General features: G+C 36.2%; 66 protein-coding genes. 9 read left to right on the forward strand and 57 right to left on the reverse strand.

All coding sequences use genetic code 11. From position 1 onward, the window contains the following. Window positions 1-200: 200 nt before the first annotated feature. From E5329_RS16890 to E5329_RS16985, 18 genes are all read right to left on the reverse strand, one after another. Window positions 201-1,205, reverse strand: a complete 1,005-nt coding sequence (locus E5329_RS16890) for a DUF4062 domain-containing protein (protein ID WP_135990618.1) — start codon at window positions 1,203-1,205, stop codon at window positions 201-203. Window positions 1,206-1,260: 55 nt separating this feature from the next. Then, on the reverse strand, window positions 1,261-1,512 hold the full coding sequence (locus E5329_RS16895) for an antA/AntB antirepressor family protein (RefSeq protein WP_275443396.1): 252 nt from the start codon (window positions 1,510-1,512) through the stop codon (window positions 1,261-1,263). Between the two features lie 116 nt (window positions 1,513-1,628). Further along, complete coding sequence (locus E5329_RS16900; RefSeq protein ID WP_275443380.1) at window positions 1,629-2,060, reverse strand: hypothetical protein; 432 nt, start codon at window positions 2,058-2,060, stop codon at window positions 1,629-1,631. A gap of 643 nt (window positions 2,061-2,703) precedes the next feature. After that, on the reverse strand, window positions 2,704-2,973 hold the full coding sequence (locus tag E5329_RS16915) for a helix-turn-helix domain-containing protein (RefSeq protein WP_135990621.1): 270 nt from the start codon (window positions 2,971-2,973) through the stop codon (window positions 2,704-2,706). Continuing rightward, window positions 2,963-3,154, reverse strand: a complete 192-nt coding sequence (locus tag E5329_RS16920) for a hypothetical protein (RefSeq protein ID WP_135990622.1) — start codon at window positions 3,152-3,154, stop codon at window positions 2,963-2,965. The genes E5329_RS16915 and E5329_RS16920 overlap by 11 nt, the downstream gene beginning before the upstream one ends. A 108-nt stretch (window positions 3,155-3,262) precedes the next feature. Continuing rightward, window positions 3,263-4,420, reverse strand: coding sequence for a ParB/RepB/Spo0J family partition protein (locus tag E5329_RS16925; RefSeq protein WP_135990623.1), 1,158 nt, complete (start codon window positions 4,418-4,420; stop codon window positions 3,263-3,265). Window positions 4,421-4,544: 124 nt separating this feature from the next. Beyond that, on the reverse strand, window positions 4,545-5,249 hold the full coding sequence (locus E5329_RS16930; RefSeq protein ID WP_135990624.1) for a hypothetical protein: 705 nt from the start codon (window positions 5,247-5,249) through the stop codon (window positions 4,545-4,547). A 5-nt stretch (window positions 5,250-5,254) separates the two neighbouring features. Then, window positions 5,255-5,923 carry a hypothetical protein gene (locus tag E5329_RS16935; protein WP_135990625.1) on the reverse strand — a complete coding sequence of 223 codons (669 nt, stop codon included), beginning with the start codon at window positions 5,921-5,923 and terminating at the stop codon, window positions 5,255-5,257. A 5-nt stretch (window positions 5,924-5,928) separates the two neighbouring features. Then, complete coding sequence (locus E5329_RS16940; protein WP_135990626.1) at window positions 5,929-6,243, reverse strand: hypothetical protein; 315 nt, start codon at window positions 6,241-6,243, stop codon at window positions 5,929-5,931. Between the two features lie 58 nt (window positions 6,244-6,301). Continuing rightward, window positions 6,302-7,528, reverse strand: coding sequence for an ATP-dependent Clp protease ATP-binding subunit ClpX (gene clpX, locus E5329_RS16945; RefSeq protein WP_135990627.1), 1,227 nt, complete (start codon window positions 7,526-7,528; stop codon window positions 6,302-6,304). A 244-nt stretch (window positions 7,529-7,772) separates the two neighbouring features. Next, window positions 7,773-8,420 carry a hypothetical protein gene (locus tag E5329_RS16950; RefSeq protein WP_135990628.1) on the reverse strand — a complete coding sequence of 216 codons (648 nt, stop codon included), beginning with the start codon at window positions 8,418-8,420 and terminating at the stop codon, window positions 7,773-7,775. A gap of 2 nt (window positions 8,421-8,422) precedes the next feature. Next, window positions 8,423-8,764 (reverse strand): hypothetical protein, encoded by a 342-nt coding sequence (locus E5329_RS16955; RefSeq protein ID WP_135990629.1) that lies wholly within the window; start codon window positions 8,762-8,764, stop codon window positions 8,423-8,425. Window positions 8,765-8,789: 25 nt separating this feature from the next. Beyond that, window positions 8,790-9,506, reverse strand: a complete 717-nt coding sequence (locus tag E5329_RS16960) for a hypothetical protein (protein ID WP_275443381.1) — start codon at window positions 9,504-9,506, stop codon at window positions 8,790-8,792. A gap of 494 nt (window positions 9,507-10,000) precedes the next feature. Beyond that, on the reverse strand, window positions 10,001-10,288 hold the full coding sequence (locus E5329_RS16965) for a hypothetical protein (RefSeq protein WP_135990630.1): 288 nt from the start codon (window positions 10,286-10,288) through the stop codon (window positions 10,001-10,003). 49 nt (window positions 10,289-10,337) lie between these two features. Beyond that, entirely contained in the window at window positions 10,338-10,703 is a 366-nt protein-coding gene (locus tag E5329_RS16970; protein ID WP_135990631.1) for a hypothetical protein, read from the reverse strand. A gap of 40 nt (window positions 10,704-10,743) precedes the next feature. Beyond that, window positions 10,744-11,151 carry a hypothetical protein gene (locus E5329_RS16975; RefSeq protein WP_135990632.1) on the reverse strand — a complete coding sequence of 136 codons (408 nt, stop codon included), beginning with the start codon at window positions 11,149-11,151 and terminating at the stop codon, window positions 10,744-10,746. A gap of 4 nt (window positions 11,152-11,155) precedes the next feature. Further along, window positions 11,156-11,491 carry a hypothetical protein gene (locus E5329_RS16980; protein ID WP_135990633.1) on the reverse strand — a complete coding sequence of 112 codons (336 nt, stop codon included), beginning with the start codon at window positions 11,489-11,491 and terminating at the stop codon, window positions 11,156-11,158. Between the two features lie 68 nt (window positions 11,492-11,559). Next, window positions 11,560-12,024, reverse strand: a complete 465-nt coding sequence (locus tag E5329_RS16985) for a hypothetical protein (protein ID WP_135990634.1) — start codon at window positions 12,022-12,024, stop codon at window positions 11,560-11,562. 1,020 nt (window positions 12,025-13,044) lie between these two features. Between E5329_RS16985 and E5329_RS16990 the strand changes: the two genes are divergently transcribed. Further along, on the forward strand, window positions 13,045-13,242 hold the full coding sequence (locus E5329_RS16990; RefSeq protein WP_135990635.1) for a helix-turn-helix domain-containing protein: 198 nt from the start codon (window positions 13,045-13,047) through the stop codon (window positions 13,240-13,242). A 585-nt stretch (window positions 13,243-13,827) separates the two neighbouring features. Here the strand turns inward: E5329_RS16990 and E5329_RS16995 are convergent. From E5329_RS16995 to E5329_RS17070, 18 genes are all read right to left on the reverse strand, one after another. After that, complete coding sequence (locus E5329_RS16995; RefSeq protein WP_135990636.1) at window positions 13,828-14,415, reverse strand: Ntn hydrolase family protein; 588 nt, start codon at window positions 14,413-14,415, stop codon at window positions 13,828-13,830. A 357-nt stretch (window positions 14,416-14,772) separates the two neighbouring features. Continuing rightward, window positions 14,773-15,036, reverse strand: a complete 264-nt coding sequence (locus tag E5329_RS29845; RefSeq protein WP_168356660.1) for a hypothetical protein — start codon at window positions 15,034-15,036, stop codon at window positions 14,773-14,775. A gap of 62 nt (window positions 15,037-15,098) precedes the next feature. Then, on the reverse strand, window positions 15,099-15,803 hold the full coding sequence (locus E5329_RS17000; RefSeq protein WP_135990637.1) for a hypothetical protein: 705 nt from the start codon (window positions 15,801-15,803) through the stop codon (window positions 15,099-15,101). A gap of 1,002 nt (window positions 15,804-16,805) precedes the next feature. Then, a complete protein-coding gene (locus tag E5329_RS17005) occupies window positions 16,806-17,231 on the reverse strand; it encodes a type II toxin-antitoxin system VapC family toxin (protein WP_135990638.1) in 426 nt (141 codons plus the stop codon). Then, window positions 17,218-17,442, reverse strand: a complete 225-nt coding sequence (locus E5329_RS17010; protein WP_135990639.1) for a hypothetical protein — start codon at window positions 17,440-17,442, stop codon at window positions 17,218-17,220. The genes E5329_RS17005 and E5329_RS17010 overlap by 14 nt, the downstream gene beginning before the upstream one ends. Before the next feature lie 348 nt (window positions 17,443-17,790). Then, on the reverse strand, window positions 17,791-18,210 hold the full coding sequence (locus E5329_RS17015; protein WP_135990640.1) for a type II toxin-antitoxin system VapC family toxin: 420 nt from the start codon (window positions 18,208-18,210) through the stop codon (window positions 17,791-17,793). Then, on the reverse strand, window positions 18,197-18,448 hold the full coding sequence (locus tag E5329_RS17020; RefSeq protein ID WP_135990641.1) for a hypothetical protein: 252 nt from the start codon (window positions 18,446-18,448) through the stop codon (window positions 18,197-18,199). The genes E5329_RS17015 and E5329_RS17020 overlap by 14 nt, the downstream gene beginning before the upstream one ends. A gap of 278 nt (window positions 18,449-18,726) precedes the next feature. Continuing rightward, window positions 18,727-19,287 carry a hypothetical protein gene (locus E5329_RS17025; RefSeq protein WP_135990642.1) on the reverse strand — a complete coding sequence of 187 codons (561 nt, stop codon included), beginning with the start codon at window positions 19,285-19,287 and terminating at the stop codon, window positions 18,727-18,729. A gap of 3 nt (window positions 19,288-19,290) precedes the next feature. Then, window positions 19,291-19,476 carry a hypothetical protein gene (locus E5329_RS17030; RefSeq protein ID WP_135990643.1) on the reverse strand — a complete coding sequence of 62 codons (186 nt, stop codon included), beginning with the start codon at window positions 19,474-19,476 and terminating at the stop codon, window positions 19,291-19,293. After that, window positions 19,463-19,729 carry a hypothetical protein gene (locus E5329_RS17035; RefSeq protein ID WP_135990644.1) on the reverse strand — a complete coding sequence of 89 codons (267 nt, stop codon included), beginning with the start codon at window positions 19,727-19,729 and terminating at the stop codon, window positions 19,463-19,465. Before E5329_RS17035 ends, E5329_RS17030 begins: the two co-directional genes overlap by 14 nt. After that, entirely contained in the window at window positions 19,722-19,892 is a 171-nt protein-coding gene (locus E5329_RS29850) for a hypothetical protein (RefSeq protein WP_168356661.1), read from the reverse strand. The genes E5329_RS17035 and E5329_RS29850 overlap by 8 nt, the downstream gene beginning before the upstream one ends. After that, on the reverse strand, window positions 19,846-20,193 hold the full coding sequence (locus tag E5329_RS17040; RefSeq protein WP_135990645.1) for a hypothetical protein: 348 nt from the start codon (window positions 20,191-20,193) through the stop codon (window positions 19,846-19,848). The genes E5329_RS29850 and E5329_RS17040 overlap by 47 nt, the downstream gene beginning before the upstream one ends. A 7-nt stretch (window positions 20,194-20,200) precedes the next feature. Further along, window positions 20,201-20,539 carry a hypothetical protein gene (locus E5329_RS17045; RefSeq protein WP_135990646.1) on the reverse strand — a complete coding sequence of 113 codons (339 nt, stop codon included), beginning with the start codon at window positions 20,537-20,539 and terminating at the stop codon, window positions 20,201-20,203. A gap of 19 nt (window positions 20,540-20,558) precedes the next feature. Continuing rightward, complete coding sequence (locus E5329_RS17050) at window positions 20,559-20,801, reverse strand: hypothetical protein (protein ID WP_135990647.1); 243 nt, start codon at window positions 20,799-20,801, stop codon at window positions 20,559-20,561. 87 nt (window positions 20,802-20,888) lie between these two features. Continuing rightward, the gene (locus E5329_RS17055) at window positions 20,889-22,295 is read right to left on the reverse strand and encodes a DUF262 domain-containing protein (RefSeq protein WP_168356662.1); all 1,407 of its coding nucleotides are present in this window, start codon (window positions 22,293-22,295) and stop codon (window positions 20,889-20,891) included. A gap of 16 nt (window positions 22,296-22,311) precedes the next feature. Continuing rightward, on the reverse strand, window positions 22,312-22,866 hold the full coding sequence (locus tag E5329_RS17060; protein ID WP_168356663.1) for a sigma factor: 555 nt from the start codon (window positions 22,864-22,866) through the stop codon (window positions 22,312-22,314). Continuing rightward, complete coding sequence (locus E5329_RS17065; protein ID WP_135990650.1) at window positions 22,851-23,042, reverse strand: hypothetical protein; 192 nt, start codon at window positions 23,040-23,042, stop codon at window positions 22,851-22,853. The genes E5329_RS17060 and E5329_RS17065 overlap by 16 nt, the downstream gene beginning before the upstream one ends. 66 nt (window positions 23,043-23,108) lie before the next feature. Further along, window positions 23,109-23,429, reverse strand: a complete 321-nt coding sequence (locus E5329_RS17070; RefSeq protein ID WP_135990651.1) for a hypothetical protein — start codon at window positions 23,427-23,429, stop codon at window positions 23,109-23,111. A gap of 333 nt (window positions 23,430-23,762) precedes the next feature. Between E5329_RS17070 and E5329_RS17075 the strand changes: the two genes are divergently transcribed. Further along, window positions 23,763-23,996: a helix-turn-helix domain-containing protein gene (locus E5329_RS17075; RefSeq protein ID WP_135990652.1), complete on the forward strand. Its 234-nt coding sequence runs from the start codon at window positions 23,763-23,765 to the stop codon at window positions 23,994-23,996. Window positions 23,997-24,167: 171 nt separating this feature from the next. On the opposite strand, the gene E5329_RS17080 is transcribed toward E5329_RS17075, so the two are convergent. Then, window positions 24,168-24,359 (reverse strand): hypothetical protein, encoded by a 192-nt coding sequence (locus E5329_RS17080; RefSeq protein WP_135990653.1) that lies wholly within the window; start codon window positions 24,357-24,359, stop codon window positions 24,168-24,170. A gap of 228 nt (window positions 24,360-24,587) precedes the next feature. Between E5329_RS17080 and E5329_RS17085 the strand changes: the two genes are divergently transcribed. The 6 genes from E5329_RS17085 (at window position 24,588) to E5329_RS17110 (ending at window position 27,943) form a co-directional block, all read left to right on the forward strand. Continuing rightward, entirely contained in the window at window positions 24,588-24,773 is a 186-nt protein-coding gene (locus tag E5329_RS17085) for a hypothetical protein (RefSeq protein WP_135990654.1), read from the forward strand. 252 nt (window positions 24,774-25,025) lie between these two features. Beyond that, window positions 25,026-25,223 (forward strand): hypothetical protein, encoded by a 198-nt coding sequence (locus tag E5329_RS17090; RefSeq protein WP_330572232.1) that lies wholly within the window; start codon window positions 25,026-25,028, stop codon window positions 25,221-25,223. A 96-nt stretch (window positions 25,224-25,319) separates the two neighbouring features. Continuing rightward, entirely contained in the window at window positions 25,320-25,853 is a 534-nt protein-coding gene (locus tag E5329_RS17095; RefSeq protein WP_135990655.1) for a J domain-containing protein, read from the forward strand. Between the two features lie 75 nt (window positions 25,854-25,928). Continuing rightward, window positions 25,929-26,114 (forward strand): hypothetical protein, encoded by a 186-nt coding sequence (locus E5329_RS17100; protein ID WP_135990656.1) that lies wholly within the window; start codon window positions 25,929-25,931, stop codon window positions 26,112-26,114. Between the two features lie 18 nt (window positions 26,115-26,132). Continuing rightward, complete coding sequence (locus tag E5329_RS17105; RefSeq protein ID WP_135990657.1) at window positions 26,133-26,360, forward strand: hypothetical protein; 228 nt, start codon at window positions 26,133-26,135, stop codon at window positions 26,358-26,360. A 566-nt stretch (window positions 26,361-26,926) separates the two neighbouring features. Continuing rightward, the gene (locus E5329_RS17110; RefSeq protein ID WP_135990658.1) at window positions 26,927-27,943 is read left to right on the forward strand and encodes a hypothetical protein; all 1,017 of its coding nucleotides are present in this window, start codon (window positions 26,927-26,929) and stop codon (window positions 27,941-27,943) included. 860 nt (window positions 27,944-28,803) lie between these two features. Here E5329_RS17110 and E5329_RS17115 read toward each other — a convergent pair. The 15 genes from E5329_RS17115 to E5329_RS17175 all read right to left on the reverse strand — a co-directional run bounded on the left by E5329_RS17115 (window position 28,804) and on the right by E5329_RS17175 (window position 40,315). Then, complete coding sequence (locus E5329_RS17115; RefSeq protein ID WP_135990659.1) at window positions 28,804-30,741, reverse strand: pentapeptide repeat-containing protein; 1,938 nt, start codon at window positions 30,739-30,741, stop codon at window positions 28,804-28,806. A gap of 10 nt (window positions 30,742-30,751) precedes the next feature. Further along, window positions 30,752-31,105, reverse strand: a complete 354-nt coding sequence (locus tag E5329_RS17120; protein ID WP_135990660.1) for a hypothetical protein — start codon at window positions 31,103-31,105, stop codon at window positions 30,752-30,754. A gap of 196 nt (window positions 31,106-31,301) precedes the next feature. Further along, the gene (locus E5329_RS17125; RefSeq protein WP_135990661.1) at window positions 31,302-31,856 is read right to left on the reverse strand and encodes a hypothetical protein; all 555 of its coding nucleotides are present in this window, start codon (window positions 31,854-31,856) and stop codon (window positions 31,302-31,304) included. Further along, a complete protein-coding gene (locus E5329_RS30770) occupies window positions 31,856-32,236 on the reverse strand; it encodes a Panacea domain-containing protein (protein WP_330572233.1) in 381 nt (126 codons plus the stop codon). The genes E5329_RS17125 and E5329_RS30770 overlap by 1 nt, the downstream gene beginning before the upstream one ends. Before the next feature lie 278 nt (window positions 32,237-32,514). After that, window positions 32,515-33,531 (reverse strand): hypothetical protein, encoded by a 1,017-nt coding sequence (locus tag E5329_RS17135; protein WP_135990662.1) that lies wholly within the window; start codon window positions 33,529-33,531, stop codon window positions 32,515-32,517. Between the two features lie 1,897 nt (window positions 33,532-35,428). Further along, window positions 35,429-36,559 (reverse strand): hypothetical protein, encoded by a 1,131-nt coding sequence (locus E5329_RS17140; protein ID WP_135990663.1) that lies wholly within the window; start codon window positions 36,557-36,559, stop codon window positions 35,429-35,431. 210 nt (window positions 36,560-36,769) lie between these two features. Further along, complete coding sequence (locus tag E5329_RS17145) at window positions 36,770-36,949, reverse strand: DUF5659 domain-containing protein (protein ID WP_135990664.1); 180 nt, start codon at window positions 36,947-36,949, stop codon at window positions 36,770-36,772. 505 nt (window positions 36,950-37,454) lie between these two features. After that, entirely contained in the window at window positions 37,455-37,619 is a 165-nt protein-coding gene (locus E5329_RS29855) for a hypothetical protein (RefSeq protein ID WP_016286272.1), read from the reverse strand. A 555-nt stretch (window positions 37,620-38,174) separates the two neighbouring features. Beyond that, complete coding sequence (locus E5329_RS17150) at window positions 38,175-38,459, reverse strand: hypothetical protein (protein WP_135990665.1); 285 nt, start codon at window positions 38,457-38,459, stop codon at window positions 38,175-38,177. Between the two features lie 118 nt (window positions 38,460-38,577). Continuing rightward, window positions 38,578-38,754 carry a hypothetical protein gene (locus tag E5329_RS29860; protein WP_168356664.1) on the reverse strand — a complete coding sequence of 59 codons (177 nt, stop codon included), beginning with the start codon at window positions 38,752-38,754 and terminating at the stop codon, window positions 38,578-38,580. Between the two features lie 12 nt (window positions 38,755-38,766). Continuing rightward, on the reverse strand, window positions 38,767-39,174 hold the full coding sequence (locus tag E5329_RS17155; RefSeq protein WP_135990666.1) for a hypothetical protein: 408 nt from the start codon (window positions 39,172-39,174) through the stop codon (window positions 38,767-38,769). Further along, window positions 39,161-39,340 carry a hypothetical protein gene (locus E5329_RS17160; RefSeq protein ID WP_135990667.1) on the reverse strand — a complete coding sequence of 60 codons (180 nt, stop codon included), beginning with the start codon at window positions 39,338-39,340 and terminating at the stop codon, window positions 39,161-39,163. Before E5329_RS17160 ends, E5329_RS17155 begins: the two co-directional genes overlap by 14 nt. After that, window positions 39,327-39,512: a hypothetical protein gene (locus E5329_RS17165; protein ID WP_135990668.1), complete on the reverse strand. Its 186-nt coding sequence runs from the start codon at window positions 39,510-39,512 to the stop codon at window positions 39,327-39,329. The genes E5329_RS17160 and E5329_RS17165 overlap by 14 nt, the downstream gene beginning before the upstream one ends. A gap of 47 nt (window positions 39,513-39,559) precedes the next feature. After that, window positions 39,560-39,847, reverse strand: coding sequence for an HU family DNA-binding protein (locus E5329_RS17170; protein ID WP_135990669.1), 288 nt, complete (start codon window positions 39,845-39,847; stop codon window positions 39,560-39,562). Between the two features lie 30 nt (window positions 39,848-39,877). Further along, window positions 39,878-40,315, reverse strand: a complete 438-nt coding sequence (locus tag E5329_RS17175) for a hypothetical protein (RefSeq protein WP_135990670.1) — start codon at window positions 40,313-40,315, stop codon at window positions 39,878-39,880. A gap of 349 nt (window positions 40,316-40,664) precedes the next feature. On the opposite strand from E5329_RS17175, the gene E5329_RS17180 reads away from it, so the two are divergent. Continuing rightward, window positions 40,665-41,447 (forward strand): D-alanyl-D-alanine carboxypeptidase family protein, encoded by a 783-nt coding sequence (locus E5329_RS17180; RefSeq protein WP_135990671.1) that lies wholly within the window; start codon window positions 40,665-40,667, stop codon window positions 41,445-41,447. A gap of 17 nt (window positions 41,448-41,464) precedes the next feature. Here the strand turns inward: E5329_RS17180 and cls are convergent, their stop codons facing one another. From cls to E5329_RS17205, 5 genes are all read right to left on the reverse strand, one after another. Next, complete coding sequence (gene cls / locus E5329_RS17185; RefSeq protein ID WP_135990672.1) at window positions 41,465-43,003, reverse strand: cardiolipin synthase; 1,539 nt, start codon at window positions 43,001-43,003, stop codon at window positions 41,465-41,467. 104 nt (window positions 43,004-43,107) lie between these two features. Then, on the reverse strand, window positions 43,108-43,995 hold the full coding sequence (locus E5329_RS17190; RefSeq protein WP_135990673.1) for a S8 family peptidase: 888 nt from the start codon (window positions 43,993-43,995) through the stop codon (window positions 43,108-43,110). A gap of 93 nt (window positions 43,996-44,088) precedes the next feature. Then, window positions 44,089-44,958 (reverse strand): class B sortase, encoded by an 870-nt coding sequence (locus E5329_RS17195; protein ID WP_135990674.1) that lies wholly within the window; start codon window positions 44,956-44,958, stop codon window positions 44,089-44,091. 64 nt (window positions 44,959-45,022) lie between these two features. Further along, window positions 45,023-47,668: an InlB B-repeat-containing protein gene (locus tag E5329_RS17200; protein WP_135990675.1), complete on the reverse strand. Its 2,646-nt coding sequence runs from the start codon at window positions 47,666-47,668 to the stop codon at window positions 45,023-45,025. 206 nt (window positions 47,669-47,874) lie between these two features. Next, window positions 47,875-48,255 carry a hypothetical protein gene (locus E5329_RS17205; RefSeq protein WP_135990676.1) on the reverse strand — a complete coding sequence of 127 codons (381 nt, stop codon included), beginning with the start codon at window positions 48,253-48,255 and terminating at the stop codon, window positions 47,875-47,877. Window positions 48,256-48,495 lie beyond the last annotated feature (240 nt).

Genomic DNA, 48,495 nt, shown 5'->3' on the forward strand with positions numbered 1-48,495 from the left:
CGGAAATTTCTGAAGCCTTATAAAACAAGGGATTCGAGTTTCCGAGAGTACACTATTTATATGAGAGGTTTTTGTGCTAATATTATAAATCACAAACGTTTGTTCTATGTTGCTTTTATAAGTATACCGAATGTATGTTCCCTTGTCAAGATAAAATTTTACCAGCCACCGTTTTTAATTTTGGGGGCTGGTAAAATTTCTCACCTTTTTACTGTTTTTAATTCTACCAAATATCTACTTCCCTTTTCGGTGATTTCTATCGCTTCTACCAGTCCTCCATTAATCAATTTTTTCTGGTAACATTTAATCAAACCAAGTGCGAATAATTGAATTTTTATTGTTTGAGCACAATCATCATTTATGTAAGAAACATCTGCATTATAAACTGAATTAATCGCTTTTGCAAGTTTTGATTCAAATCCATTAAAATCTATTGGTGCAGTAAGATATGGTGCAATAGATGAAAAAATTTCATCCCAAGTCAAAGTAATCTGTCTTTTTTCGGTATATCTTGTTAATTTAAATTCTCCTGACTTACTAATAAATTTCTTTCCTTGAATAATATACTTTTCACTTCCACAAGCAATATCCTCTCTTTGTTTTGTTAATTCATCATACTTTCCCTTTAACTCTCTATATTCCTTTTCAATCTTTTCCTTCTCTTTATGCAGTTCATTGATCTGTGATAGCAAATCAACACTATCTTCAATATTTCCCCTTGTCCACCCCATTTGTGGATTATCAGCAACTTCTTCAACTAAACTAATTATAACTGATGATGTTAGTTCAGACGATGTATGCCACATTTTACAAAGCCTCCCATCTGATACCTTATTCCTGAATTTTTCTAACAACTCACGGTTTTCATCATCTCTTTTTTCAACTGGCAAATTATAAGGATCATCATGGAGAAATGCTAAAACAGGAATACCCTTTTCAACCGCATAATCATATTCCTGTTCTGTAAAGCTCTTACCTGCACTTGGATTAATTGAACCATATCTCGCACCTACAATAAGTATATAATAATCACAAGTATCAATAATTTTCTTGATATATTTAAACTGCTCATCATTAGATGCAGCAAACATTTCCATCCCTGCTGGTATATACTTAGCATTCAATAAGCCTTCAATAATCGCTTTTCTTTCTTCTTTCAAATCTGTAAATGTAGAGCTTACAAATACCTGGTAACGCTTGTCCATATAATATCCCTCCCCAAATAATATGAACAAATCATACCACACCAACCAAAATTATTCAATTATCAATGTCCAAAAATTCATTCTCCACCATAGACAATTCCTTGGCCATATCAAGAGTGAGAGAATAGCAGTTTACTTTTACATTTTTACGTTCCCCCGTTTTGGTGAACGTTAATTTATAATCTTCACCATTGATAAATTCATATTTCTTGATTTTCCCTTTAATCCAATCTGTAAATTTTTTGCCAACTCCCAATTCCTTATGTAATATCCTAGCATCAATCCAGGAACCATCTTTTATAACCACACTCAATTATCCTGCCAAATTCCCCTCAAAATCCATCATCCCAACAACTCTAACCTGCACACAAAAACCCGAATATAGCCGAAATAACGGCTCTACAGGCCACTGTATATGCCAATTCATAAGAAGTATTTCTCTTTTTTATTTTGTGTAAGTTCTTTATAGCCAGCATTTATACTTTTCTCACCAGATAATACTTCTTGTTTTAATGTTTCATTATCGGAATCAAGGATTTTCTTGCCCATTGAGTATGTTTTTCCTGATACACCAGCAATATTTGCAAGTTTTTCAGATGTATTTATAGGTTCTGTTTTTGGTAAATTTGCCGAAATCTGTTCCGATTTATTCTTTTCGTTGCTTTTTCTGGCTTCTTGCATAGCAACTTGTTTATTTGCTAATGCCTGTTTTTCATAAATAGGTCTATATTTTTCGGCAACAGCAATTCTCTGGATTGGAGAGAGGTTACGTCTTCCCAACTGAATATCAAGCATCCACTCCATTACTTCTTCCTTTGTATCATAAGCAACAGTACCAGTTCCAACACCAGCCATTTTTGCAAGTTCTTTGTCTGTGTGAGTGCTTTTAACTTTTTCTCCATTTGGAGAAGAAGTTAAATCTGTGCGAGTGCCTTGTGTTGACTTTGCTTATTCTTGTATTTTCTTTTTAAACTTGTCCATAACAGCTAATCTTTGGGCGGGTGGTAAATTTCGCCTACCTAACTGTGTATTAATCATCTATTCCATAACCTGTCTCTAAACATATTATTTCACCCAAATTCGGCTTTATTTCCCTCTCCCCTACCAATTCCCATCCACACTCCAAAAACGCGAAATTAGCCCCGAAATCCTTTACACACGTTATAATCAGAACTAAATATGCATCCAAATCATCTAACTATTGAAAGAGTAATTTCATTGACATTCTATATCCATTCTTTTCAGTCTCCGCCTGGCTGTTTTCCGATTGTTTCTTTTATGCTTTCTCCATCCTTTATGGTTATAAGCCCAGCAAGAATATTTCCTGGCAAACTTATCCTCATACGATAACTGCTTATAAAATCCTTTCCGCACACATTCCACCTCAATAATATTCTTTATATACTTCTCATTGGCATAAACCAATAGCAGAGACATATAATACCAATCATCCTGCTTTCACTTTTTACCGATTTATCCATCTGACCATATTTTGTTTTTAATATCCCATATTAGACAGATATGTATTTAAACTTCCTACTTCCAGGCAAAAAAGATTCTTATTGTTGTCAGAAGTTCCTATATCTTTATTATGCTTCCATTGTGACAATGCACTTTCATGAATCTTCGTTTTTCTTGCAATTTCTCTTTGCGTTGTTTTCGTCTCTTTTATAAATTTTTTCATCCTGTCCCTTAAATGATTATTCATTTCTTCTTTTGATTGGAATTTCCTACTATATTCCAACCAGGAATCATAACTATCTTCCATCTTTTTTATCCTTCCATTCATTAAAATCAATCACTTCCGCTTGTCCACCATTATTTATAAGCTTCACTTTGTAATTTTTAAATTCTTCAATATTCCAAATTTCACTTTCTGGAACATCATCAATATTCAGATCCGTCTCTTTGGCCTCTATATATGAGTGCAGCCATTGGATGCCTGTCACTTCATAAACCTTATTTCCTACTGATATATACTTGATTTTCGTATCGTTAATTGCCTGGTTCCTCCTTGTACGCATTTTCTATTAACAAACAATCTATCATAGGGGATATTAAATCCCCCACATAACTTTCAACTGGTTTAAACATTGCATGGCTTCTACATCTCCACCTTCGTCTGGATGTACACTCTTTGCTAATGTTTTATAACATTGTTTGTAGAAATCTTTACATTTGTTAGTATCATTTATAAGTGCATCTTTATATTCTTTTTCAAACTTTTTACTACGTTCCTCTGTTTTCTTGTGATTCCATTCAACATCTTCTTTATGGGCTTTCTTCCATAACATAATAAAATCATTCTTATACTTTTCAGGAATATGTCTTATCCATGTACTACTAGGTGTTTCATCACTATAAACACCACATTCAAGCAATATTTGTTTCTTCCCACTAACTTCAATATAAAATATGCAATGCCTAACTTCCAGATACTCATATTTACATTCCACAAACTCATATTTTAATTCACATGGAATATCCAACGATTCAAATAAGGAACTGCGCCTACGCATCAGTGATTCTCTTTCAGTCCTCAAAGAAGATATTTCTTTATCAATCTCATTCATACGGTTGTCAAATTCTATGATTTTCTGTTCTGGTGTGATTGACTCTTTTTCTTTTGGTTTCGGATTCTTTATTTCCTGATATGCCTTGTCAACAGATATTTTCTTTTCTCGTAGTTTTTGCTTTACTTCTTCATTGTCAGACTGCATAACCTTATCCAATTTACTATATGTACCCTTTGAAACACCTACAGATTTTGCCATTTCCTCTTGAACATTAACTTTTACCAAATTTGGTAAACCTTTACCACCTAAAGATTGGTTCTCTTTTGCTTTTTTCTGAAACACACTTTTAAACTTCTGTACTATCTCATATCTTTCTGTTTCAGTTAAATTCCTACGTCCTAATTGTTGTTCAAGCATCCACTGTTTAACATCTTCTCTTGACTCCAACTCACCCATAATTTTATAATCCTGCCAATAGTGCCATTCAATGTCATGCTTTTTCAATATGTTATAACGGTTATGTCCATCTATAATTATCCAGTCACCTGAACTTGGTTCCTGCCATATTTTGATAGGATCTAACATTCCATACTGTAAAATACTGTTTTCAAGTTTCTCTGATTCTTCTGGTGTCAAAACAGGTAATAATTCCTCAAATTCTTTATCAACTGTTAAATCTTTGATATTTACATATGCCATACTAATATCTCTCCTTTTTCACCACTTGGTTTAAACCAACCGCTCCTATATCCAATGGCAGAGATAAGGAATATCCTCATAATTCTCTTTACCTGTCTAACTGACAGACCATATAATACTCAATTCACTTCACAATCTGCAAATGACTTACTCTTTTCGGCTTCATAATATCGCCTGTCTGCTTATTAATCATGATCCCGGTTTCCTTATCCATTTTATATGTAGGAATCCCCAAATCATCAAGCCATGTTTCTGCTATACCTTTTCCAGTCTGTGACCGATAAATCGCACTCATGGCAGTAGTAAATTCAATATAAGCATGTCTTAAATCTGCATTCATATAATCCCATAGCAATTCTGATAACTCATTCCTGCCTATTGGCTTATCCCAATCCATTTTAGACAGAACTTCCATTGTAGAGAAATAGTCTTTCTCTTCCCATTTTGCACCTTTGTAATACTTTTCTATTGGAAATGTATTTACAAAATTCCTCAGTGTCAGGCACCCTAAAACACCAAAGATACTGTCTATCAGTTGAAAACGATATTGGTTTTGCTCCAGTGTTTTAGGCTCATCTATTCCTAATTTCATATTCTCTCTTGAAACATCACGGCATGAACAAATATATTTAATGCCAACAAATCCGACTTTTGCCAGTTTGTCTTGTGGCAGCTTGTATAAGGTTCCATACTCTTCTGTGTATCTCATAACCATATCAAAGAAATACCTTTCCCATATCTCATTTATTTGGGCAATTTTACTGATTCGATCCATTTCTTTGATTTTATCTTCATTTGTTGAATTGATTACTGTAAATTTATTGCTCATACTTTTTATTCTCCTGTAATACACATTTTTATATGCTTATCAAATTGACTTTGAGGATTATCATAAATTATAATTTCTTCACATTGAATATTTTTAATTTTTCGATAATCACAAACCACTTCTTTTTCGTTTCTACTGCTAAATAGTGCAAGTATATCTTTTTTATTAATTGTTCCAATAAATACATAACACTTATCGCCATTATGTCCAAAACGTCTTGCAAACCAATCAGCAACACTTTTATCAATAGTCCATGATAACCCACGATAATTATTTATTTTTACTCCACGATAAATAGTAACTGTTTTTTCGTCTGATAAATCATCAATATCTGATTGAAGTAATGGCGATTTCTCAGCCATTTTAATAAATTTAATCATTTTTGCTTTACTCATACCACAACGATAGAATCTTTCTTGCATAGTCCAGATAGAATACACTGCATCTGCACATTCCTGATCGGTTATTATCTCCAACTTATGCAGCCAATTCAAATAATCAAAACGATTCCCTTTATTAACGGCACTCAAGCATTGAGAAAATCTATCCGCTTTTTCAATCCACCCTAATCTTCTTTGTTTTTCATCTTTTCCATAATAGAAACTGTCATATTCTAAAGAAGATATGTATATGCAAAAAGCATTTTTTATTGTCTCTATATCTATTTGAATCACCAATCCTATTCGCAAACCACTAAATTAATAATCTTACATTCAGCAATTAACTCTTCATATTCAATTTTTACAAATTTGTCTTTCTCCAAGCCATAGTTTATTGCATCTAAAAATGTAAATATAAGACAATCCTTTATACTCTCGTCAAATATATTCCCACTAAGACACACGCTGTTACTCTGTGCATCTTTTATACTCATATTTTCACAATCAAGATTATCTGTACACCAGATTCCTACTGGTGTACTAAATAAACCTGACAATCCTGCATAATCGTCTAAAATATCAGGAACCTCATATACTTTTTTTCTTGTTATCATATCCATTACCTCATGTCCTATAATTAGCAAAATCCGAAACTTTCGGATAATGCCATCCTCACGCTATTTTCTTATTCTTACCACCATAAATAATCGCCTCTTCTGTACCCTCAATAACACCAGAAGTCACAACTACTTTTTTCACATCTGTTCTATCTGGTATGGAGAACATAACATTCTGCATTGCCTTTTCAATGATACTTCTCAATCCTCTTGCACCTATTTCCTTCTTAATTGCCAGTTCAGCAATCCTTTTCAGTGCATCATCTTCAAATTCTAACTTCATGCCATCCATCGCAAGTAACTCTTTATATTGCTTTGTGAGTGCGTTTTTCGGCTCTGTAAGTATCTTAACAAGATCATCTTCAGATAATGGCTGCAATGTTGTTACAACTGGTAATCTACCGATTAATTCAGGCATTAAACCGTATTTGACCAAATCTTTTTGCTGTACACCTGATAAATCCAAGGTATCCCTGGCAGGAACACCTTTAATATCAGCATTAAATCCAATAGGTTTACTATCTGCTCCCTTATGTACTATCTTCTCTAATCCATCAAAAGCACCGCCACAAATGAACAAAATATTTGATGTATCAAGATTTACACAATCAGCTTGTGGATGCTTACGACCGCCAGACAAAGGAACTCTTGATATAGTACCCTCTATAATCTTCAGTAATGCCTGTTGAACTCCTTCACCGCCTACATCCCGAGTAGTTGATACATTATCACTTTTTCTTGTGATTTTATCTATTTCATCAATATAGATAATCCCTTTTTCAGCTAACTTGTTGTCATAATCTGCATTCTGTAATAATGTAAGAAGTATGCTTTCAACATCGTCACCAACATAACCAGCCTCCGTGAGCGTGGTTGCATCCGCAATAGCAAACGGAACTCCCAAAAATTTAGCCAAACTCTGAGCTAAATATGTCTTTCCACTACCAGTAGAACCAATCATTAATATATTTGATTTTTGAATCTCTACATCTGACTTTTTATTCCGCCTAAGCCTTTTGTAGTGATTATAGACTGCAACAGATAAAGTCTTTTTTGCTTCATTCTGACCAACAACATACTGATCCAGATGCGCTTTTATCTGTGATGGTGTAGCCAACTGCACATTTTCAGAGATTTCTTCCTCTTCCTGTTCTTTCAATACTTCGTTTGCTTCATGAATACATGAATCACATACATATCCGAATTTACCTTTTAATAACTGATTTACTTCTGATTTTGTTTTTCCACATAGGAAACATATTTCTGTTTGTTTATTTGCCATATATAATGTTTCTCCTTCTATCCATATAAAATATATTCCTGCAACCTTCCCCGTTCCATAAATGCCAGATATGCAGCAGGGTATATGAATTGTTATCGGTGGGACGATCACTCTGATTGCTGCACGTCAAAGGAATATCATTCCAACGCGCTTGTCCCATAAGCACTTTGAATTGTTCTTATTGAACAGTTGAATTAATAGGTATTGCCATTTTAGCAACACCTTTTTTCAACTGGCAAAATGATTACTGGTTAATATATCCCTTGCTAATATAATCTTCTCCATATAAAATGTAATTCTCCCAAAACTCAAAAGAAATATTTTTCACAACACAATGTTCTGAATCTATCTTGAATTTTTTCTTTGTAAATTGCTTTTTAGGTGTTATAACTGTTTCCAGACTATAACCCTCTATATATTCACCCTTCTTTAATTCATTTTCACCGTTACTTGAAGCTGAACCTTTAAACAGAAACATGGGGTCTATTGTAAATATTGCATTCTTCACAGATTTTGCATTTGCAAATATTTGTACGAACCTATAATCTGGATATCCTGCTAAAAACCTATACAACCTTTTAGAACAATGGTTATATTCTGTTGGTTTAATGCAATCCAAATATTTTGTTCCATGGTGTATCCTCGTTTCAAGATCAGCACTCAAAATATCATGAACCTTAATGCTTATGTCAATCTTATAAATATCAACCTTATTTTTAATACAGTTGTCAATTGCTTCGTCCATTGTTTCACCATGAGCCATATAGTAAGATTCCATGTTATCATGAATCGTACCAAAACAACATCTCCAATCAGTTGTAAACTTCATCAGAGTAAAATGTCCGTCATATTCTTTATTTGCTATATCAATTAACTTCTGTAATTCAGTCATAATCATTCTCCTTTATCCATAAAAAATTTTTCACCTACTTCTACTGGTACTCTGAAAGGTTTGTCCAGTTCTTCCTCCCTTACCACTTGTTCATCAACTTGTTTCATAATTTCAAGCATTTCTTCATCTGTTCTTCCAAGCGCCCTTCCCATTTGACGTGATGTACACCAAAAGAAATCCAGTCCGCACACATCTGTTAGTGCTAATTGCAGAAAGAAATATATGCTGTCATATGAACGGCCTTCTTTTACGCTTTCATCTATCAATGGTTCTATGTCTTCTTGCGTAATGCCAAATTTACTATAAATAGTCAAAATATTTTTTATAATCGTTTGTTTATCCATGATCGTCGTTGCTCCCTTATCATTTTCAACTGGTAAACCTATAATTTCCACTTTTCATAGGACAAAATTCTTTAACTCCATATATTTCTAACATTTTATCCATTGCCCATTTAATCTCTTGCTTATATCCTTCTTTATTCAGCACGTAGATATTAGGAACATTTTGCGGTGGCTTGTTTGCGTCTTTCTGTATGCTGCCTACTTCTTTTTTCACCAAAAGAGCCGGTATATCATTAGAAGATGTGGTCAGATAATCAATGCACTTATTGATTGTATCCTTCGACATTGAAAGTTCTTTAGCCATATTTTCTATGCTTCTCCAGAATGCCTCTGGATGATCTTTGGCATTCGATATTTCTGATCCATCCTTATTTCTACTACGGCATCCTATGTAAGAGTTGATATACAAAAATGCCATTAGAATACTTTCTCTATTCAAAGAACTATCCGCCATCATAATTGTGTCAAACTGAGAGGATGTAAGTTTACCGAATTTTTCAGTTGAGTCGAAATTTTCTGAAATTATTTTGATTTCAATAGCCGTATCATAAGACGCTGCATCTAAATCCTGTGCTATTTCAATCATTTTGTTGTTTGTCATATATTCAAGGATATCTCGTATCTCACCAACTGCTTTCGGTTTTCTCTTATGGGTTTTATATCCGTAAAAATTTAGCACTTTGCGAATAGTGATCCAACTATAGTCCTCATAGGAACGATATTTGTCAATCAGGATATACATAATATAAAATTTTCTGCTTACTCCAAATTTTGTTTTAATATTTCCCTGTATATACTCATTCGGGAACCGTGTAAAATACTCTGTTTTTTTGATGTTAATTCCTCCTTCTTTCGTTTACGAGCGTTCAGTAAAGTAGGTTTCAACCCCTACCTGATTCAATAGGGTCGTTCAGCAAAGTAGGTTTTTACCCCCACTTGCTGAACTGAATAAAGATATAACCTATTATATAACCTATTTATAAAGACAGACATATTCCGTGACATATTCCGCTACGCTACATAAGTCACTCCATAATTATTTTTTTGATTGTTTACGGTTGTTGTATTACAATTTTCTCCTACTATATATCAGTATCTAAAAAATAAAATTTTCTCTATATATTGCTTTTCTATTTATTGCATATTTAGATTGTAATGACTGTATTTATATCCTCATTCCGCTACAACAAAAATTAAATTCCATACCATTTTTCAAAATCACTACTACTGTTTCTGTTATTTTGAGTTTATCTTCTTTACTTCTTTATCAACTTCCTCATAACATTTCACGATTTCATCATATGGAATTGAAAACACATTGCATCTCACATCGTAATTTTCATCCTTGTTCCATTTTAATGTGAATTTTTTATCATCTGCACTGTATATCCTATCTGATGCAATAAAAATTTTTCCTATATTGCTGTTGGCAACTGCATTGTTTATGTATAGTTCAACTGCATATTCCTTGTTTCTTTCTAAAAATCCACCTAAAATACTTTCTGCTTTTTCTTTCATTGTCATTGATTCATTCCTCCCGTTTTCTGCTTATAATAGCCATTTCCCATTCAAATCACTTTACGATTACACATGGATATACCAAATTCATAACATATTTCTGTACTTCTGATTTCTTCATCCTACTTAAAACTGCTTTACTTAACGGTGTCGGTTTTCTTTCCCATATGACTTTAGGATTTTGGTTCTTAACAATTTTCTCAATATCCAGTTCAAAAGGAAGATCTAATTTTACTGGCTCATATATTTTTGAGATGCTATATGGTTTATTTTTATCATTAACCAAATTTTCATTAAAATCAGTTTCAAGTGAAAAGCCTTCTAAATTGTCATCAATTAATTTTCCTTTTATAACAAGATATTTTTTATCATCAAACCCTGTCTCCACTATCATATAATCTCTAATGCCACTCTTTTTCATAGCTTCATTCCTCCAACCTTCCTATAGTAGTATTCAAAAATTATTCATCTTTTTTCTCATTCACTCTCCCACCAATGGCGGTAATCAGCAAATCAGGACTATTCCCTTCAAAAGCAATTCTGTAACTTTTGCCATTTTCATATGAATATATCCCAAATATAAAACTCTCCGATAAATTGACATATAACTGTGAATTTGCGGTTGATTCTCCCCATATGCTGATCCTATATCCGTCAGAATCATTTTGTACAAGGACATTTACATTTGTAGCGGAAATATAGATATTCCCATTTGCATCTAAACGTTCGTTGCCTGTAAATGGATGAATATTTACCTTTTTACCATTAATATTTTCTGCAAAATCCTCTATCGAAAGTTCCTTTAGTCCTTCTATGGGTACTTCCATCAGTTCAAATATGTTTTTATCATGAAAATCATTTTTTGGCATAGCCTCATTCCTCCTCAATTTTTAATATTCTCTCTACATCTTCTACATTTTCGCCATCACAAACACGCAAATAAACAGTTACAACATTATCTGAATATGGATTCATGCGTCCTGAATCAAGTATATACTCTTTATCTGCATTGACGTTTTCCTGAAAATGCCAGTCAACCATATCGGCAAATATCGTCTCAGCTAAAAATTCTAAAGATTCTTTGAAACTGTCCTCAGTAAGAACGTCTATTTTATCTGACGATTTATAATGTGTCTCTGCCTTAGTAATTTGCAATAAATTGTTTGTAATTGCTTCAAGCAATTGTTTTGTTGTTGTTCTCCGTCTCATTGTTTTATATGCTCCTTTTCTCGTTACAGGCGGCATATTTGGATATACCGCCTTGTAATCATCACTTTCTACCCTAAAAGTTCATGTATCCTGTTTTTTACAGCTTTTTGCAGTTCGTAAATCTGCTCATGTGATATAGTCCTTTCTGACAGAATATTTTTCAGCAGTTCCCGATTAACATTTCCTGTATTGTAGATTTCTTCAAATATCCTCCAATAGCTACGGCACATATTTTCCCAGTGGTAGGAAGCCATATCCTTCTCAACCATAAGCTCCATTGCAGTTTTCTTTACTTCTTCCGCTCCTTCTGGGCAGAAATATATAATGGAACCGTCTTCTGTTTCTGCGAATGTGCATAATATCTCCTGTTCCTCAATCCATTCTTCAATGAATTGTTCCGCTAATTCCTCTGAATCTGTCAGGTTATGGTTTTCCAAAGCATCCAAATATTGCAGCTCTATCACCTGGAAATCTGATTCTGAAATGAATGCGCCTGATGCTTCCCGTAATCTTTCTAAACTTAAATTTGTCATAGTTTTTTATCCTCCATATATTTTTATTTTTGGGAGCCAGCATTTCGCCAGCCCTCAATTAATAGTTGTTGATGGGACAGGAGCATACCCTATCAGGACTTCCATCTGTATAGAAACTTCTCCTTTTGGAAAAGAATCTTTCGCTTATAATTAGTTTTGTTTGTTACAATGAATAGACAGCGAATTTTTAAGCCGTCCTCATTGCTTTTATTCGTTCTTCTATTTACTTCTACATTTAGAAATAGAAAATTACAGAGTTTTTCATTCTAAAAGTAGAAGTAATATAGTTTATGGTTTTTAATATTTTGCTTTCAGGGTACATTTAATAAGCCCTTACATCATGGAAATAGTAAGGATCAGCAAATTATTCTCTTTAATTGTCAAAATAATTGGATATACGCAGAATCGCCCTGAAATTACCACTTGACCTAAATCGCTTTTATATATAAAATACAAAAGGAAGCGTTTCTGCGCTTTGTTATATGTAGACCTGTCCATTCAGAGGTGCGCCAACACCGTTTGCATGATTGGATGGGTCTTTTTGTATCCCGTTGGTGATAAGTATAGAATATATGTTCGTATTTGTCAATAGGATTTTTAGAACTAATGTTTGTAGTTTTATTCCAATTGTGGAAATTAAAAAACTACCTTGGCACAATTATGCACCTTGGCAGTTTCCGGTCATATTATGATATTCTGCTGCATGCGAGAAATCTTGCCATGAAATCGCTGTTTTATTTCATAGGTGAATAACTATGCCTGTAACGCGGTATTTGGCTCAGATACGGGTTAAAATGGTTTTAGGGTAGATTCCTGCATTTATTGGAAACAAGGCTGAATCAGCCTGTTAATGCTCTTTATCTTATAGAATCACAAATACCCTGTATGACGTTGTTATGGAAGCTGGATGCAAGATTGCATGTTGGCGAACTGAAAACTTCATACAGGAGAATTCAATATGCATATTCCTATGATTCCTGGACAAACTCTATCCTATATGCAGATACGGAGTGATTATGAATGAAGATTATGCCAAATCAAGTTTTAAAGGATAAAGGAATATCACAAAATAAAATGGCAAAGGATACCGGAATCTCCACAACCACACTTCGGAACCTGAATCACAACAGGACTACCCGGATCAGTTTTGATATATTGGAAAAGATTTGTATTTACTTGGACTGTGGGGTAGAGGATATCCTTTGCGTGGAAAAGTGAAGATTGTCTTATTCTGCCGGATGTGGTAGAATGCTTACAGTCAGTGTAGACAGTATGGGGATAGTTCCTCGGTTGCCCTTTTCGGGAACGGAAAGGGGGTTCTATGAATACGTTAGAAATTTTAACGCTGCTCCTGGTGGTTTTCGCCGCCTTGACATACATAGATAATCACAACAACCGTAAATAGGCAGAAAAAAGCTATCCTCTACTCGCACTAGGGGATAGCCTGTGTAACTTGTAAATCATTTTGCATAAGTTTCCGTCTAGGGTAATGGGGACAAGCCAATATCTCCGTTACCTTCTACACTGATTATAAACTACCTGCATGGATTTTTCAAGTGGTAGTTTAGGAAATAGGGATGTTTCGGCATCCTCATTTTTTCGTGAGCATATATTTACGTGGTCACTAAGTCACCTATTTTCAGCATGACTATTGTAAGAAATCCAGTAAAATTAATGGTTTTCCATATGGTTCCTATCAGAAAACACCTATTTTCAATGGTTTCCGCTGATATGCAGGTGGAAAATAGGCTGTTTTTGGTAAGTTCGGTCACACAGGATTTTTAAATGGCAAAATACCTTTTATTATATTTCTTTCATAAACAAATTCGTATTTATACTGTCATCCATATCGGAGGCTTTAGAAAATAGTAAATTAATATAATCTTCCAATTCTCTACCTGGGTAATTTGTCATTACTTTCTCAAAAATAGAATCAATATCTTTAGTGCCTGGAGATAATACACTGTATACAAAACTTTTTGCAGTAGGAGTACATTCTTTAATCTCAAAATTTGTAGGCACTCCAAAATTATACAATAACATTATTCCTTTACTGTTTTTTCCCGCCACAACCATCTGAAAATCAGTAGAAACAGATTCTTTCAAATTCTTTCTATAATCTACTCCTTCTTGAGCAATCTTACAAAGAATATTTGCAGCATGATCCGCTTTTAATTTAGAAATATCTTGCTTACAAAAATTTCCAAATTGTTCTAAAAGCCATAAAGAGAATTCCCGATCACCGCTAAACCCTAAAATCACATTATCATTTATCTTTCTTGTTTTATCAAATTTTTCATCAACCACTAAATCTGTACTGGCATTTTTAACACGGCCATCACTGATTACAATTGCCCTATTTGTGAACACTATTCCTATAATTAAACTCATTTCCTATCTCCTATATAATAGCTGATCCATTTAGACAGATTAGCCTACATGGAGCTGAGTAGGTAGTTTTCCTTGCCAGGTATTCATTTATTTCAGTGACAGCAGATGTCTAAATGAACGGGATATTTCTTTTTATTGGCTTGGACAGCTTGTCCAAATCAAACCTTTTAAAGTGTTTGCTATTACTGGATATACCGTTCGTATTTTCTGTACGAAGGGTTTAAACCCATTGCTCTACTGGTATTGCAGGTACAGTGGCTTTTGAAGGACTTTGTGGCGGTTGGTTTATAAAAATTTATTGTTGCTATGATTTATTGCTATATTACATCAATATCTAATTTCATTCCAATTATTGACTCAACTCTTAAATTTCCATATCGTCAGTTTTATAAAACCAGGCAAACCTTCAAATAGTGCCAATGCTACTGTAAATCCCACTAAATTATCAGATGTAACTGATTTTTCTCCTATGTAATTGAATATTGTAAATATAGCATAATAAAAATACCACACTGATTTTACCATTTGATATGATTTTTCATGTTTCTTCATATCAGTAACATAATATATAATAATTATCACAGGAAACAATATGTATTGAATCAGCCATATAAAATTCATTACTTATTCCTCCAAACATCTTTCAAACTTAGATTTTATTCCTTTTATCTTCAATACTATAACTATTTAAAAACAAATTTTAATCTTGTGCCATCCCATGTATAAATAACCTTTATTAAATATTTACTTTTTGCATTATTTTTACATTTAAGCACAAATTCTTCTTTTTCAAAATTTATTATTCTTCTTGCTTTCTCAATGTCATCTATATAACTAAATCTCTGGGTTTCTTCCAAAAGCCTATTATAAATCACACTAGTATCATATCCCTCTTCGCAAACATATGCTACCTGTATATTAATTTTTTCACCATCTCTACCTTCTGGCCTTATCATACAATCAATATTTTTTTCAAAAACATCTCTATCTTTTAATTTAAACATACCTTTTATTAATTGTATTTCAGAAACAAATTTACCAGTATTAACATATGTAAATTGATACGGAGCCAAAACCAATCTAACATCTCTATATTCAAAATGACCACTGAGCATATTTACTAATAAGTAACTTTCCCCATCTATTATTTGATAAGAAACTCTTCCCAAAGTATCATTAATGATCGTTTTGTGATTATCAGTAAGTTTTTTATGTCCGTCATAATCCTCCAAAGAATAACAATGGAATTTAGATGGTTCAAAAAACATATCCATTAAATTTATATATGGTCTTCCTGATATATATGATTTATATAAGGATATTATGCTAATAACAAATGCCAAAATGGCAATTATCAAATTCAAAATATCAATGTTCAAAATCTCCATAGACATAATCCCTCCATAAATCTATTATTTCAAAATTGCTTTATAAATCAGCGATTTAATAAATCTTTCTCCACTATATATAGTAAATTTTACAACATCAACAGCTATATTTCTACAAAAATGAATCGACAAATAATGACAAGAATTGACAAAAGTATAAAATTTAAACAATCAGCACCATATCATTCTGCATCCATTCATTTAGTTTACATAATATTTATTTTGATAATCAAACTATATTACACCTCTCTCGAACATCCCAAACTCCTTACCCAAATACCCAACAATTCCTTATTCCACAACCAATTTCCACCATTCCTTACCAAATATGCAGCAGTCCAATAACCATCCTGAAAACTCCCACATTCCTTTATTTTACAAGCAAAAGTCCGAATTGCTTATAAATAACCACCTTTTAATAAGTTATACTTATATTTATTTCACTTTCATAAACCATGCTAATAATTCAAAATTCCCTTATAAAACATAGGATTCCTGACACTCTCCCGCCAGAGAATAAACCTGCCTACCGAACGTCCTTATTTTAGAATAACTTCTAATCTCATTTATTTCCATGATAATATATATTTCACATGTGTTTACTAGGTTATTATAAAAAATAATATCCAACATACAAAATGTCGAACCATATACCGAACTTTTTTCAAAATATAAACTTCTGCATGGTGATTCATTTTATCCCTTATGCTGCTCTGCATCTTCTCCACAAATAACCATCCATCACCAATAACAGGATATAAAGAAAGCACCGCCAGATAATCAATTCATCCTTTGGCGCTTCTCCATATTTAATTTAAAGCTGTGCTTTCTGTAACTTTCACTTTTCCATCTCTTTAAAAATGCTCTTCCATCCTCATGATAGAAATCAATCTTTTCCTATGCCGTCATATCTTTGGCAAGTTCATAATGGCATTCCAGAATCTTATGGATATCTTCAATAGTGAAATCAGGACTGATGACGGGTTTTTCCTATAACCATCCTCACACTAAATCATCCATAGTCATACATGGAAGTTCCTTTTCTTGTCTTAGCTGCTTATCATTTGTAAAAAACATATCACATCCGCTAACAATGGCTGTAGCAATCTGTAAGGCATCCATAGCTTTAAAATTTTTATATTTCCCTCTTATCTTTGCTCCTTGCTCTGCAATATTAGAATCAATATCAACAACCATTATATTCATATATTCAATAAATCTTTTGAAATTACCTGCAAATTCCATCTTACCGCTACTATATGGGAACACAAGATATTCCTCAATTGTAATAGCAGATGTTACAACCTGAATATTCTCCTTAATACACTTTTCGAAAAATTTCTTTACCGAATCCATATATAAAGCACTATTTTCCAGATAATAAATAATCGGTGCTGTATCAACAAATACTCGCTTAAATCCTGTCATTATCTCTCAACTCCCTTATATAGCTATCTGCATCCTGTCCCCGTTCTGTCGCTTGCATAACAAACTGCTCAAGGTTTATATCTCTTTTCGTTTCCGTTTCAGGCATTCCTAAAAGCCCATTCACACCCTGCATAATCTGGATCACAAAGCCCAATTTATCTTCCGGCACCTTTTCCAGCATCCTGATTGCTTCCTGTCTGATTGCTGTCATAGGCAAATACACCTCCCATTTCCTGATATCATAACTGCTTCATCCATTTACATCTATAATATAGCACTTTCCCGTGCCATATACAATCAGCACCAGAAGAAAATTTACGCTTTCCATTTGTAATCAACTAAAACGCTTCTATAAACTGCTGCAATTTTATATAAAAGAAATAGCATCCCTACCCGTCCAAAAGTGAGGATGCTTAAATTCTTGTAATTTTTGCTTTTTACTGAGGGCAAATCGGATCTTGCATCCGGTTCACTTCCTGACTAGATTATACATTAGGGCTGCTTGATTTTCAAGTGGCTCTTTTTCATGCATGTAACTTTTATTTCAATGATCCATCCCTCATTCCAATTCATCCACCGTAATGCATTTGATTTCCCTGAACTGCCTTAACTGCTTATCATTCGTCAAAAACAAATCGCATCCCGTCAAACACGCTGTTGCCAACTGCAATGCATCCATAGCTTTAAACCCTTTATATTCCGCTCTGATTTGTGCTGCTTTATCAGCTATTGTTTTATCAATACTTTTTATCTCTATATCCATCCCATTGATAAAAGCGTAAAAGGCATTTATCAACTGTAAATTGTTCTGCTGATATGGAAATGTCAAATACTCTGTTACGGTGACAGCCGATGTAACATAATCACATTCCCCATATTCTTTCCAAAACTTTTTCATATTCAGATAATATAACTCATTGCACTCCAGGTAATACACAACCGGAGATGTATCTAAAAACACTTTTTTAAAATCTGTCATTGGAACGCATCTCCTTTATATATCCGTCTATCTCTTCTACAGTTCTTCCAGTAGGGATAACAAAAGCATTTGAATCTATGAAACGTCTTCTTTTTTCCGCTCTTGCCCCATCTTTCTGCCTACTGATTTTATCTAAAATAGTAACGATCACTTCGTCACCCATATTGAGGTTTTTTCGGTCATCCTCATTTAAAACAATCTGCGTCCCATCATAATACCCTTTCAATGCTGCCAACATAATATATCCCTCCATCCCACCATTTGGTAATACGGCTCCTAAGTTAATTCTTATACGTTATACACATTATAGCATCCATTCCAACCATATTCAATCCATACTGGCAGAATATCCCTACTTCTGCCCTGGGATGCTCTCCCGGAACAAATACCCCTCAGAAGCCGTATAGAACGCTTCCCTGAACTGCTGCATCTGTTCCTCTGAAAGCGCCCCGTTTAGCCTTTCCATGCAGTTCTCACACGCTTTTTCCTTCAGGCGGCTGCTTTCTTTCCCATTTATTACACTGCCGCCTGCCTATATTCCCCTTTATCATTCTTCTCAAACACATATTCCGATTCTTTACCAAAGAATAATTCATCTGAAGTATTATCCCAAACACGGATATTGCCGTTCATATCCTGTATAATCCATACATCATTATCACAATTACTGTTTAATATGTAAAATTCATAATCTTCTGATTCATCCGAAAGGAAAGCGTGTTCTCCGAAGCAGAAATGAAGTCCATCCAATTCCTCCGCATTAGCATCTTTCCTATATAATACAGGTTCCGGCATATCATAAACCGCTTCTATTTCAGTAAGTATGCCATTTACTTTGACATACTGCTTTTCATTCCTATTGATAAATTCCCATGCATCCGCTTCACTTGGAAAGAATCTGATCCCTTCATACATCATATACTCTCTGGTGTATGTCTCTGCACTGCTATAATGCACACAGAATCCATTTTCAATACCAAGTCCAGGTTGATACTTCATAGCCATTACTGGTCTTGTGCAAAATTCTCTTGCGTTCTGTTGAAATATATCGTTCAACTGAAAATTATGTATATCCATTCTCTAATACCTCTCTTCTTTTCTTATTTTATCCAATTTCTCTTTCTTCTGATTTTTATATCTTGCCCTTTCCCTCGGTTTATACTTATTACAATGCTGGCAGTAATGAGCATGATCCGCTTTCCTGCCCTTCTTACATAATCCAGCACATACATAATATAAGCATGGTGTTTGTCTATCTGTTGCCATTAGCTGAATCCTCCGTATATTTTTTAATCCTTGCAATATATTTAGAATCAATAATAGTGATCAATTCTTTTATAGATTTTCCGCTACTATAAATATCTTCCATGACATTTAATGGAATACTTATTGAATCATCATTATTCATAAACCATATGTAAAATCTATTACTGAAAATACCTATTCTATGTATCTTCTTGTAGACTTTATTTAATTCCTGCTCTAATTCTCGTTGTAACCAATAATAAAAATCATTCATCTTTGCCTACCGCTTCCCTCTCACATATAAATCCATATCCATCAGCAAATTCTTTCATATCATAAAATCCAATTTCCAAATCCAAGTGTTTAACTTTTCCACGCAAAAACAACCACTTAATTATTTCCGCTGGGCGAACTAATATCCTGTCTGCAAAATCCATTATTGTTACTTTCCTTAATATAACCGCTTACAATACATCTCACCGTATCATCATGCAACAATTCATCCGCAACCACTTCCATATCATAATCTTTTCCGCTGTCCAGTCTTAACAATTTCTTTTCTTCCGCAATTTTCCTTAATTTCCACGCTGTTTCCCACCGCAGCGATCCCACCAAAACATTTACACCATACCATGCAACTTTTAGTAAGTCCGCTGTATACCACAATATCTTTTCATGCTCCGTCATATGCAGCAATCTTGTCTGTGTGTCAAAGATTCCATTGTTCCAGTCACACACGGCCTTTTCAGCGTTCTTCTAATCCATTTTCTGTTATGACATATTCTTTCCCGGTAACGATTGATAACATATCAATCATACCATCAATTTCTGCCATCCGTCTATCGTGTGCAGCGTTCCACTCTGTAAAATTTTCCTGTGCATATCTGATTTTAAAATTGATACGCTCTAACATTTTATTTATAATATTTTCCATTTGAATAACATACGGTTTGACTTCTTTTTCTTCCCCTGAATCTAATTTGCTTTCTAAATAATTCAAACGGTTTTCCGCATCTTGAAAAGTTAGTGTACTGCATGCATTAATCTCATGTAAAAGCATATCTTTTCTAAATCTCCATTTCATTATTTCCACATTCCTTTCTTTACACCAGCCCGCAAAAACAAGCTAATCTATATAATGGATTCTTTGCCAGCCTACGATTTTTTTCTTTTTTTCGCTTCATTCGCTCCATCCTGTCCATATAAGCAAGCTGCACATCCATTTCCACATACTCAAAAAATTGTAAAGGTGTGAGTGAATTATATGGTGTCTTTAAAGTTGGATCAATAACCTGGTTCCCATCTGATAAATTGATGATTCTGAATTCAAATAAATTCGCTTCCATAGCTTTTCCCATCCTTCCTAATTTCCATTGTATCGGGAAGACCGCTCGTCCATGCAATCCCCCCGAATCTTCTGTCAATAAATGCACTTATGCCGCATCCGTATGCGCAGCATCTGCCCCTTTTATGAACTGCTGCAAATCCTTCTTCATATGTTCATAATTCTCTTTCTGGCCGCTGATATAGCCGTCATTCCTACTGCAATAATCCACAATCCAATCATCCAGATCAATGTCATTTTTAAACGAATAAGCCACAATCCCCACAAGTGAAAGTTTGTTTTCCGCTTTCAAAAGTTTTTCGCCGCAATCGGACTTTTCCAACAGGGAATCCAGGACTTCCGCATACTGCTCAATGTCTTCCTTTGCGGCGAAAGGGTCTATATTTTCCCGCACAAATCCAAGCGCATCTTCCAAATCTATTTCCGGTTCTGGTTTTGGGATTCCGAGATATTCAAGCATCAACGTTTCCAGGAAATCCAGTTTTTCCATGATTACCGTTTTGTCTTTTGTGGAACGTTCCTGGTCAATTTCATCAAAAGCCTTTCCATTGATTTCTTTTTCATCCAGGCCATTTTGAAAAGCGCACAGGAAATCCGCGAACCTGCGATCATCCATTCCCAATTTTGTAAATTTATGGAACAGGGCAAACCATAAGAATGAATTTTTAGCGGTAAATGCGCTGTACAAGCCCTCTGTCACAACATTCTCCAGCCGCGCTATGCAATCTTCCAATGCGTCAAACTCTTCCATGGATGCATTTTCATTCAGGTATGCGCCGATCTGGCTTGATTTCTTCCAGTTGTCCAGATGGAACATGCACATGACGGATTCCATAATTACGCGTTCCAGTGAGCCGTTCTTCCGATCAGCCTTTGTGTATTTCGCTTCAATGAAGAATCCCCTTTTTAATATCTCCCGGATTTTCCTTGCGTACCTGTCAACGAATGTGAACGCTTTCTGGCTGACGTTCATCGCCTTGCTGAAATTAAAGCGGCGCACAAGCCTTGAAATCCGCTCCATGCTGTAATTTTCGTGGATAATGCAGTCAAGCTGGTATTCATTGAATGTTTTCTGCAATTCTTCCGGCAGCTGGCCAAAACCCTTCCTTCTAATGTCAAACTCCCGGCCTTCCCAGACAATGTCCCCCGCCCCGTCAATCTTCACTTCCCCGTCCGCGTCCCGCACTTTCGCCCGGTAGGAAATGATCGGCTCCTCAACGCTGGACGTCACCTTATAATTCCCATACCGGAACATGATAAAGGCTGTCGAACGCTGAAGCCCGTCTATAATCCACATTTGCGAATTTTCTTCCTGCCCAAGAATAACCGGCGGGATGTAATCGCCATTCAGGACGGAGACAATCAGCTCATTTGTCATTGCATTGTTCCACTGCCCGCTCAGGCGCTGCACATCCGCGTCGGAACGGATGTCAAGATCGCGCATTTTTTCCAAGTACATATTTAACGTGTATGTCTGCCTTTTCACTTTCGCCATTTTCCCTTGCCTCCATCTATAACAATATCCTGATTTTTTCATATGACCGCATGTTTTCCAGCGCGTCCGCATACTCTTTCTTCGTCATATGCAGCGCTTCCTGTATCTCTGCCGCTTTGTAACAGAAAGACAGCAGTTCCAACACTTCCTTCTGTTTCCTGGACAGCATGGCAAGATACCTCTCCAGTTTGTAGGCCACTGCATCCAGTTCCCTGAACGCTTCCCCTTCCATGTCAAAGCTGTCCGCGATTGCTTCGCCCAACGTATAATTTTCACTGTCTCCCACAGGCGCGTCTAACGACAATGCCATCCGGTCAGATTTCCGCTTCTCACGGTTCCGTCTGGTGATCTCTGACTTAATTTTGTTGGATAAGCAGGAATACAGGAACCCGTCAAAGGACTGTTCTCCGTCATATCTCTTCATTGCATATACGAACGTTTCATTCGCAAGGGAATAGAAATCATCCACATCCTTATTAGACAAACCGCCGAATCTTAATAGTATGCGGTCAACTGTCCGATGGAGCTTCCTTGCGTTATCGGCATAATATGTAATCAATATCTGTTCCATTTTGCTGTACCCCATCCCTTCTTATTTTTGCCCCGCATGCCCATTGCGGGCGCGTCCTGAAGCCGTCCCATGTGGCCTTTAAAACCTGTCTCTGGCTGGTATACGGCTGTTTTCCCTACTTTTGTGACAATGCCGTTTTCCTTTTGGACGGCAAACTTAATTTCCTGTGTATGCATCTTCATTACCTCCTGAATGTGGCTTTTTGGGGGAAACCAATCCCCCTCCGCCGATATTTTGATCCTTTAACTGATCCTCAATACGCTGTAATAGCTTACCTTCCTCACTTTCTGGTAATCTTTCTCGCTGAGCAGCTTTTTCACTTCCTCCTTGTCAACAGTTTCACGTTCCTGTGGGGAATAGGTTGCCTTGCACATGTCCCCGATGAACCGGAGGATCTCTTTGCCCTTGCTGTTTGTGGCCAGGCAGTCATTCAAGTTCTCCATAAGATACTCAATAATATCCACATCCAATGCCTTGATATCGTCTTCCATCTTTTTAAGCTGCATTTGCAGGCTTTTTCTTTTTTCCATTTTTTTGTTCATTTCCGCTGTTGTGATACACATATTGAATCCTTCCTTTCTTTTTTACGGTTTTTGCATCCCTGCAAGCATCTTCCTGAATGTTGTTCGCCTCTTGGCGGGCACGTCCTCACAGGGATATGGCTTGCAGTTTCGGGTGCTTTCGGCCTTCCCGGATGCTTTGTTTATCAGATTTCAGTTGTTTGCTTTGGTTTATCTTATGTGATTATTGTACTCTCTAAACCGTGTATAGTCTATTGACAATTTTCACAAATATACACTTTAAAAAATGTATATTTTATACATTGCAAAACGTGTATGTTATGTTATAATAAATTCATATATTATATTCAGAATTAGAAAGAGAGGTATTTTTATATGGCAGGCACTATCATATACGATAAACTTTTGAAACTAATGGAAGAAAAAGGGCTTTCCACCTATAGAATAAGAAAAGAAAAAATCATTTCTGAAAGTACATTACAAAATATCAGAAATAATAAACGGATAACTACGGATGCAATCGCAAACTTATGTGATGCCTTAGACTGCCAGCCAGGCGACATCATGGAATACATACCAGATCCGCCCGGTAATCCAGACAATCAGTAAATACCTTTATCCAGAGCCTTGCGCAGTCACAAGTGCAGGGCTTTTCTTCTTTCTAAATACCGTTTTGTGTGTTGTATTAAGTTGTCAAGGTACTGTTTGGAATTGTGTTGCTATCCCGACTGCCCTTGTTTGGGCAGTTTCGCCGGCTCTCTCCGTTGCTCTTCAGGGGATTTATTTTGTATAAATATCAATTTTCTTTTTCAGTTCTGAAAGTGTTGTTGCTGCATCAAATAAAGAGTTGTCCTCATCATCCGCATAAGCGGTATATACTATAGTATCTTTTTTGATTGTTCCATCCGCTTTTTCTTCATAAGATTTTTCAATTTCAAATCCCTTGTATGGTTTTAACAATTTAACGGTCATATTGTGTACCTGCCTTTCGTTGTTGCTCTGTTTGATTTGTTGAGTTTATTATATAACACGATATCGTGTTATTCAAGACGTAATTTTTACTAATTTTATACCGATATCGTTTTATATTTTTGTGCAAATTTTAACACGATATCGGTATTATTGACAAAAAAGTGTTTATATGATATCGTGTTATATAGAAATAAAACTATAACAAATCATAAAAAATGAGGTATATATATGGAAGAAAAAAAGAAAGCATCTGCCGCTCATATTAGAGCAACTACAAAATGGGAAAAAGAAAACTATGATAAAGTTTTAGTAAGATTTCCTAAAGGAACCAAAGAGCAAATAACAAGTTCTGGTGCAAAAAGTGTAAATGGCTTTATTGTTGAAGCTGTAAAAGAAAAGTTAAATAATAAATAGAAATATATTATAAAATCTTAAAAATAACACGGTATCGTTATGTATATTATTACTAATATTCAATATACGATATCGTGTTATTTTTGTTAACTTTTCCGGTATTGTGTTTAACACGATATCGTGTTAATATTATCATATCAAATAAATCAAGCACAAAGCACCTTGACAATTCAATAGACTTTACACTCTCTGATAAATCCGTTATAATGATTGTAGCTTACAAACTGCATCAATCAAAAAGGCGGTGATGATATGGAGGTAATGGAAATGACTGAAAAGGAACAAATACAAAAGAATGTTGAAGAGTTTTCAAGGCTACAAGATTATATGGTAGATTCAGATAAAGAATCTACTGCATACAAAAAAATGAAAAAACGCTATATTGAATTAAAAGTTATACTTACCACTTTTGGTGTTAATCTCACCGAGTTAGATTATATCAAAGAATAGCAGCATAACAAACAACAGAATAACCACACCAAACAGAGTGTAAAGCCTATTGAATTGCCAAAGGCTTTGCACTTTTTTGTTTAGGAGGATATGAGCATGGCATATTTCAATAATATCAATACACTGGAACAATTAAGGAAGCAATATCGTGACTTACTCAAGATTCACCACCCGGATAATGGCGGCAACGTATCAGACATGCAGGAAATCAATGCAGAATATGATAAGCTGTTTAAATTATTAAAGGATAGACATGAAAACAAGTCAGCGGACAGAACGGCAGACAGCAAAGAGAACAACGCAAAGACAGACTTTAATAATATGAAGTATGACTTTTCAGAGGATGCAAAGTTAAGGGAAGTATTGCAGCAGATCATTACTTTTGAAGGTATCAACATTGAGATTGTAGGCTGTTGGATATGGATTGACGGCAACACATACCTACATAAGGACACATTAAAGAAAATCGGCTTTAAATGGGCTAGAGAGAAAAAGAAATGGTATTTTCACACAGAAGCATTTAGAAAGCGTAGCCATAAAAAATTAAGTATGGAGGATATACGGAACTACTACGGCAGCACAGAAATTGAGACGGACGGAACAAAGAGACTGAAACAAGCGTTTGCGTAACCACAAGTAAAAAATGGGTGTAACCAAATGGAACGGCTGCACCCTGGCATATAAAAGAAAGGACGGTATAAGGATATGAAAGATACATATAAGTCAAACACGATTCAGGATCAGTTTGCGGAAATGGTAGCAGATGAATATTACAAAGTCAGATTAAAGGGTGAGAACGGAAACGCTATCAATCTGGACTGGTATGCTTTAAGACTTTTACAGTCTTACTATGACGGAACCATAACAGAAAAACAAATTGAAAATTTATAGAAAGGCGGGGACAGAATTATGAGAATCAACGGCGCAAGACAATTCAGGGGAAATGATGGGAACAGCTATTTCGTACAAAACGCACACAAGGCAGACACGCATAAAGGGAAATATATTTTGACCGTCAAAGTAAACGGTGTGTATAAATTATGCTACGATATGTTTTATAAACTGTTGTACTTTGACACGATCAAGGATGCACAAAGGGAAGTGTTGTACAGTGCGGATTTCATTAGAACCATGTGAGAATAATGCAGAAAAGATGAATGAAGGATGCAGGAATGCGGATTGAAATTATTCAGCTTCTATGGGCTTCATCTGGAATAAATCTGGATGCAGTAAGAAACATACCTGGAATATGGCAATAGATTGGGACTATGGGCTTCATGCTTTCATAGTCTTTTCTTTCTGGTTTTCGCTTCTTTCTTTTGGTGTATTTAATGGCTCTGTGTGCGTTTCTAAGGGGCAAATTCGGGCTTTAATGGTTTGGGTGTAACCTTATAGGGTTTTGGTGGAAAGTGGCTGTTTGGGTGGATTATTGCGTTGTGTGATGTGGTTTATGCAGCAGTTTGGAGGGAAGTGGGTGCAGTGGTACTAGGGCGGGTTTACATTTTATTTTTCTGACTTTAACGCGGGAAAGGGGTTATCTATTGCTCTCACACATTTTGAATCAAAATTCATACTTCCGAACTAAATAGATTTTATAACCTCACTTATTTCAACATCAACAGAATAATAATAAATTCAAAATAAAAGTAGAAGTAATAAGTGTAACAAGACATTTACTATTTCAAAATTATGGAGGATTTATATTGAGAAAATTTTTAGACACATCAAGCTTGGTAACATATCAATCAGGAAAATATCAAGGAAAATATGATTGGAGTAACAATATTGGGAAAAAATTATATTTTGAATATGATGATATTTCTGGATATATTGAAATATTAGATTATGCAAAAGCAAAACCCCAAGGACATATAACGCTTAAATACAAAAATAATATTATGATTACCACTACATCTAATTTGATTCATTTGCAGATTCCAACGCTTTTTAATAAAGAAAAACTATCCAAACACTATAAATACAATGTCGGTGATATAATTAATAAATATAATAATTCACTAAAAATATTAGAGCAAACAAGAATTAAATATAACAACGCATCCAATCGCGGATATAGAGTAGAATGTTTAGATTGTAATTATATATACGAAACAACCGAACAAAGATTTTCTACCTGTCCTATTTGTGGTAAAAGGTCAAGTTATTCAGAACGATATATATATTCAATTTTTAAACAAACAAAAATTAACTTTATTCCACAATATGAATTTGAATGGTTACATAATAGATTTTATAATACTTATCTTCCTGATTATAATGCTATTGTTGAAATTCATGGCGAACAACATTATAAACCTATAAAACTAAATAGACAACAAACACCAGAGGATACCTATAAAATTACGAAAATATCAGATCAAATTAAATATGATGCTGCCATCAAAAACGGTGTATCTTATTACATTATTAATGCAACAGATCCAAAGCAATTGTTCCAAACGGCTAAAAATGTTTTAACCTTTATAAATTTCACAAATGTTTCAGAGACAGAATGTGAAAAATTTGCAAACTATAAAAGTATACTAAAAGAATGTGAATTATGGAACCAAGGATGTAATATAGAAGAAATACAAATAAAATTACAGGAACCAATGCAATCCATACAGGCAAAATTACGTCTTGGCAATAAATTTAATATGTGCAACTATAACAAAAACCTAAATATGCATTTTCATAAAATTATAAATCCTAACAGATGATTTTAAATAAAAAATATTAAGGTGCGTTGAATTTGACGCACCTCTAAAATTGCATTATATTAAATACTACCCAAACAGCAGAGAGGGGGTATGTAAAAATCTGAAAATATAAAGTCCCCTATATACGGTATGCCCTCTGTAAAATATAGTCTCTTAAATATCATCCGTAATTAAAGATACACATTAGATTTACAGAATAAACCATTATTGCCTTACCAACTTATCACCTATAGACATTTCATCTAAAAATCAAAGATACACCATTGGCTATACCGCAAAAATAATATTCCATATAGATATGGGGGAGGGGTAGTTTTCAATTCTTGTATATAATTCGCTATATATAGGGGTATACCTTATATAAAATATGCCCTTATTTTGCCAGTAATTAAACGTACATCTTAGAATTTCAAACACAACTTTATCTACCCTACCAATTTACTGCTAACAGCCATTCCATTCGAAAATCTAATATACACCATTGAATACAGAGTTATAATGGCATTTCCCTATGAAAGGATGCTTCCTAGGGTAAGGGGTAGGTATCAATCCAAAAATCCGAAATTCCATATATCCCCTATACCCATATAAAATTTGATGTATCTTTTGTTTCTATTATGAATTTTACGGCTATTATCATGTAAAATACTTTTACCCTGACAATTTACCACATGATTGATTCTGATTAGGATTTGGATTATTTTTTGATAAACCAGTGTAATAATACATGATGAAAGGTAGCTTATATTATGGTAAGATTAGTGTGGTATATGGGGGTAGGTTTCAATTCTGTAGATTTAGGCATCTACCATATGGGACATAGCTTTTTAAAAATCGGAAAAATATAACCTCTAAAATAATTAACTTTCATCAGAAAATAATTCGTTTCTATATACTTTCTTTCGTTCTCCCTGTTCTTCTACTATAATATATGTAAATTTGCTTTCTTTTAATTGTGGAAGTATTTTTTTTATATCATTTTTATACCAAATAGAACCGTCTATATTTGCCCCTTCTAAGTTTGCATCTTCTAAATCTGCTCCTCTTACATCTACACTAATTAAATTTGCCTCTCTTAAATCTGCATACTTTAAGTCTGCTCCTACTAATTTTGCTTCTGTTAAACTTATTCTTATAAAATTTGCCCCTTTTTTATTCATTTCCACTAAATTTGATTTTATTATATCTTCCTCTATTGTTATTTTGCTTCCTTTGTTTCCTCTTAAATCTGCCCCATTTAAATTCAATCCATCCACATTGATTTTATTTATATAATAAATCAATTCATCTAAACTTAAAATGCAAGATTCCCAACAATGTATAACTTCTAACATATTTTTAAATATGCTCATTTCACATTTAAGTATATTCTTACATTTTTCTTTCATATAATATGTCATTCCATTTTCTAACATTTTTTTAAATGCTATATATATTACATCATATTTTCTGTTTAATCTACTACACCTTATTCTATATTTTAAAAATTCAAGTATTTCAGGCGTTAGTGGATTGCTCTTTAGCAAACTTCCAAAAACTCCCGCTAACTCAATTCCTATGTTTTCATCTTCATTTAAAATATCAGCAATTGAGTTATAAATATACTCAGACACAAAATATTCATATAAAGATTTATGTATAAACTCTATAGTAGTCGATGTGTTTTCAAATAGATATTTAATTGGAAATTCTAAAACACTTACCAAATTTCCTTCATATGCTAATTCTGGTATTTTATACTCGGATTTTGATAAAGATAAATCATTTTTTTCAAACATTTTAAATGCCACATCCTGCAAAAATGCCAAATATTTTTTTATATTTTCACCATTCCTCATAATATGTGCACCTTTACTATATGCAACACCATCATGAGAAAATCTGTCAAAAATCCCTCCTTTCTTCGCAAATATATGAGTATATAACTCTGGTTTAGTTGCCTTCTGAGCAATATCTATACTACTCATAATTGCCATATATAAAATTACTGGTATTCCTAAAACATCCAAATTTTCCTCTATTTTTTCACTTAAATCAATACTAATTCCTGCTACTTTTTTACAAAACAACTCTATTTTATCTACATCAAAAGCTTTAATCTCAAGGCTATTTTGAAAACCATCTGTAACGATATAATTTGGTCTGGATGTTATTATGCATTTCATATTCTCATAATCTAATAAATTATGTAAAAGATCATCCAATAATTTTTCTCTGATATACAAAGATTTCATTTCATCAAATCCATCTAAAATCAACACCCTATTTTCTAAATCTTCTTTTTTACATGCCAATGTTTTACAAATTGCTTTTAATATTCCCTTATCCAAAATATCAGATTCCCAATCACGGAACCTTAATATTATAACATTATTATCCATTTTATATTTATTAGCCAACCAAGATGCTATTGTCGTTTTTCCCATCCCTGGCACACCAATAATTAACATAGTTGAAGTTTCATTATAATTAATAAATTTTTCTATTGTCTGTTCCAACGTATTATTAATAAAAATTCCTATTTTTCTTATATAAGCACATATCCTATAATCAGGCATAATAAAAGCATCTGCCAAACTTATAGGATTTTCGTCATTATCTTGATGTAGAAATAATCTACTGTTCCAATTTTTAATATAATCCTGTTTCTTATTATTTTGAAATTTCTCTTCCTTTATGCTACTATTCTCATTACTATTATTTTGAGTGGCATAAACAGTTGCACTACCATCTGCAATAACCACCTGTGCTCCATTATGTGCATTAATTTCTACTTTGTTTTCCTTATCCCATCCCATATGTAACCCCTCACTTGATAAATGGTGCAATATAATCCACTAATTTCTGTAAATTATCTGCTAAAGTTGGTATTCCATTCGCAATTGTAAACATTGGAGCAATCAAAGCCAAACAATTTTTCAACCTACTTACTCCGGGTTCTGGCTTTTCTAATTCATCTTTCGCCATGTCCACAATATCCCTGATACTGTCTGCATCCTCTTCGTTCAAGTCAGATAAGTTATCCATAATCCCTTTTATAATGCCATCCAATCCATCTGCACTTATGCCATTATTCTGTGTGGCATTTACTGTTGCACTGTCCTTCGCATTAATGAACTGCCCACCATACATATTAAAAGCCATGTTTTTATCTCCAATCATATTTATTTTCTTTGCATACAAAATATATTTTTAAATATACCAAATACCCTACATGAATAATGTCAAATAATGTCGAAAATTGCTTACTGGTATGTCTAATATGCCAAAAATTTTTTTCGTGTCCACATTTCTGAAAATCCCCTAAAACCGCAAAAAAATAGGCACACCAGACTTCCACATCCGATATGCCTTGTAATTATTTCAGAATTGAATTTATTATGCAAAACTTACAATTCTTTTTATTTCTTTCATTTTTTGTTTGGTTATATTCAAAGTCATGGTAATGATCTATGAAATATACCCTAAATAAATTTCCTTTAATTACTCCAAATAATCTTATTTCTGATTGTAACCCAATTTGGTATATTGATTCACCACCAATTTCTTGTTCAAAATTACTATCTCCTTTCCCTATTTTGCCGAATATATTTTTAATAATATCTATTGCAAATTTTTCATTCTTTGTCTTATGACAATGCTTGTATTCACCACCATTAAATATTTTATTTGGTGTTTTTTGAGATAGTTTTTGAACATCAGCCATCATATCTCGAAATTTTTGTATAAATTCTTTCTCACTTTGCAGATAATTGCTAAATTCACCTTGTTTACAGGAAACAAAATCCCCTTCAAACGAAAAATCTATTACTATATTACAATTATTATATAAATGAGAATCTAATTTTTCTAAATCTATAATGTTATTAACCTTCTTACTTGGGCTAATTGTATTTTTTATCTTTTTGCCCATTATAACCTCGCCGAGTAACAATCAAATATTGCTTTATCACTTATAAGCTCATGGGATGGTTCATATGTTGATAAACCTTTTCGTGCATTTTTCCATGGACTTTCTTGATGGCAAATACTTTCCAACTCATTTCCAGTAAATCCACCATAAACCTCTAAAACCTGGTTTAATACATCTAAATCATCTTCTGAAAACTCTTGCAAACTACCTTCATATAATGGAATGACACCAGAACCATACTTCTTATACATTGTATACAATTCTGGGTATACAGCGCCATGTACCCATGCTTCAAATTTATTTTCAAAGAATCTCCATTCTATATCTTCTGCACTTTCATTATTAAAAACAAGATACCAGAATATGCATAATATACCAATTTTTGGAGTTTTTTATTTGTAACGTTTTCTAAGTTGCTTAAAAACCAATTTGCGATATCATACACAGTATACATACTATCCCCTCTTTCATTAGTGCTTATCAATTGTATATTTTCATTCATATTATACCACCACACCTAATCATTTTCAATTAGGGACATGTAAAATGCAGAAACTTTCTTTGTTTTTCTGTGTCTTCTCTTACCTTATAAACATGTCCCAAGCCCAAAAAATCAATCATTTTTACATATTATGCTGCATTGTCATACATTTATCCATCAACCCCAGTCTTCCACATATGGCTTCACTTCAAACCGTAACAGTGCATCATATACCTTCTTTGGCACCTTATTCTTATACTTATCAGCCATAATCAATATATCAGCCTGTTTATGCTTCTTATATTCCTCAAACGCTTCCTTTGGTGTATCCCAATGAGACAGCCTGATTACTTCATCATGCCCATATGGTTTTATTTCCCCATAATACATCTTCATTCTGCTGTCATACCTTACACCAAGAGGCAAATCATTCCTTGCATTCTTTGATTTCGACCTGTGCTTCTTGCAGTTGGATAACATGGTGTTCAATGTCTGGGGAAGAATACAACATTTATCAGGCGCATACTCTTTATTGCCAGGAAACAGGAGATCCTTATCAACAGCCATGGATTCCCCGTCACACTCATAATATTCTGCACTCCACCACTCGGCAAAAGAATCCTTGTCATATCTCCATAAATCGCACATGAATGATCCATCATATACATTATCATTCCTGTAACAGCGAATATAAATTCCATTCCAGATGGAATATGCAGCAGTTGATTTCAATGTTATGTATGGTACATATTCCTGTTGCCTTCCTAATTCCTCTAATGGCAGATTGCCACAATTCAAGTTACGGTATTCTTTATTATTTACCCACACAAGGTTCCTATAATAGCAGTTATCCATATCCCTGTCTATATGCCATACCTTGTTACATTTATCAGTATTTTCAAGGAAATGCTCTGCCACTAATTTATCTGTATATGTTTCAATCTTCTTATCTACCCCGCTGAGTGTAAAATGTGCATACCCTGTTTTATTCATACGGAAATTACCACGCAGATTGTTTACTAACCTTCCATGGTTGCTGATCCAGTAATTGTTTGTGCCGTTTACCAGTACGAACACTTCATCATCAGCTACAAGCTCTATTCCTGATTTCTTAATATCCAAAACTAATTTATCTGATATAGACAAATACTCTCTAAATTCTTTTCTCTGTTCTGCTTTCTTTTTATAACTCATTTTAGTTCTGATACTTCCTTTCGATATGTTAATAGATACGCTCTCCCATTTTGGGGAACGCTAAAAAGAGCATCCAGAATGGACACCCTGATGTAATGCAATATTCAGTTGTAGGTTTCGTCCTTGAAGACGATTACTCAATTCTGCGAAACCGTTGTATAGCGGCACCAAAACGGGAAACACTGACTTTCCCCCCCACTTGTGGGGAATCTATGTGATTCAAACCTTTTAAAGTGTTTGCTTGCGTCCAAATGGACGCATCCTTCGACAACAACCTGGTGATAATCCATCACGGACTAATTCATATGATTGCAGTTGTCACCATGGGACAACTTTTTCACAATTCTGTGAAAAACTCATCCCCCTATAGGTGTTGGGTTTAAACCCATCGCTATAGGTTTTTCACTTTGAAATGAAATAGTCTATTCTCGTGAAGGAAAAGGTTTTTCCCACGATAGCAATAATTTTCGTTCGCCCATTTGGGCTAACCGTTGAAAACTCAAACGGTACAATCGTTTCGTTCGTCATTGATGAATAACAGGATTGATTTTAGCGAACCTTTTAAACCGTTCGCTTTTTCAATTTTCTAAAGTGTATACTCTGCACTTTCGAATGTCCAGAATTAGGACACCCCCATTTGGGCTTTTCCTCTTTCGACCACTTATTGCGATATAGATTAAATCTACCACATTGCTTTTAGAGCAAGATGGTTCAAAACCTGATAACCACCATACCTACAAGTACACACAGTTCCTCGCGGGGAACCACCGTCTCACGGGGCTACGGTATATGGTGAAACACCACCCACCTATAATAATCCAAATATGCAGCAGTCGTTGTGTCATAGTGTCACAACCATTCCAGGAAGTCGCAACGTTGTCCACGGCGGACACACTTTCCAATTTTACGGAATCTGTTTGAACCGAAATCGTGAATTATAATCACTGACCACGAAATCGTGGTGAGCTTCCCATTTTGGGATTACGATCACACTCCTAGAATGGGGGGAAACCAACATCTAAAATGATATAGGTTCTAATTACTTGAATGATTCAAACGACAAATTTTATCGCTTGATTTTCTAAAGTCGTATTTCGCAACTTTTAAATTTGTTTTTTTATTTTGAAGGTAACTAACAGTGACTTTCGCCCAAATGGTCAGATTTGTCCAATCGGACTAATCGGCGAATAACCGTATTCTTCAAAGGATACGCTTATAATGAGCCTTTCTCCAAATGGAGAAACCCTCTGCCCTGAAATAACGTACAGGGATACCCTGTTTCAAGAATGTCCACAATGGACACAATACAGCTTCCCTTTAAAGGGATATCGTGAAATGCTATAGCCCTAATGCAATAAGTGTAAAATCGCACTCATCTTGAATATGGGGTGGCATTTTGATACCCCATATATTACAACTAAAAGGCATCTGTGTTTGGCCGCCCCCTTATACTCACTCAGCGAAAAATTTGCTCCGTCAATTCTGACGAAGCCGTACTTTTCTATACATGTTGAGTACTGAATTTACAGTGTCCTTTGAAAGTGTATCACGCTCACACTCCAATTGGAGTGTAACCCCCTTCTAATAGCAGCGTCAAATTTGACGCATCTTTTATATTTTCAGGAGGGGGTACAAAACATACCCCACTTGCGTAATCCCACAAGCACATTTCTAACAATAAAGCTACACAAAACTTTTGTGAAGCTCATTACATAAATGATTATACCATCAAAGCAAGTCATCTATATCAATATAATCTAAATCATTCCCAGTAACGCAAAATATCCCATGATTGTATTCACCATGAGATTTATTATTTGTCTCTATATAATCAGGTTCTCTGAAATCACCTGTTTGGGACTGCACTCCAGTCGGAGTGGACACCACTTTATAAAGTTCATTCTGTCCCACACAATTCGTATTTGTCAGGTTCATTTGAACCCTCGCCCATTATAGGCATATCCAATATTTCCTCTACAGAAAAGTCAATAGGTTCTCCCCAGTTATCATCATCTTTCAAGAAATCAAACTGTTCAAAGACACTTTCATCTTTAATTTGAGATTCCAGTTTTTCAACCCATCTTCTATCACTATCTGTCATATACTCTTGTGCGTGTTTAGAATCAATTTCCTCTTGTAGAGTTTTGTTCTTATTTACAATATACTTTTGCACTTTTCTAATCGTTTCTTCATCATATGCATCACCATATCCATCACAGATACGATTGTAAATCTGTGCCAAGCGTCTGTTATTGTCTGCCTGTTCTTTATTCTTTTGAGTACGCACAATAATGTGCTGCGAACCATACCAGTTTTCATAATTAGATGCATATTCCTCACAAGCGTCTTTATCAGCATACCTACTGTAACAATTCTTAATCTGTTTTAATTTATCTCCAACACGCTCCTTATCATTGCTCTTGTAAACATAAATCATCTTCAATTCAGACAAAATCTCATTATATCTGATACAAGTCCTCTGCGACATCATCCCCGCTTGTGTGGAAATATACTCTATTGACATAGTGCTGATCTTCCCTTGTAGATTTTCCATGCAATATCTCATGCTTTTAGACCAGTTAAATGTGCTGATAAGAGCGACAAAATATCTCAGCATCGAAATCTTTTTCTTCATAATTTCATTACAGGTAAGAATTTTATGCACTTCCTCTGGATATACGAACATGAAATTATCTTTTTCTGTGTCCAGACGCATATTCGCCATATCAAGAAGATACTCATATGAATTTTTAGTGCTGAAATCTTTTAATATGTCAAGTACATTCGCAAATTTCAACTCATAGATACCTCTTTGCAATGAATCAAGTAAGACCTTCTCATATTTCTCCTGAGAACCTACAAGCGCAAATGCCATTCTGTTCAAAGACACACAATCTACTGATGAAGTTTTATTGTATAGTGGTATGCTTTCATCAATAATTGTCCTCAGTGCCATATAAGCCAATACACCGTCTTGTGTTAGTGCTGTTCCTGTAACCAGCCCTTTGTTTAAAAATATTTTATCCATTTTTTGTACTCCTTTTTGCGTATTTTTTGTTGTGTTTTTCTAGGGTGACAACAACCACCGTAAAATGACTGTTGTTGTCCAAAACATAGTGACAACAAGACAGATAAAATAGGTATAGTTGGCACACTTATAAGTAAGAGATATTAGTAAGTAAGAAAACTAGATAATGGCACTCGTTTACAACGAGTTGCACATCTCAGTTTATACATTTTACTTCTCTTTATACTCTTTAATTTTCTCCAATAAATTTTCATCATTCCTAAAGATGAATACACTTCTTTTACCATCAGGATCATTCTTGTCTGGTTTAATATCAATCAAGGTAAATCCACCTTTCAATAATTCCCTTGCTGTTTTAGCCGTAAAAATCGTAATTGCTTTCTTTCCCATGTTCCAATATTCTCCTTTTAAAATCTTTTCTTTCTGTTGGTGTGCAATATTTCATTTGCTGTTACATATTATTTATACCTATGACTTGTCTCATAGTATGGCTGTACTTCTTCATAATCGAATACCCAATAATATTTCCTTCGTTTTGAATTAAATCCTGTCTCCAAGCATCTATATCCCCTTTGGATAAATTCATTTGCCTGAATGACTGAATAGATATATTTCTTTCCTTTTTGTATATACATCATTTTCTCCTTTTTGATTTTTTGTACATTATGTATTACATATTGAGTTTTTCGCTACGCTCAAAAAGTCTCTGATTTTTGATATTACATTTTGAACTTCTTCATTCACATATTTTTACTTTCCAAATTTGAACATCAGGATACACATATAAGATATTTACTTTATATGTACTTCTTGATGTTCAAAAATGGAAATCGAAACACAAAACCGACAAAATTTCACCGCTTGCGGGGAAATCTCTATATGTAATCTTCAATGTTCATTCTTTTAATCTTTCCAATAATCCTTCTTCATTTCTGAAAATAAAAATACTCCGCTTGTGATCATCATCTGTTTTATCAGGTTTGATATCAGTAATAACAAATCCCTCTTTGAGTAGCTGCCTTGCTTTCTGAGCCGTAAATACTGTTACAAAATCCTTCATTATAAATATTCTCCTTTTTGATTCTATTTTTTCTGTTGGTGTGCAATTTCTCATTTGCTGTTACATAAATAATTTCTTCATCTGATATATACTTTTCTGCTGTGAATATTTTTCACATCCGAAATCATATCCATATATTCTCTTTTGATTTACTGATAGATAAAAATATACTAAATCGAATTTTTGCTCAAGTAACTTTACTCACAACCAAAAGGTTGTCTCCTGTAAACCTGTTAAAAGTTTTAACATCCTTATCATTCCTATCAAATTTTAGTAGTTTATCTGTAAGGTATGTTGAACTTCAACACCCCTATATACTTCTACAAATTCATTTTTCAAAGACTTAACAAAATTTTTCATGCTTAACTTGTTTAGCCCTCAAATCAAAATGTTGGATTTTTGCATGGTAATTAGGACTGAACATTTCATTCAACCCTTTATGTATTTCTCATGCTAAATATTCAATTTCTCTTTTACTGGATTTTCTTTGCAGATACACACATTGGAATTGTTTTTAGAAATTCATATATTGATTCAATCTTCTCCCTACTTTTTCTAAGTAGCCACCAAATAATCAACCGCTTTCTTAATCTTTGCCATTTCATTATTGTATATCCTATATGCCGCATTCTTTGCTGATTCTATGGAATCATACTTTTCAGGCTTTAATCTCCTGATGCTTCCTTTGCCAAAAGCATGCAGATAATGCTTATTTTCTTCTGCTTCATGATTAATGCGGAATTCTATTTTAATCCATCCGCATAAATTGATTTCACAATGGCTGCACACAACCACATTATCTGATATGATATCTTTCCACTCTAAATCTTTGAACTGCATATGGCACTCTCCTTTAATTATATGTGGTCTGGCTTAATCCCTTATAAATCAAGGGTTTTGAGCGTTTTTTATCATAAAAATGGCCCAGTATGATTAAACCTATTCGCAACTCATACTCTCACTCATTTATCTTTTCTCTCAACGGACACCACTCAGGACATACCCTTGGAATATCACCTACACTCAATTTCCCCATATCGTCTGTCCTGTCTTCATTGTCGCAATAATAAATCCTTTTCCTGTAATTATACATCTTCACATATTCACACTCTTTACATTCTGGCACTTTATTCATATGCATTCACCTTTAACCTTTCTTTGGTAATCTTCCCATCCTTATACACAAAGAGGAATAATTACCAGAATACTTCTTGCCTTTTGTAAATATATTGTATGTTGCCAACGCATCTTTAGGCTCCTTTACCAATTTTGCACCATATCCAACACGTTCACCTTTTGATTTTAAATTCCTCTCGCCTTTTCTCCTCAATCGTTCCAATTGTTCATTACATGATTTCACATCGTTACTGCTGATAAATTTACACATCCAGTCAAATAATTCCGTACCTTCTGCATGGTCTAACTTATATTTATCAGCAGAAAACGGATTACACCATGCATTGATAATATTCCCATTAGTAGGCTCAATTCGCTCCAACATAATATGCCTTGCGACAATCAGTCTTTTTTCTTGTAGATTCTTAATTTCTTTCAAGACACTGCCCCTTTCGTATACAATCTTCCTCGATTTCATCAATCGCAACTTCCAAATGATTATTTACAATCCTTGATAAATCGCCAATACTTATTTCCCCATATAAATGTGACAGCCTGCTTATATTTTCTTCTGTAATAATTGCTACTCGTTCATTTAATTTCAATATGTATCTTTTCCTCCAATTCTCCTAATGGACAATCAATATCCATGTTAATCCTGCCTGTTCTTTTCATATTTTTTGCACAATAGTCATCCAAATCTAAATATCTGCTCAATTCTTCCCTGTAGATGCAATGGTTGCAATTCTCTGGTTTCCTGTCCATATGGATTTTCATGAAACGCTCTCCCGTCATTCATTCTCTGAATCTATTCCGTTTTTGGTTTATTCATCCTCTATTTTATCCGCCAATGTCTCACTGGAATAGAACTTCACTTTCTTATGCTCCGGCACAATACACGCTTCTCCGGTTTTTGGATTCCTTGCTCCCTTCTCTTTTACGGTTTTCAATTCAAAATGTCCAGTTCCATAGAAATTAACTTTTTTGCCCTCTGACAGATAATCCAGAAGCGTTTCCCAGAATAATTCCGTCATCTTCACTGCATCCTTTTTATAAAAACCGCCTTTCTCCGCGATTTTATATGCGAATTCCTTTTTGTTCACTGTATCCATAATGCTTTATCTCCTTTTCCATGTTCTTGCTTAGTTTCTTACTGATATTCCCTGGCTGCGTAAATATTGGATCGCCAATTGAAGCAGGCTCCCATTGTTGATGGTTTCGTCCATGGCATTATCCCACACACGGGGCTTATGGTTTACGGACAGTCCCCCATGCAATTCACTGTTTGCCCATTGCGCCACCTGGTATCCGGTTGCATTTACATAATCGTCCATGGAATCATAATCAATATACACACATGCCCTTACACCGCCTTTATCTGGATATGCGTCCACTTTCACTGCTGACCGGAGGAACGCTTCTGTCCTGCGGTAGCTGTCCGGTGTCCAGCCTGTGTAATAATCATTCAGAAAATAATTCAATGTCTCATACACTCTCTTTGCCAACTGATCCACCATTTTTATCATGATGGGCTGCAATGCTTTCTGTAATTGGTTCATGTTCTTTATGTGTTTTGCCAATATAAGTTGTCCTCCTTGGGTTTTAGATTTTTTGGTTTTGTTTTTGGAATTCTGTTTTGATTTTGGGTTCTGTTTTGATTGTTACAATGAAATCGTAGTTTCAAGTTACTGTAGAATTGGCTGTTAGAATGCCCCTGTGAAGCTCTATGTGGCTCATAAGGGCATTTTCATGCTGAATGCGGTGAATATTGGTTTGTGGTTTCAGGCATTAAAATAAGCCCACCATCAATCATATTTCTATAATTGATCATGGACTTATGGTAATGTCCAAATATTCAATTGTTTTCTAAGCGTACATTCTACAAGGATTCCTGCTTGTCTACTATGCATTTATGCTACATGTGTAGCCATGGCAGAACACATCTGGGGCAGCGAACAGGAATTTGTCAGCCGCATGAACCAGCGCGCCAAAGACCTTGGCATGAATGACACCAATTTTGTAAACTGCTGCGGCCTTGACGTGGATGGACACATGACCACCGCCTATGATGTTGCGCTGATGTCCCGGGAACTGATTACTAAATATCCTCAAATTCATGATTACTGCACAATTTGGATGGAAAATATCACCCATGTGACCAGAAAGGGCTCTTCAGAATTCGGCCTAACCAACACCAACAAATTAATCCGGCAGTATCCCTATGCCACCGGATTAAAAACCGGCTCCACCTCCCAGGCAAAATTTTGCGTTTCCGCCACTGCTGAAAAGGACGGCCTGGAACTGATTGCCGTAATTATGGCCGCTCCGGATCATAAAATCCGTTTCTCAGACGCCACAACACTGCTGAATTACGGCTTTGGAAAATGCCAGGTCTATCGGGATGAAAATACAGATAGACTCCCCAGCCTGACTGTAACAGGCGGAGTGGAAGACAACTCGCCTCTGGCCTACAAATCTGATTTCTCCTATCTGGATGTGGCGGGCTCTGATTTATCTTCTGTAACCAAGGAACTAGAACTCCCTGAATCTGCTGACGCGCCTGTAAAAAAAGGCCAGACTGCAGGAAAAGCCGTTTACAAATTAAACGGAAAAGAAATTGGGTCGGTGGATATCCTGTTTCAAAAGGACGTAAAAAAAGCTTTATTTAAGGATTACTTTCTGAAAACCCTAGAACAGCTTCTGCTCTGTTGAAAACAGCATCATCCCTTTTACAGCAGCGGGGTAAACAGGCGCATCACGCTCTGCAAAGTGCGGATTGCCGCCGGACGTTTCTTGCAAAATTCAATATTAATTTCTTCTGACCGCTCCATGGTGTCCAGCACATCCTCCTTGACCTGCATTACAGCCCTGGAGCGGTACATCCAGACGCCACATTCAAAATGCAGATACAGGCTGCGGTAATCCAGGTTCACGCTCCCCACAACAGCCACCTCATCATCCGACACAAAACATTTTGCATGAAGAAACCCCGGATTATACTGATAGATCCTTACCCCGCACTCCAACAGCGGTTCATAGTAGGACTGGGAAATCCAATAAATAATCTTTTTATCTGGAATTCCCGGCATAATAATTCTCACATCCACTCCGCTCTTAGCCGTATTCTGCAAAGCTTTCAGAATCTCATCATCCGGTATCAGGTAAGGAGTGAAAATATACACATATTTTCGGGCGCGATTAATGATGTTCATATAAATATTTTCCCCTACCGTCTCATGATCCAGGGGACTGTCTGTATAAGGCTGTACATATCCATCTGTCTGAAACTGCCTGGTCTGATGGCAGGAAGGCCGAAACTTTTCCAAATCCTTTTCCTGAGTTTTTGCAATATAATCCCACATTTCCAGAAACATAATGGTAAAACTCCAGACTGCCTCCCCTTCCAGACGGATGCCGGTATCTTTCCAGTATCCGAACCGGGTCACCTTGTTTACATATTCATCTGCCAGATTAATTCCCCCTGTAAAAGCAACCTTGCCGTCAGCCACCAGAATTTTCCTGTGATCCCGGTTATTCATAATCACGGACATCACAGGATACAGGGGATTAAACCGAACGCACTGAATGCCCCATTCCCGCATCTGCTGATCATATTTTGTCGGAAGGGTGGTTACGCACCCGAAATCATCATAAATAAAACGCACATCCACGCCCGCAGCGGCTTTGCGCTTTAAAATCTCCAGGATTTTTCCAAACATATACCCTTCTTCCACAATAAAATATTCCATAAAAATAAAATGCTCCGCCTCCTCCAGCGCTGCCAGCATATCCGGAAACATATTTTCTCCACAGGGATAATATTTGGTTTCTGTATTCTTATATACCGGAAAGCCTGCCCAGTCCATGACATACTTTGACTGACGGTAAACAGACATATCATTTCCCATCAATTCCGCTTGAAGCTCCTGATGCTTCGGAAGCTCCTGCTGCATTTCAAAGTTAATGGCTTCCATCCGTTTTCTGGTGGGCCTGGTAAGCTCTGACCGTCCGAAAATAAAATAAACTAAAAGCCCCACAATGGGAACCGCCAGTATTACCACAGTCCAGGCCAGTTTATAAGACAGATTGCTTCTCTTATTCACAATCAGCAGTACGACAAAAATTGCCACAATACCAATCGCTGTATTAAAAAAAGTGTAGCGCGCCTGAAAACCATACAGAAATGACAGCAGCCAACACAGTTGAACCAGAATCGCAAGGGCTACAATGGTGGCCCTTCCCGACAGAAATTTCTTTATTTTTTTCATCTAATCACCTCTTGCGCAAAATGCATTCCCAGGCAATGCAATGCGCCGCCCCCCCTGGCCGGCTGAAGCATTTCCTGACGCCTTTATGCACTGGTGACATTTTATCACAATAATCTTCCAATGTCTACCATTCCCCAGCCCTGTTTTGACAAGGGCAGACCCAAATCCACCGTCCGCCGATAGAAACGAAGCTTCACATCCGCAGGTAAAAAATGCGGATATTTACTTAACAAAAGGGCTATACTTCCGCTCACCATGGGTGCCGCCATGGAAGTGCCGCTTTTTTGCGTATACAGTGTGGGATATATGCCGCAGCTTGTAACATTGGTTCCCGGCAGCACCAGCTCCGGCTTTACCACACAATGCTCCGTAGGCCCCTGGCCGGAATAATTGGGCTTTAGCATAGATCTCCCAATTTGCTCTTTGGTATCGTCAAAACAGCCCACTGTAATAATTTTCCGGCAGATTCCCGGAACAGTAATGCTGTTTTCCCCAGGGCCGTTATTCCCTGCCGCCGCTACCACCACCAAATCATTATCCCAAGCGTATTCCACTGCCTGCAACAGCATGGCCCGCTCTCTGCTCCCTGCATGAAGAACCATACCTATAGAAATATTTACAACCCGTATCCGGTAAACATTCCTTTGCCGCACCAGCCAGTCAATTGCCTGTACCACCTGTTCCGTGTTGCCGTTTCCTTTATAATCCAATATTTTTATGATAATCAAATGACAGCGGGGCGCAATTCCCATATATTTTCCATTGGAAGCCCCGCCGCTGCCGCCGATAATTCCGGCTATATGAGTTCCGTGTCCGTTATCGTCATAGGGAGACATCCTCCCTCTTACATAATCCTGAAAGCAGACAATCCTATGTTCAAAATCCGGGTGGGGAGAAATGCCTGTATCCAGCACTGCCACGCCGATTTCTTCCCCAAAATAGCCTTTTTCATGGGCCCGCCCGACATTGATAATTTTTCTTACTCTGTCCATATGATTCTCTTTTTCTATTAATATATGCGTCCCTGCTATTTTTGTTTTTCAGAAATTCCGGCAATTCCCCGGGCTTATGTGATTCCATTCATGCTATTCGATTCTCCTGCCAACCACAACGAACCTTCCGTTTTCCACATGATAGGCACAGCAATTCAGCGTAATAAATTCATCTCCGGGCTCCGCCTTGGCGCCTGTGTCATAGAGCGACAACTTTTTTATATTTGTATACCAATTGTCAAATTCCTCCTGAGTGCCCGCCTCAAAAAACTTATAATACTTGAATTCCTTATCTTTTACACGATACACCTGAGAATAAAAAACAGCAATCAACTCATATTTCCGGTGCTCGTAAAGGGAGTCAAAGCAAATGATAGAATGCTCTTTCCCATAGCTTTCTTCCTGATACAAATCCAGATTTCCAAACATTTCTCCCGATTTCATATTATGTCCATGAACGATTAAATTCGCGGAAGGCTCTGCGCCGTCAAAATATCCCTCTGCCTTGGCGCCGCTCCCCACCGTAGAATCTGTATCCATAATCAGGCATCCATTGTGATTGTCCTCTCCGTAAAAATCCCGGTATAAATAATAATTTTCATCCTCCGGCGTCTGCATAACGGGATAATTGATCCCCGTTCCCTCAATGGAAAGCCAGCCGATCAAATCATGATTCTGTTCGTACATGGAGCGGTATTCCGGCAGAATTTCCGGCTCTTTTTCCCCTGGCGCATCTGCAGGGGCAGAAATTGCCTCTGACATCCCTGCCGCCAGTATACCTTTATCTGTGTCCCCACTGGTTCCCTCTGCTCTCTGTTCCATAAGCTGTGCCTGCTGCCTGTCCAGCCTCTGGCTGTCCTCCCAACTCCCATAACAGGTAAATACAATTTTCCCTGCTGAAATACAGAATCCGCACAGACACAGCCCTATCATGCATTTCCTTGCCTTATCCTTTTTCATCATGTGACGCTTTCTCAGATCCTGTTTAAAAAGCTCTTTTTTCCTTTGTATTTTTCATTTATTAAATCTAAATATTATTTTTATGCCAGAAATGCCATGCGCCCAATCCACTGAGGAAAGCAGCAAAAAACCAGAAGCCCAGTTCTGAACTTTCACCGGTCTTCGGCACATCATCCAGCTCATTGCCGTCACCGCTGCTTTGATTTTCCTTCTTAACCTGACTGCTGTTCTTGTTTTGCAGCATGCTTTCTTCCTCTTGATTTCCAGCGCTGTTTCTTCTTCGGAGCATGATTTCTTCCCCGCTGGTTTCCTCTTTCTTCCATTGTGCATAAATGGTTGTGTCGCTGTCAAATTCTGTATCCGTTGTGACTTTCACACCGCCGCTTGCATTAGTATACCAGCCGTCAAGGGTATAGCCGATTCGAATGGCTTGGGGCAATTCAGGCAGCTTCCTGTTTACCGTCTTTGCATTTACTATACTTGTCTCTCCGCCATTTGCGTCAAAAGTAATAGTATATTCTGCTTCCACTGTAGCTACCGGCGAAAAGCATGCGGTAAGGCTTCTGTCAGCCGTCGCCTGAAAACGGTAAGCTGCTTTTGCACTGACTTCCCTTCCATGTTCCGTCCATCCCACAAATTCATAGCCTTCCTTTGCCTCTGCGGTTACGGTAACAGATGCATGCTCGATGTAACTTCCGTCTCCGGTTACCCTTCCTCCTTCTTCCGGTTCTGCGCTTACCTGTATAGTATAAACCACTGGTTTCACTTCTGGTTTCACTTCTGGTTTTACTTCTGGCTTCACTTCCGGTTCGGATTCCTTAAACTCTACCACCAGGTTCCTGTCCTCTGTCACTGTAAAATTGTAGCTTGCTTCCGTACTGACTTCCTCTCCATTTTCCGTCCATTTTACAAACTCATAACCTTCCCTGGCTTCTGCGGTCACTTCTGCGAAAGCATTCTCATCATAGCTTCCTTCTCCTGTTACCCTTCCTCCTTCTTCCGGTTCTGCGCTTACCTGTATGGTATAAACCACTGGTTTCACTTCTGGTTTTACTTCTGGCTTCACTTCTGGTTTTACTTCTGGCTTCACTTCCGGTTCGGATTCCTTAAACTCCGCCACCAGGTTCCTGTCCTCTGTCACTGTAAAATTGCAGCTTGCTTCTGTACTGACTTCCCTTCCATTCTCCGTCCATTTTACAAACTCATAGCCTTTTTTTGCCTCTGCGGTTACGGTGGCGGATGCATTTTTATAATAACTGCCGCTTCCGGTCACACTTCCTCCTTCCGCCGGACTTGCATTCACCTGCACAATAGCAAGATCCACCACATCATTCTCCTGCACATTTCCTAGATTAAAACTGAATTGCACAGCCGCGCCTTCCGAAAGATTCAGCCAGGAAGAAGTCATACCGGAGTCAGCGTTAGAATATTGAATGACTTTTTTCCCGTCCGTCTTTACATTATTGCTGTTTGCCTGATTTTCATTGTCTGTCCATCTCTTACGCTCGCTGAAGTTTCCCAGCCAGACCTTATCCGGAGCGGCGCCCGTATAATTCAAAACAACTGCTGGGTCACTATTCTCGTAATTGTTCTTTGCACCGACCATCTGCACCAATTTCATTCCATTCCCTCTTTGAGCCAAGGTCAGCGCCGCATGATCAGGGTTAAAGGAACCGCGAGTAATCTCACTTGTTCCCAGCATCACGTCCGAACCGAAACAAAAGGCATGCATGCTATTTCCCATAACAGCCTCAATATGAAGTTCCGTTTTATTTTCCTTCCCAAACTGAAAGCGAAGCTCACTTAAAACGGCATTGCCAGGAAGAGTGCCTGAACTGGCAGCAGGTTTTGCCGAATCGTTGGTAAAAAGCTGCCAGCCAGCGCTATAGGCGGTATTCATCCAATAAGTAATTCCATTCTTTGTATACTTACCCAGCACATCAAAACACTGATAAGTCGATCCACTTGAAACAGAAGTATAGGCAACAAAACCATTGGTAAGATGCCACTGATTTTCCTTGTATACTTTCAGCATCTTTGTCCCCTCTAAATTCTGCGCTCCTGTACCGGAAATTATCTGTCCGTTTCCCGGCGTCTGGAACGCCTGTACCGCCCTGGACACAGAATTGTCCATTACAACCCGGTACCACTTTCCGTTTTCCGGAGTAAAAGTGCATTCCCGACTTTCGGCGCTGTCGATATCTTCAAATTCCCCTTCTTCTAGTTCAGCCTTCTGCCACTGATATTGTGAAGCTTCACTGTCAGGAGCAACCAGAGTAATCTCACTGGCACTCATCGCTTTTCCCCAGGGATAGTCGTCCACAGGAGTGTAATTCACCTCAGGCTCCGGCAGCTCCTGTGGTTCTGCTTGACCGCCTTCCAGATAATCCTGTAATTCCAGCGCCGGCGTGAGCAATTCTTCACATTCCTCTGCCGACTCTTTCTTTCTGGAAAAATTTATAGTATCGTCTGATACAGTTTCTATATTTTCACTGGCATCCGTCTCAGATTTTGTTCTTTCCTTATGATGCAAGCCATCCTGCACATGAACCTTTCCATCCTCTGCCGCCTGTACCGACAGCCTGTAACCCTCTGTAAAAAGAAAACACAGAAGCGCTATGGAGAAAATAATACTGAACGCACGCTTTTTCTTTCCTTTCGCAATATTCCGATTTAGGGACTTTCCCTTTTTGATTTCTGACTCTTTCTTCATAACCGCTTACTCCCTCCTAATAAAAAATTTCCTTTCTGATTTTCGCGGTTCCGTATCTTAGCCATGAACCATCCATTCTGAGTGTCTTTTATCACAGAGCACACGAAAATAATTTCATACCAATAAGGATTTTTCTTTTTATACAGGATAATTTTACTTACGGTATATGACAAATCAAGTCAGATTTTGTTAAATTTTTGTTAATTTTAGCGCGTATACAAAACTGCAACATCATCACAGCCTTTCAGACAAACCGTGGCTACTTCCTGCATATCCTCCTGAATGTCAACTGTAAAATTCCCATCCGAATATCCGCCGCCTGCCAGTCCTCCGTAAACAGTGAGATATAAAACGCTTCCTTCTATTGTGTAATGATATGTTCGGAAGGTTTTGCCGCTGGAAATAAACTCTGCTTCCGCAGTAAAGCCTGTATCTGTCAGTTCCATATTTGTAAATGAAATTTCCGCAGCGGACGCTTTGCTGCCTCTGCTGTATCCAAAAAAGACGGTGACTGCAGCAGCAGCCAGCACAATAAGGACAAACAGCATCCACTTATGTTTCTTTTGCTTCTTCACTGTTCCTGTCATTTTGATCCTCCTAAAAAATAAGAATGGCGCCCCTGTGATTGACTCCACCCTTTGTTGAATATCATATCGGCTTCCTGCCTGACATTCATTACCTCTTATCTTTTTGTAAATCTTCCGCATTTTATCTGCAGACCTCTTTTTTTAATTTATTAAGGTTTCTATTTTAAAGGCAGAACATTTCTCTTACACCAGTTTACAACTTTTTTAATAAAAAAATGCCGCACAGGACTTTCTGTTGTA

The sequence above is a fragment of the Petralouisia muris genome, assembly GCF_004793545.1.
Taxonomy (GTDB): Bacteria; Bacillota; Clostridia; order Lachnospirales; family Lachnospiraceae; genus Petralouisia; species Petralouisia muris.

Coding starts and splice junctions, on each gene's coding strand:
- E5329_RS17080 (WP_135990653.1), bottom strand. CDS start 24,359: ATGACCGTTAAATTGTTAAAACCATACAAGGGATTTGAAATTGAAAAA.
- E5329_RS16960 (WP_275443381.1), bottom strand. CDS start 9,506: ATGTATATCCTGATTGACAAATATCGTTCCTATGAGGACTATAGTTGG.
- E5329_RS17060 (WP_168356663.1), bottom strand. CDS start 22,866: ATGGAACAGATATTGATTACATATTATGCCGATAACGCAAGGAAGCTC.
- E5329_RS17000 (WP_135990637.1), bottom strand. CDS start 15,803: ATGGAGATTTTGAACATTGATATTTTGAATTTGATAATTGCCATTTTG.
- E5329_RS16965 (WP_135990630.1), bottom strand. CDS start 10,288: ATGACAATGAAAGAAAAAGCAGAAAGTATTTTAGGTGGATTTTTAGAA.
- E5329_RS16900 (WP_275443380.1), bottom strand. CDS start 2,060: ATGGCTGGTGTTGGAACTGGTACTGTTGCTTATGATACAAAGGAAGAA.
- E5329_RS17105 (WP_135990657.1), top strand. CDS start 26,133: ATGAGAATCAACGGCGCAAGACAATTCAGGGGAAATGATGGGAACAGC.
- E5329_RS17170 (WP_135990669.1), bottom strand. CDS start 39,847: ATGGATACAGTGAACAAAAAGGAATTCGCATATAAAATCGCGGAGAAA.
- E5329_RS17135 (WP_135990662.1), bottom strand. CDS start 33,531: ATGAGTTATAAAAAGAAAGCAGAACAGAGAAAAGAATTTAGAGAGTAT.
- E5329_RS17115 (WP_135990659.1), bottom strand. CDS start 30,741: ATGGGATGGGATAAGGAAAACAAAGTAGAAATTAATGCACATAATGGA.
- E5329_RS17055 (WP_168356662.1), bottom strand. CDS start 22,295: ATGGCGAAAGTGAAAAGGCAGACATACACGTTAAATATGTACTTGGAA.
- E5329_RS17145 (WP_135990664.1), bottom strand. CDS start 36,949: ATGGGAAAGAAAGCAATTACGATTTTTACGGCTAAAACAGCAAGGGAA.
- E5329_RS17200 (WP_135990675.1), bottom strand. CDS start 47,668: ATGAAGAAAGAGTCAGAAATCAAAAAGGGAAAGTCCCTAAATCGGAAT.
- E5329_RS17090 (WP_330572232.1), top strand. CDS start 25,026: ATGGAGGTAATGGAAATGACTGAAAAGGAACAAATACAAAAGAATGTT.
- E5329_RS17045 (WP_135990646.1), bottom strand. CDS start 20,539: ATGAAATGGAGATTTAGAAAAGATATGCTTTTACATGAGATTAATGCA.
- E5329_RS16930 (WP_135990624.1), bottom strand. CDS start 5,249: ATGAGCAATAAATTTACAGTAATCAATTCAACAAATGAAGATAAAATC.
- E5329_RS17050 (WP_135990647.1), bottom strand. CDS start 20,801: ATGGAAGCGAATTTATTTGAATTCAGAATCATCAATTTATCAGATGGG.
- E5329_RS16980 (WP_135990633.1), bottom strand. CDS start 11,491: ATGAGACGGAGAACAACAACAAAACAATTGCTTGAAGCAATTACAAAC.
- E5329_RS17020 (WP_135990641.1), bottom strand. CDS start 18,448: ATGTTGGCAGCATTGAAAGGGTATTATGATGGGACGCAGATTGTTTTA.
- E5329_RS17180 (WP_135990671.1), top strand. CDS start 40,665: ATGGCAGAACACATCTGGGGCAGCGAACAGGAATTTGTCAGCCGCATG.
- E5329_RS16915 (WP_135990621.1), bottom strand. CDS start 2,973: ATGGAAGATAGTTATGATTCCTGGTTGGAATATAGTAGGAAATTCCAA.
- E5329_RS17015 (WP_135990640.1), bottom strand. CDS start 18,210: ATGACAGATTTTAAAAAAGTGTTTTTAGATACATCTCCGGTTGTGTAT.
- E5329_RS29845 (WP_168356660.1), bottom strand. CDS start 15,036: ATGAATTTTATATGGCTGATTCAATACATATTGTTTCCTGTGATAATT.
- E5329_RS17100 (WP_135990656.1), top strand. CDS start 25,929: ATGAAAGATACATATAAGTCAAACACGATTCAGGATCAGTTTGCGGAA.
- E5329_RS17140 (WP_135990663.1), bottom strand. CDS start 36,559: ATGGATAAAATATTTTTAAACAAAGGGCTGGTTACAGGAACAGCACTA.
- E5329_RS17030 (WP_135990643.1), bottom strand. CDS start 19,476: ATGGCAACAGATAGACAAACACCATGCTTATATTATGTATGTGCTGGA.
- E5329_RS16890 (WP_135990618.1), bottom strand. CDS start 1,205: ATGGACAAGCGTTACCAGGTATTTGTAAGCTCTACATTTACAGATTTG.
- E5329_RS17095 (WP_135990655.1), top strand. CDS start 25,320: ATGGCATATTTCAATAATATCAATACACTGGAACAATTAAGGAAGCAA.
- E5329_RS16985 (WP_135990634.1), bottom strand. CDS start 12,024: ATGACAAATTTAAGTTTAGAAAGATTACGGGAAGCATCAGGCGCATTC.
- E5329_RS17205 (WP_135990676.1), bottom strand. CDS start 48,255: ATGACAGGAACAGTGAAGAAGCAAAAGAAACATAAGTGGATGCTGTTT.
- E5329_RS17010 (WP_135990639.1), bottom strand. CDS start 17,442: ATGACAGCAATCAGACAGGAAGCAATCAGGATGCTGGAAAAGGTGCCG.
- E5329_RS17165 (WP_135990668.1), bottom strand. CDS start 39,512: ATGAAAATCCATATGGACAGGAAACCAGAGAATTGCAACCATTGCATC.
- E5329_RS17195 (WP_135990674.1), bottom strand. CDS start 44,958: ATGATGAAAAAGGATAAGGCAAGGAAATGCATGATAGGGCTGTGTCTG.
- E5329_RS29850 (WP_168356661.1), bottom strand. CDS start 19,892: ATGGATTTTGCAGACAGGATATTAGTTCGCCCAGCGGAAATAATTAAG.
- E5329_RS17035 (WP_135990644.1), bottom strand. CDS start 19,729: ATGAATGATTTTTATTATTGGTTACAACGAGAATTAGAGCAGGAATTA.
- E5329_RS16940 (WP_135990626.1), bottom strand. CDS start 6,243: ATGATAACAAGAAAAAAAGTATATGAGGTTCCTGATATTTTAGACGAT.
- cls (WP_135990672.1), bottom strand. CDS start 43,003: ATGAAAAAAATAAAGAAATTTCTGTCGGGAAGGGCCACCATTGTAGCC.
- E5329_RS17125 (WP_135990661.1), bottom strand. CDS start 31,856: ATGGGCAAAAAGATAAAAAATACAATTAGCCCAAGTAAGAAGGTTAAT.
- E5329_RS17065 (WP_135990650.1), bottom strand. CDS start 23,042: ATGCATACACAGGAAATTAAGTTTGCCGTCCAAAAGGAAAACGGCATT.
- E5329_RS16955 (WP_135990629.1), bottom strand. CDS start 8,764: ATGGATAAACAAACGATTATAAAAAATATTTTGACTATTTATAGTAAA.
- E5329_RS16990 (WP_135990635.1), top strand. CDS start 13,045: ATGAAGATTATGCCAAATCAAGTTTTAAAGGATAAAGGAATATCACAA.
- E5329_RS17005 (WP_135990638.1), bottom strand. CDS start 17,231: ATGACAGGATTTAAGCGAGTATTTGTTGATACAGCACCGATTATTTAT.
- clpX (WP_135990627.1), bottom strand. CDS start 7,528: ATGGCAAATAAACAAACAGAAATATGTTTCCTATGTGGAAAAACAAAA.
- E5329_RS17070 (WP_135990651.1), bottom strand. CDS start 23,429: ATGTGTATCACAACAGCGGAAATGAACAAAAAAATGGAAAAAAGAAAA.
- E5329_RS16950 (WP_135990628.1), bottom strand. CDS start 8,420: ATGACTGAATTACAGAAGTTAATTGATATAGCAAATAAAGAATATGAC.
- E5329_RS17085 (WP_135990654.1), top strand. CDS start 24,588: ATGGAAGAAAAAAAGAAAGCATCTGCCGCTCATATTAGAGCAACTACA.
- E5329_RS17025 (WP_135990642.1), bottom strand. CDS start 19,287: ATGGATATACATAATTTTCAGTTGAACGATATATTTCAACAGAACGCA.
- E5329_RS17120 (WP_135990660.1), bottom strand. CDS start 31,105: ATGATTGGAGATAAAAACATGGCTTTTAATATGTATGGTGGGCAGTTC.
- E5329_RS16925 (WP_135990623.1), bottom strand. CDS start 4,420: ATGGCATATGTAAATATCAAAGATTTAACAGTTGATAAAGAATTTGAG.
- E5329_RS17150 (WP_135990665.1), bottom strand. CDS start 38,459: ATGCAGTTCAAAGATTTAGAGTGGAAAGATATCATATCAGATAATGTG.
- E5329_RS16970 (WP_135990631.1), bottom strand. CDS start 10,703: ATGAAAAAGAGTGGCATTAGAGATTATATGATAGTGGAGACAGGGTTT.
- E5329_RS17190 (WP_135990673.1), bottom strand. CDS start 43,995: ATGGACAGAGTAAGAAAAATTATCAATGTCGGGCGGGCCCATGAAAAA.
- E5329_RS29860 (WP_168356664.1), bottom strand. CDS start 38,754: ATGAATAAAGTGCCAGAATGTAAAGAGTGTGAATATGTGAAGATGTAT.
- E5329_RS16975 (WP_135990632.1), bottom strand. CDS start 11,151: ATGCCAAAAAATGATTTTCATGATAAAAACATATTTGAACTGATGGAA.
- E5329_RS16995 (WP_135990636.1), bottom strand. CDS start 14,415: ATGAGTTTAATTATAGGAATAGTGTTCACAAATAGGGCAATTGTAATC.
- E5329_RS17075 (WP_135990652.1), top strand. CDS start 23,763: ATGGCAGGCACTATCATATACGATAAACTTTTGAAACTAATGGAAGAA.
- E5329_RS29855 (WP_016286272.1), bottom strand. CDS start 37,619: ATGAAGGATTTTGTAACAGTATTTACGGCTCAGAAAGCAAGGCAGCTA.